The organism is Novosphingobium sp. BW1 (assembly GCF_008107685.1).
In the GTDB taxonomy this organism is placed as follows: domain Bacteria; phylum Pseudomonadota; class Alphaproteobacteria; order Sphingomonadales; family Sphingomonadaceae; genus Novosphingobium.
In genome coordinates this window covers 223,560-280,625 of the sequence record NZ_VIRF01000041.1, presented here as the reverse complement: position 1 = coordinate 280,625, position 57,066 = coordinate 223,560, and the positions used below count along the sequence as shown (strand labels likewise).

46 protein-coding genes and 3 tRNA genes (2 of these 49 running past the window's edge) are annotated in these 57,066 nt (G+C 64.1%); 27 read left to right on the top strand and 22 right to left on the bottom strand.

Annotation, left to right across the window (positions count from 1 at the left end; translation table 11 throughout):
- Nucleotides 1–531: the 3' portion of a serine O-acetyltransferase EpsC gene (epsC, locus tag FMM79_RS02905; RefSeq protein ID WP_148625944.1), read on the top strand. The gene continues 198 nt to the left of window position 1, outside the view; the window shows 531 of its 729 coding nt (coding positions 199–729); its start codon lies beyond the left edge, outside the window; the stop codon is at nucleotides 529–531.
- A gap of 8 nt (nucleotides 532–539) precedes the next feature.
- Complete coding sequence (locus FMM79_RS02900) at nucleotides 540–908, top strand: DUF2794 domain-containing protein (protein WP_371710687.1); 369 nt, start codon at nucleotides 540–542, stop codon at nucleotides 906–908.
- On the opposite strand, the gene FMM79_RS02895 is transcribed toward FMM79_RS02900, so the two are convergent.
- On the bottom strand, nucleotides 905–1,807 hold the full coding sequence (locus FMM79_RS02895) for an SDR family NAD(P)-dependent oxidoreductase (RefSeq protein WP_148625942.1): 903 nt from the start codon (nucleotides 1,805–1,807) through the stop codon (nucleotides 905–907). The two genes, FMM79_RS02900 and FMM79_RS02895, sit on opposite strands and share 4 nt — an antisense overlap.
- Before the next feature lie 167 nt (nucleotides 1,808–1,974).
- Here FMM79_RS02895 and purS point away from each other — a divergent pair, with 167 nt between their 5' ends.
- Both purS and purQ read left to right on the top strand, forming a co-directional pair.
- The gene (gene purS, locus FMM79_RS02890; protein ID WP_148625940.1) at nucleotides 1,975–2,211 is read left to right on the top strand and encodes a phosphoribosylformylglycinamidine synthase subunit PurS; all 237 of its coding nucleotides are present in this window, start codon (nucleotides 1,975–1,977) and stop codon (nucleotides 2,209–2,211) included.
- Entirely contained in the window at nucleotides 2,211–2,888 is a 678-nt protein-coding gene (purQ, locus tag FMM79_RS02885) for a phosphoribosylformylglycinamidine synthase subunit PurQ (protein ID WP_148625938.1), read from the top strand. The genes purS and purQ overlap by 1 nt, the downstream gene beginning before the upstream one ends.
- Before the next feature lie 85 nt (nucleotides 2,889–2,973).
- Here purQ and FMM79_RS02880 read toward each other — a convergent pair whose 3' ends face one another.
- The 3 genes from FMM79_RS02880 to FMM79_RS02870 all read right to left on the bottom strand — a co-directional run bounded on the left by FMM79_RS02880 (nucleotide 2,974) and on the right by FMM79_RS02870 (nucleotide 8,634).
- A complete protein-coding gene (locus tag FMM79_RS02880; protein WP_148625937.1) occupies nucleotides 2,974–5,346 on the bottom strand; it encodes a bifunctional diguanylate cyclase/phosphodiesterase in 2,373 nt (790 codons plus the stop codon).
- 92 nt (nucleotides 5,347–5,438) lie between these two features.
- Complete coding sequence (glmS, locus tag FMM79_RS02875; RefSeq protein ID WP_148625935.1) at nucleotides 5,439–7,262, bottom strand: glutamine--fructose-6-phosphate transaminase (isomerizing); 1,824 nt, start codon at nucleotides 7,260–7,262, stop codon at nucleotides 5,439–5,441.
- A 541-nt stretch (nucleotides 7,263–7,803) separates the two neighbouring features.
- Nucleotides 7,804–8,634 (bottom strand): TIGR00266 family protein, encoded by an 831-nt coding sequence (locus FMM79_RS02870; protein ID WP_148625933.1) that lies wholly within the window; start codon nucleotides 8,632–8,634, stop codon nucleotides 7,804–7,806.
- Nucleotides 8,635–8,826: 192 nt separating this feature from the next.
- On the opposite strand from FMM79_RS02870, the gene FMM79_RS02865 reads away from it, so the two are divergent.
- Nucleotides 8,827–9,606 (top strand): diguanylate cyclase, encoded by a 780-nt coding sequence (locus FMM79_RS02865; RefSeq protein WP_240338938.1) that lies wholly within the window; start codon nucleotides 8,827–8,829, stop codon nucleotides 9,604–9,606.
- A gap of 37 nt (nucleotides 9,607–9,643) precedes the next feature.
- On the opposite strand, the gene glmU is transcribed toward FMM79_RS02865, so the two are convergent.
- Entirely contained in the window at nucleotides 9,644–11,029 is a 1,386-nt protein-coding gene (gene glmU / locus FMM79_RS02860; protein WP_148625931.1) for a bifunctional UDP-N-acetylglucosamine diphosphorylase/glucosamine-1-phosphate N-acetyltransferase GlmU, read from the bottom strand.
- Nucleotides 11,030–11,091: 62 nt separating this feature from the next.
- Between glmU and FMM79_RS02855 the strand changes: the two genes are divergently transcribed.
- Nucleotides 11,092–11,769 carry an HAD-IA family hydrolase gene (locus tag FMM79_RS02855; protein WP_148625929.1) on the top strand — a complete coding sequence of 226 codons (678 nt, stop codon included), beginning with the start codon at nucleotides 11,092–11,094 and terminating at the stop codon, nucleotides 11,767–11,769.
- 15 nt (nucleotides 11,770–11,784) lie between these two features.
- Here FMM79_RS02855 and FMM79_RS02850 read toward each other — a convergent pair whose 3' ends face one another.
- Together FMM79_RS02850 and purC are read right to left on the bottom strand one after the other, a co-directional pair.
- Nucleotides 11,785–14,655: a pitrilysin family protein gene (locus FMM79_RS02850; RefSeq protein WP_148625927.1), complete on the bottom strand. Its 2,871-nt coding sequence runs from the start codon at nucleotides 14,653–14,655 to the stop codon at nucleotides 11,785–11,787.
- A gap of 119 nt (nucleotides 14,656–14,774) precedes the next feature.
- A complete protein-coding gene (gene purC / locus FMM79_RS02845) occupies nucleotides 14,775–15,557 on the bottom strand; it encodes a phosphoribosylaminoimidazolesuccinocarboxamide synthase (RefSeq protein ID WP_148625925.1) in 783 nt (260 codons plus the stop codon).
- A gap of 386 nt (nucleotides 15,558–15,943) precedes the next feature.
- Here purC and FMM79_RS02840 point away from each other — a divergent pair, with 386 nt between their 5' ends.
- The gene (locus tag FMM79_RS02840) at nucleotides 15,944–16,306 is read left to right on the top strand and encodes a hypothetical protein (protein WP_240338937.1); all 363 of its coding nucleotides are present in this window, start codon (nucleotides 15,944–15,946) and stop codon (nucleotides 16,304–16,306) included.
- 19 nt (nucleotides 16,307–16,325) lie between these two features.
- Here the strand turns inward: FMM79_RS02840 and FMM79_RS02835 are convergent, their stop codons facing one another.
- The 5 genes from FMM79_RS02835 to FMM79_RS02820 all read right to left on the bottom strand — a co-directional run bounded on the left by FMM79_RS02835 (nucleotide 16,326) and on the right by FMM79_RS02820 (nucleotide 23,139).
- Nucleotides 16,326–16,820: a low molecular weight protein-tyrosine-phosphatase gene (locus FMM79_RS02835; RefSeq protein WP_240338936.1), complete on the bottom strand. Its 495-nt coding sequence runs from the start codon at nucleotides 16,818–16,820 to the stop codon at nucleotides 16,326–16,328.
- A gap of 56 nt (nucleotides 16,821–16,876) precedes the next feature.
- Nucleotides 16,877–17,041: a hypothetical protein gene (locus FMM79_RS21135; RefSeq protein ID WP_153269305.1), complete on the bottom strand. Its 165-nt coding sequence runs from the start codon at nucleotides 17,039–17,041 to the stop codon at nucleotides 16,877–16,879.
- A gap of 176 nt (nucleotides 17,042–17,217) precedes the next feature.
- Nucleotides 17,218–19,146 carry a response regulator gene (locus FMM79_RS02830; RefSeq protein WP_148625923.1) on the bottom strand — a complete coding sequence of 643 codons (1,929 nt, stop codon included), beginning with the start codon at nucleotides 19,144–19,146 and terminating at the stop codon, nucleotides 17,218–17,220.
- A complete protein-coding gene (locus FMM79_RS02825; protein ID WP_148625921.1) occupies nucleotides 19,136–20,002 on the bottom strand; it encodes a protein-glutamate O-methyltransferase CheR in 867 nt (288 codons plus the stop codon). The genes FMM79_RS02830 and FMM79_RS02825 overlap by 11 nt, the downstream gene beginning before the upstream one ends.
- 8 nt (nucleotides 20,003–20,010) lie before the next feature.
- A complete protein-coding gene (locus tag FMM79_RS02820; protein WP_148625919.1) occupies nucleotides 20,011–23,139 on the bottom strand; it encodes a response regulator in 3,129 nt (1,042 codons plus the stop codon).
- Between the two features lie 275 nt (nucleotides 23,140–23,414).
- On the opposite strand from FMM79_RS02820, the gene FMM79_RS02815 reads away from it, so the two are divergent.
- Complete coding sequence (locus tag FMM79_RS02815; protein ID WP_148625918.1) at nucleotides 23,415–23,972, top strand: hypothetical protein; 558 nt, start codon at nucleotides 23,415–23,417, stop codon at nucleotides 23,970–23,972.
- 15 nt (nucleotides 23,973–23,987) lie between these two features.
- On the opposite strand, the gene FMM79_RS02810 is transcribed toward FMM79_RS02815, so the two are convergent.
- On the bottom strand, nucleotides 23,988–24,587 hold the full coding sequence (locus FMM79_RS02810) for a cysteine hydrolase family protein (RefSeq protein WP_371710681.1): 600 nt from the start codon (nucleotides 24,585–24,587) through the stop codon (nucleotides 23,988–23,990).
- Nucleotides 24,588–24,671: 84 nt separating this feature from the next.
- Between FMM79_RS02810 and FMM79_RS02805 the strand changes: the two genes are divergently transcribed.
- From FMM79_RS02805 to FMM79_RS02745, 13 genes are all read left to right on the top strand, one after another.
- Entirely contained in the window at nucleotides 24,672–25,397 is a 726-nt protein-coding gene (locus FMM79_RS02805) for an NUDIX domain-containing protein (RefSeq protein WP_256376767.1), read from the top strand.
- Nucleotides 25,398–25,498: 101 nt separating this feature from the next.
- Nucleotides 25,499–26,803 carry a nicotinate phosphoribosyltransferase gene (gene pncB / locus FMM79_RS02800; protein WP_148625914.1) on the top strand — a complete coding sequence of 435 codons (1,305 nt, stop codon included), beginning with the start codon at nucleotides 25,499–25,501 and terminating at the stop codon, nucleotides 26,801–26,803.
- Nucleotides 26,804–26,879: 76 nt separating this feature from the next.
- Complete coding sequence (locus FMM79_RS02795) at nucleotides 26,880–27,440, top strand: RNA polymerase sigma factor (RefSeq protein WP_148625912.1); 561 nt, start codon at nucleotides 26,880–26,882, stop codon at nucleotides 27,438–27,440.
- Nucleotides 27,437–28,405, top strand: a complete 969-nt coding sequence (locus tag FMM79_RS02790) for a FecR family protein (RefSeq protein WP_162528424.1) — start codon at nucleotides 27,437–27,439, stop codon at nucleotides 28,403–28,405. Before FMM79_RS02795 ends, FMM79_RS02790 begins: the two co-directional genes overlap by 4 nt.
- A gap of 125 nt (nucleotides 28,406–28,530) precedes the next feature.
- The gene (locus tag FMM79_RS02785; protein WP_148625908.1) at nucleotides 28,531–31,734 is read left to right on the top strand and encodes a TonB-dependent receptor; all 3,204 of its coding nucleotides are present in this window, start codon (nucleotides 28,531–28,533) and stop codon (nucleotides 31,732–31,734) included.
- 17 nt (nucleotides 31,735–31,751) lie between these two features.
- Nucleotides 31,752–33,017, top strand: a complete 1,266-nt coding sequence (locus FMM79_RS02780; RefSeq protein ID WP_205466435.1) for a metallophosphoesterase family protein — start codon at nucleotides 31,752–31,754, stop codon at nucleotides 33,015–33,017.
- Between the two features lie 117 nt (nucleotides 33,018–33,134).
- Nucleotides 33,135–34,022, top strand: a complete 888-nt coding sequence (locus FMM79_RS02775) for a LysR family transcriptional regulator (protein ID WP_148625904.1) — start codon at nucleotides 33,135–33,137, stop codon at nucleotides 34,020–34,022.
- Between the two features lie 142 nt (nucleotides 34,023–34,164).
- The gene (locus tag FMM79_RS02770; protein WP_148626176.1) at nucleotides 34,165–35,172 is read left to right on the top strand and encodes a DUF1611 domain-containing protein; all 1,008 of its coding nucleotides are present in this window, start codon (nucleotides 34,165–34,167) and stop codon (nucleotides 35,170–35,172) included.
- Entirely contained in the window at nucleotides 35,169–36,188 is a 1,020-nt protein-coding gene (locus FMM79_RS02765) for a dipeptide epimerase (RefSeq protein WP_148625902.1), read from the top strand. Before FMM79_RS02770 ends, FMM79_RS02765 begins: the two co-directional genes overlap by 4 nt.
- A gap of 250 nt (nucleotides 36,189–36,438) precedes the next feature.
- A complete protein-coding gene (locus tag FMM79_RS02760) occupies nucleotides 36,439–39,138 on the top strand; it encodes a TonB-dependent receptor domain-containing protein (protein WP_148625901.1) in 2,700 nt (899 codons plus the stop codon).
- A gap of 175 nt (nucleotides 39,139–39,313) precedes the next feature.
- Nucleotides 39,314–41,302 (top strand): prolyl oligopeptidase family serine peptidase, encoded by a 1,989-nt coding sequence (locus tag FMM79_RS02755; protein ID WP_148625899.1) that lies wholly within the window; start codon nucleotides 39,314–39,316, stop codon nucleotides 41,300–41,302.
- A gap of 4 nt (nucleotides 41,303–41,306) precedes the next feature.
- Entirely contained in the window at nucleotides 41,307–42,392 is a 1,086-nt protein-coding gene (locus tag FMM79_RS02750) for an amidohydrolase family protein (protein ID WP_240338934.1), read from the top strand.
- A gap of 104 nt (nucleotides 42,393–42,496) precedes the next feature.
- Nucleotides 42,497–43,546: a P1 family peptidase gene (locus FMM79_RS02745; protein WP_371710675.1), complete on the top strand. Its 1,050-nt coding sequence runs from the start codon at nucleotides 42,497–42,499 to the stop codon at nucleotides 43,544–43,546.
- 49 nt (nucleotides 43,547–43,595) lie between these two features.
- Here the strand turns inward: FMM79_RS02745 and FMM79_RS02740 are convergent.
- From FMM79_RS02740 to FMM79_RS02725, 4 genes are all read right to left on the bottom strand, one after another.
- Nucleotides 43,596–43,672 (bottom strand) — tRNA-Pro (locus tag FMM79_RS02740).
- A 52-nt stretch (nucleotides 43,673–43,724) separates the two neighbouring features.
- Nucleotides 43,725–43,800 (bottom strand) — tRNA-Ile (locus FMM79_RS02735).
- Between the two features lie 111 nt (nucleotides 43,801–43,911).
- Nucleotides 43,912–44,919 (bottom strand): polysaccharide deacetylase family protein, encoded by a 1,008-nt coding sequence (locus FMM79_RS02730; protein ID WP_148625896.1) that lies wholly within the window; start codon nucleotides 44,917–44,919, stop codon nucleotides 43,912–43,914.
- A gap of 52 nt (nucleotides 44,920–44,971) precedes the next feature.
- A complete protein-coding gene (locus tag FMM79_RS02725) occupies nucleotides 44,972–47,005 on the bottom strand; it encodes a sensor histidine kinase (RefSeq protein ID WP_162528423.1) in 2,034 nt (677 codons plus the stop codon).
- 259 nt (nucleotides 47,006–47,264) lie between these two features.
- On the opposite strand from FMM79_RS02725, the gene FMM79_RS02720 reads away from it, so the two are divergent.
- Together FMM79_RS02720 and FMM79_RS02715 are read left to right on the top strand one after the other, a co-directional pair.
- Nucleotides 47,265–47,732 carry an Lrp/AsnC family transcriptional regulator gene (locus tag FMM79_RS02720; RefSeq protein WP_148625892.1) on the top strand — a complete coding sequence of 156 codons (468 nt, stop codon included), beginning with the start codon at nucleotides 47,265–47,267 and terminating at the stop codon, nucleotides 47,730–47,732.
- 9 nt (nucleotides 47,733–47,741) lie between these two features.
- The gene (locus tag FMM79_RS02715) at nucleotides 47,742–48,299 is read left to right on the top strand and encodes a hypothetical protein (protein ID WP_148625890.1); all 558 of its coding nucleotides are present in this window, start codon (nucleotides 47,742–47,744) and stop codon (nucleotides 48,297–48,299) included.
- Nucleotides 48,300–48,320: 21 nt separating this feature from the next.
- On the opposite strand, the gene aroQ is transcribed toward FMM79_RS02715, so the two are convergent.
- A complete protein-coding gene (gene aroQ / locus FMM79_RS02710; protein WP_205466433.1) occupies nucleotides 48,321–48,758 on the bottom strand; it encodes a type II 3-dehydroquinate dehydratase in 438 nt (145 codons plus the stop codon).
- A 520-nt stretch (nucleotides 48,759–49,278) separates the two neighbouring features.
- Nucleotides 49,279–49,355: transfer RNA gene (locus FMM79_RS02705), tRNA-Pro, on the bottom strand.
- Between the two features lie 309 nt (nucleotides 49,356–49,664).
- Between FMM79_RS02705 and yajC the strand changes: the two genes are divergently transcribed.
- The 3 genes from yajC (at nucleotide 49,665) to secF (ending at nucleotide 52,682) form a co-directional block, all read left to right on the top strand.
- Nucleotides 49,665–49,997 (top strand): preprotein translocase subunit YajC, encoded by a 333-nt coding sequence (yajC, locus tag FMM79_RS02700; protein WP_148625888.1) that lies wholly within the window; start codon nucleotides 49,665–49,667, stop codon nucleotides 49,995–49,997.
- Between the two features lie 79 nt (nucleotides 49,998–50,076).
- Nucleotides 50,077–51,684 carry a protein translocase subunit SecD gene (secD, locus tag FMM79_RS02695; RefSeq protein ID WP_148625886.1) on the top strand — a complete coding sequence of 536 codons (1,608 nt, stop codon included), beginning with the start codon at nucleotides 50,077–50,079 and terminating at the stop codon, nucleotides 51,682–51,684.
- Nucleotides 51,685–51,695: 11 nt separating this feature from the next.
- Nucleotides 51,696–52,682: a protein translocase subunit SecF gene (gene secF / locus FMM79_RS02690; RefSeq protein ID WP_148625884.1), complete on the top strand. Its 987-nt coding sequence runs from the start codon at nucleotides 51,696–51,698 to the stop codon at nucleotides 52,680–52,682.
- Nucleotides 52,683–52,907: 225 nt separating this feature from the next.
- Here the strand turns inward: secF and FMM79_RS02685 are convergent, their stop codons facing one another.
- The 3 genes from FMM79_RS02685 to FMM79_RS02675 all read right to left on the bottom strand — a co-directional run bounded on the left by FMM79_RS02685 (nucleotide 52,908) and on the right by FMM79_RS02675 (nucleotide 56,612).
- The gene (locus FMM79_RS02685) at nucleotides 52,908–54,116 is read right to left on the bottom strand and encodes a glycosyltransferase (protein WP_148625882.1); all 1,209 of its coding nucleotides are present in this window, start codon (nucleotides 54,114–54,116) and stop codon (nucleotides 52,908–52,910) included.
- 30 nt (nucleotides 54,117–54,146) lie between these two features.
- The gene (locus FMM79_RS02680; RefSeq protein ID WP_148625880.1) at nucleotides 54,147–54,743 is read right to left on the bottom strand and encodes a helix-turn-helix domain-containing protein; all 597 of its coding nucleotides are present in this window, start codon (nucleotides 54,741–54,743) and stop codon (nucleotides 54,147–54,149) included.
- Between the two features lie 72 nt (nucleotides 54,744–54,815).
- Nucleotides 54,816–56,612: an ABC-F family ATP-binding cassette domain-containing protein gene (locus FMM79_RS02675; protein WP_148625878.1), complete on the bottom strand. Its 1,797-nt coding sequence runs from the start codon at nucleotides 56,610–56,612 to the stop codon at nucleotides 54,816–54,818.
- 170 nt (nucleotides 56,613–56,782) lie between these two features.
- On the opposite strand from FMM79_RS02675, the gene FMM79_RS02670 reads away from it, so the two are divergent.
- On the top strand, nucleotides 56,783–57,066 hold the 5' portion of the coding sequence (locus FMM79_RS02670) for a PepSY domain-containing protein (protein WP_162853532.1). It continues 40 nt past the right edge of the window; the window shows 284 of its 324 coding nt (coding positions 1–284); its start codon is at nucleotides 56,783–56,785; the stop codon falls past the right edge of the window.

The following is a 57,066-nucleotide window of genomic DNA, read 5'->3' as shown; positions in this document are numbered from 1 at the left end:
ATCCATCCGGGTGCGACCATCGGCAAGAATTTCTTTATCGACCATGGCTTTACCGTGATCGGCGAGACCGCGTTGATCGGCGACAATGTCACGATCTACCAGTGCGTGACTCTGGGTGGTTCAAACCCGACCAACGGCGTGGGTGGCAAGCGCCACCCGACCCTGGAAGATAATGTCATTGTCGGTTCGGGCGCGCAGATCATCGGGCCTGTCACGATCGGCAAGCGCGCGCGCATCGGTGCCAGCGCGGTTGTGACCGAGAGCGTCCCCGAAGGCGCGACGATGATTGGCGTAAAGGCTCGGTCCACGCTGGTTACGGCAGAAACCTACTCCAAGAAGTTCATGCCCTATGGCACGCCCTGCCGCGAGCCGTGCGAGCCGGCACCCAACCAGCGCGTGGATGAACTGGAAGAGCAGATCGAGGCGCTGCGCAAGGATGTGGCGACGATGACCCAAGCGCTCGGTGCCGCGCACGAAGCGCTCGACCGTGCGGCCAAGACGCCCGACGAACCTGTCTGCAAGGGAGTCTGAACGCGCGCGTGTCGGGACCTGTTGGAATTTCGAACACTCCAGATGCCACTATCGTCGCGTTCCCCGGGCGCGGGCCTCTTCAGGTCGCGTTCGACCGCTTTGAACTGCAGAAGATACTGAACCTCTATGGCCGCATGGTCGCGGCCGGGTTCTGGCGTGACTACGCGATGAACTTCGAGAAGGACGCCGCGCACTTCTCCGTGTTTCGCCGCGCGTCCGAACGCCCTCAGGCGCGCATCGAGAAGCGCCCGGCGCTGCGAGGCAAGCAGGGCATGTGGACGCTGTTTGGCGAAGCGGGGCAGGCCCTGAAGCGCGGGCATGAACTGTCCGGCGTTCTCAGTCCGCTGGAACGCAAACTGCTCAAGGTCGTCGACTAGCTTTCACGGCTGAGGCGCGAGAGCGCGCGGTGCGATTGCTCCATGCCGTTTTCCAGGACGCGCAGGCCACGACGCGTGTCGATGGCATCCCAGGCCATTTCGATCGCTTCGGGTGTGCAGTCCTTGGGTGCCAGCAGGATGCCTTCGTTCATGGTCACATAGGCGCCCTGGAAGACGCCGCCGCTCGCGCCGATGACCGCGTCGCTGGGGGCGTTGCGCGAGACCAGGAAAAGGGCTGCCGGGACCACAGTCTCGGGACTGAAAGCATCGTAAGCCTCATCGGGGAAGATATCGGCGGTGAGGCGCGTTCCCGCCGTAGGCGCAATCGAATTGACACGGATGTCGTACTTGGCGCCCTCGAGACGCAAGGTGCGGGCAAGACCCAGCACACCGGCCTTGGCCGCGCCGTAGTTGGCCTGGCCGAAATTGCCGCCGAGCCCGGTCGAAGACGTTGTCATCAACACCCGGCCATAGGCCTGCTCGCGCATGGTTGCCCAGACCGCCTTGGTGGCATAGGCACTGCCCAGGAGATTGACCCGCACTACCGCTTCGAAGTCGGCCATGTCCATCTTGTGGAAGGTGCGGTCGCGCAAGGTGCCGGCGTTGTTGATGAGGATATGAATCGCGCCCCAGGCGTCCTGCGCGCGCGCGGCCATGGCTTCCATCTGGGCAAAGTCAGAGACATCGCCCGAATCGGCCAAAGCCTCGCCGCCCATCGCGCGGATATCTTCGACCACACGGGCCGCACTGTCCGATTCGCCGCGCCCCTCGGGTGAGGAGCCAAGGTCGTTCACGAGCACCTTCGCGCCGCGCCGCGCCAGTTCCAACGCGTAGGCGCGACCAAGGCCGGTTCCGGCGCCGGTGACGATGGCAACCTGGTTGGCAAAGGAAATGGGCATCGCGAAGGCCTCCACAAGGGACCCGCACCGCACGGGCCCGGTCCGGATGGCACCAACAGCGCGCGCATTCAACGATCAAAAGCGCGCAAGTGGCCTTGCCCCGCGGGGCAAGCGGGGCCATAGGCGCATTTTACCGAATCTGCCGCATTCAGCGAAAGGCCCCCGTGATGAAAGTCCGCGTCCACGTCAGCCTCAAGCCCGGTGTCCTCGATCCGCAGGGCCGCGCGATCCACCACTCGCTCGAAGGGCTCGGCTTTTCGGGCGTCAACGACGTGCGGGCCGGTCGCCTGTTCGAGCTTGATGTCGAGGACGGCGTTTCCGACGAAGCGCTTGACGATATGTGCAAGAAGCTCCTCGCCAACATGGTCATCGAGAACTACCGCATCGAGAAGGTGGCCGCCTGATGGCGTTCCGCTCGGCCGTCATCACGTTCCCGGGCTCCAACTGCGACCGCGACATGGCGGTGGCTCTGGAGAAGGTCTCGGGGGAAGCGTGCACCCGCGTGTGGCACGGGGATTCCGATCTGCCGGAAGAGCTCGATTTCATTGCGCTTCCCGGAGGCTTCTCTTACGGCGATTACCTGCGCTGCGGCGCGATCGCTTCGCGTTCGCCAATCATGCAGGCGGTCATTGCCGCGGCTGACAAGGGCGTGCCGGTGCTGGGCGTATGCAATGGCTTTCAGGTGCTGACCGAAAGCGGCCTCTTGCCCGGTGCACTGCTGCGCAACTCGGTGATCCGCTTCGTGTGCCGCGACGTCACGCTTAAGGTGGAGAATGCGACTTCGCTGTTCACCTCGGGCTACAGTGCAGGCCAGGAGATCTCGATCCCCGTCGCGCACCACGACGGCAACTACTTCGCCGACGATGCGACCCTCGACCGCCTCGAGGGCGAGGGTCAGGTGGCCTTCCGCTACGCCGAGGACATCAACGGTTCCGCCCGCGCTATTGCCGGTGTGCTGAATGCCAAGGGCAATGTCCTTGGTATGATGCCCCATCCCGAGCGCGCGATCGAGGACACCCACGGCGGCAGCGATGGCCGTGCGCTGTTCGAAAGCGCGATTAAGGGCCTCATCGGCGCCTGATCGGTACTTCCTAAGCGACACGAAAAACCGCCCGGAAAGGCTTTGCTTTCCGGGCGGTTTTTCGTTGTGTCTGGTGCACCCTTAGTCAGGCGACGCTCTGGCGTTCGAGGTAGTGCGGATTGACGAAGAGCGCGCGTGCATCCTCCGCGCTCATCGGGCGGCCGAAGAAGTAGCCCTGGATCTTGCGGCAGCCCAGTTCGCGGATCAGCTGGACCTCGTGCTCGGTCTCGACACCTTCGGCCGTCGTCGACATGTCGAGGCTCTCGGCCATGGCGACGACGGCGCGGATGATGGCAATGCTCTCGGCGTTCCCGGTGGCCGCGCTCTGAACGAAGGAACGGTCGACCTTGATCGTCGAGAAGCGCAGCTTGCGCAGGTAGCCGAGCGAGGAATAGCCGGTCCCGAAGTCGTCCAGCGCGACCCCGCAACCCAGTGCCATGATGCGTTCGAGGACGTGGTTTGCGGTCGTGCCGTCACGCAGGAAGATGCTCTCTGTGACCTCGATCTCGAGCCGGTGCGGGGCGAGGCCACTTTCGGCCAGCGCGTTGACCACGCTCGTGGCGAAGTTCGAATCAAGCAGCTGTTCGCCCGAGACATTGACGGCGACGCGCACGTTCTCGGGCCAGGTCACGGCCTGTCTGCAGGCTTCGCGCAGCACCCATTCGCCAATGGGGACGATGAGGCGGGTGTCTTCGGCCAAGGGGATGAACTTGGCCGGGCTGATGAAACCGTGCTCGCGGCTGTGCCAGCGCACCAGTGCCTCGAAGCTCGCCACGCTCTCGTCGGCGGCGTCGACGACGGGCTGGAAATTTAGTGCGAATTCGTCGCGTTCAAGCGCGCGGCGCAAAGCGGATTCGAGCTTCCGGCGTTCCTCGGCGTGGGCATGGAGTGAAGGTTCGTAGCGGTGGTGCACGTTGCCTCCAAGGTCCTTGGCACGGTAGAGTGCAAGGTCAGCGTTGCGCATCAGAGTCTCGACGTCCGCGCCGTCCTGGGGGCCGCAGGCCGATCCGATCGAGGCACCGACGTACAGAGTGTGGTTGTCGATCTCGTAGGGCTGGGCAAGCCGGTCGATCACGCGGCGGGCGAGGATGGAGACCCGGCCCGCATCGGAGACATCGCGCATAACAATGGCGAATTCGTCGCCGCCCAGACGTCCGCACATCTCGCTCTCGCCCATCTGCTCGCGGATGCGGTCCGAGACACAGGCCAGCAACTGGTCCCCCACGAGGTGGCCGAGTGTATCGTTGACCGCTTTGAAGCGATCAAGGTCGATCATCAGGAAGGCACAGCGCGTATGCCACTTGGACGAGTAGGTGAGGGCATCGTCCAGCGCTTCGGTCAGCATCATTCGGTTGGGAAGGCCGGTGAGGGCGTCGTAGCGGGCGAGGTAGGCGATCTTGTCCGAGCTTTCGCGCGCCTCTGTCTCGTCCGAACCGACGCCACGAAAGCCGGTGAAGATCCCGTTTGAATCGAGCTTGGGCGTTCCGGATAGTTCCCACCAGCGCGGACGCCCCTGAATGGTGACGCGCACAAGCAGGTTGGAGAAGCTCTCCCGGCGCTTGATCCGTTCGGCAAGCTCGCGAAGGCTCGGGTGAACCTCCTCGTCCTGCCAGCTGGCACCTGCGATCAGCTCGACGAAGGGCATGCCCTCGATCTCGCTTGCCTGGCGGCCGAGCGCGAAGGCGAAGCGCGGTGAGACTGCCCGGACCCGGCGCTTAGTGTCGGTCTGCCAGAGCCAGTCCGCCTCGTTTTCCTCGTACTCGCGAAGGAGCATCGAGACCACTTCGTCCTTCTCCGAAATGCCAGCCTCGGCCACCTTGGCATTGAGATAGCGGGTCGCGCTCTCGATGGCGCCCCAGATCGTGATGGCGGACATGGCAAGGCTGATCAGCGCCATCTCGAAGGAGCCGGTGATGAGAAAGAACAATGCCGAGGAGCCGCCGATCAGAATGCCGAAGAACAGGGCGGCCATCGGCACGGCGGGCATGAGCAGGGCCGAAGCGCTCAGCATGACGGCGAGGATCGCCCAGATCTGGAAGCGGAGGGAAAGGTCGCCAAGGCCACCGAAGGTCGTCAGCGGCACGGTCCAGGCAAGGGCGTTGAGGCCTACGCCATGGAGCAGGCGGTTGATCTCACTGCGCGAGATGCCGCGCCGATCCGATCCGATGAGGCGCTTGAACATGGTGTAGCTGTGCCACAGCGAAAATCCGGAGACCGCGAACCATCCTGCGAGCGGGAGAAGCGGAACCTTGCCGTAGCAGATAACGACGATGGCCAGCATCGCGGTGACCTGGGTGACACGCCGGATCGTCGAGGCCCGCTGCAGCCCCTGAAACTGGAGGTCGCGCAGGCGCTCCCAGTCGCCCTCGCCGTCCTTCGGGTCGTTCAGACCAAGGACGGCGAGGGTGGGCAGGCGGCTGGGAAGAGCGCGCGTCTGATGGGAGTTTTTCTTCGTCACGTAGGTGTCCCTAGGGACAACCGGTTAGCAGGCGGTAAAAGAGTGCAAAGGATTGCACTGGGCCGATTACCCAAGGTAGTTGCCGAGCCTGATTATTCGACCGTGACGCTCTTGGCGAGGTTGCGCGGCTGGTCGACGTCGGTGCCCTTCGCGCAGGCCACATGGTAGGCAAGCAACTGTACCGGAACGGCATAGACGATCGGCGCGATCAGGGGGTGGACGCGGGGCATCTCGATCGTGGCAATGCAGCCTTCGCCAGCCTCGGCAATACCCTCGGCATCGGAAATCAGGACGACCTTACCGCCTCGTGCGCGCACTTCCTGCATGTTGCTGACCGTCTTCTCGAAGAGTGGCCCGGACGGGGCGAGGACAATGACCGGAACGGCCTCGTCGATCAGTGCGATGGGGCCGTGCTTCATTTCACCCGACGCATAACCTTCGGCGTGAATGTAGCTGATTTCCTTCAGCTTCAGGGCGCCTTCGAGCGCCAGCGGGAAATCCGGACCACGGCCAAGGTAGAGGACATCACGCGCAGGCGCGATGAGATGGGCCATTTGCGCGATCTCGTCGTCGTGGCCGAGCGCAGCGTTGAGGCGCGCAGGCGCTTCAACGAGGTGGGTGACGACCTGGGCTTCCTCGTCCCTGTCCATGCGCCCACGCAGGACAGCGAGGCGTGCGGCCAGTGCGGCCAGGACGGAGAGCTGGCAGGTGAAAGCCTTGGTCGAGGCAACACCGATCTCGGGTCCGGCGTAGGTCGGCAGGAGCAGGTCGGCCTCGCGCGCCATGGTGCTGGTGGGCACGTTGACGACGACCGCGATGGTCTGCCCCTCGGCCTTGCAATGGCGCAGTGCGGCCAGCGTGTCGGCCGTCTCGCCCGATTGCGAGATGAACAGCGAAAGGCCGCCGGGTTCGAGTACGGGATCGCGGTAGCGGAATTCGGAGGCGACATCGATGTCGACGGGAATACGCGCGAAGGTCTCGATCCAGTACTTGGCGACCATGCCTGCGTAGTAGCTTGTGCCGCAGGCGACGATAGTGATGCGGTTGATGCCGCCCAGGTCGAACTCCATCTGGGGCAGGGTGACCGACTGGGAGACCTGGCGGATGTAGCTCGACAGCGTCTGCGCAACCACGGTGGGCTGCTCGAAGATCTCCTTCTGCATGAAGTGGCGATAGTTGCCCTTCTCGATCGCCACGGTCGATGCGCCCGAGGTGACTACCGCGCGTTCAACAGGATTGTTCTGCGCATCGAAAATCTGCGCGCCTTGGCGGGTGATGACGACCCAGTCACCTTCTTCAAGGTAGGTGATGCGCTGGGTCAGCGGAGCAAGGGCGAGCGCGTCCGAGCCCAGGTAGGTTTCTCCCTCACCGTAGCCCACGACGAGCGGAGAGCCGAGCCGCGCACCGATCAGCATGTCGGGATGTTCGCGAAAGGCGATGGCCAGCGCGAAGGCCCCGCGAAGCTCGGGCAGGGCTGCCTTGACTGCATCCTGCGGGGAGAGGCCAGCCTCGACCTGTTCGGATACCAGATGGGCAACGACTTCGGTGTCGGTCTGGCTTTCGAAGGTGCGTCCGCGCGATTCGAGTGATTCGCGCAAAGGACGGAAGTTCTCGATGATCCCGTTATGGACCAGCGCCAGCGTATCGGTCGCGTGGGGGTGGGCGTTCGCTGCGGTGGGGGCGCCGTGGGTGGCCCAGCGCGTGTGGGCGATGCCGATGAGGCCCGGGGCGGGATTACCCGCCAGTTCGCGCACGAGGTTGGCCAGCTTGCCCTCGGCGCGGCGCCTTACCAGCTGGCCACTGTCGACCGTGCAGATCCCGGCGCTGTCATAGCCGCGGTATTCCATACGGCGCAGACCATCGACCAGACGGTCCGCCACCTCTTCCTTGCCGACGATGCCGATAATTCCACACATTGCGCGCCTGTCACCTTTTTGCCGGGGCTCGATCCCGGAGAACCAATGGGCGCAGCGTTAAAGTGCGTGGACGCTGGCTTCCAGCCCAAAGATTCAGTTGTCGTCCGAGGTTTTGTCGGACCAGCGCTTCGTCGTGTGGATGCGGAGCAGTCCGCGATGCCAACTCGCTGGCTCGCACCTGGCGCAGACGGATCGCATTCTCGCGGTGGCTTCCGGCTCGGCGCGCCGAGCCGCACAGGAGGGCCATGCCAGAAAAGTCCAACCCAGTGGCTGAACTGGCGTTGCAGATCGCGGCAATCTGTTCGGTGCTGCAAAGGAGGAGGCCTTGGTCGCTCGATGCGGTGGACGAGGTCGGGCACGGACGGCCATGAAGCCAGGTCAGAGTGAGGCCGCAGGCCAGGCAGGCGCCAAAGGTCAGTCAGGCTCCTATCCGAAGTGTGCAACCGGCGCCCTGGCTCCAAAACATGATGCCGCTATGACAATGTGGAGGCCAACTGTAATTTAAGTCACTATAATATATGAATTAAAGTGGTTTTTGAAGTCAGTCGCCGTCGATCAGGTCGCCGAGGCCGCCCAGCAGGGAGCCTTCGCCCCGGTTCTGCCCGCCGCGCGGCCCGGCGGCCGCGAGCATGCGCCCGGCGAGGCGGGAGAAGGGCAGCGACTGGATCCAGACCTTCCCCGGACCTCGCAGACGGGCGAAGAAGATGCCTTCGCCGCCAAAGAACATAGACTTGACCGAACCGGCACGCACGAGGTCGAAATCGACGCTCTCGGTGAAGGCGGCGACACAGCCGGTATCGATGTGCAGTTCCTCGCCGGGGTGAAGCTCGCGCTCGACCACGGTGCCACCCATTTGGACAAAGACCCAACCATCACCCTCGAGGCGCTGCATGATGAAGCCTTCTCCGCCGAACAGACCGGTCATGATCTTGCGCTGGAAATGAATGCCGATCTCGACCCCGCGTGCCGCACACAGGAAGGCATCTTTCTGGCAGATCAGGCGCCCGCCTACCTCGTCGAGCTTGATCGGAAGAATAGCGCCCGGGACCGGGGCGGCAAAGGCGACGCGGGCCTTTCCCCGCCCGTGATGGGTGAAGACGGTCGTGAACAGGCTTTCGCCGGTGACGAGGCGTTTACCCGCGCCCAGAAGCTTGTCCATGAAGCCGCTGCCCTGGCCGCCCGAGCCGTCGCCGAAGACGGTCGACATCTCAATCGGAGCATCCTTCCAGACCATCGCGCCCGCTTCCGCGACGGCGCTCTCCCCGGGATCCAGTTCGATCTCGACGAATTGGAGTTCCTGGCCCTTGATTTCGAAGTCGATGTCGTCCGACACGGTGGATGAGCGTGTGTGGCTCCAGGGGCTGTTGGCCATGTGAAACTCCAGATTTAAGTGGTGGCAAACCGGCTACTTGCGCGTGCACAAGATGTGAGTTTCCACTGCTCTCTTGTCAAACCGCGTTCATCGGATATTCTGGCCACTTAAACGAACGGTTCCTTACTCGAAAAATACAGGCGCACGAAAAGAGCGCCGGGAAGGGACTGTTCCGGGAGAAGGATTGCTGCCTTGCACGCCACAAATCCGTTTTCAGGCCGGTTGCCCGCCGATGTAACCCGCCGCCGTATCGCCGGAGCAGGGCTCGTTCTGGCTCTTGCTGTCGCGGGCTTGTCATCCCGAGCCGGGGCCGAGGAAGCCAGTTTCGTGGAGGGCCCGCACAGGTCCGGCCCAACGGCGCTTGTGGTGGCCCCGCTTACCGCCCCCGACCTCAAGACCGACCTCAAGAAGGGCTTTGCCATGCTGCGCAAGGGCGAGGACCAGAAGGCGGTTTCCTATTTTGACCGGGTGATCGCGGCCGCCGACAGCTGGCTCGCGGGTGATTCGCGCCCGCGCCGCTGCATCGATGCAAACGTCTCGTCCACGCCCGCTGCGGGCCACGCGCCGATCGACGATGCGCTGTGCGATGCGCACTTCGGGCGCGGCTATGCGCTGATCGACATGGGCCGCGGTGACCTGGCCGAAGCGGACCTGCGCGCGGCAACCCGGATGGCGCCGGAAAATGCCCACTTCGCCAATGAATACGCCGAACTTTTCAAGTCGCGCCGCGAATGGCAGGCCGCGCTCGTCGAATTCGAGCGCGCCTGGGAGATGGCCGACAAGACCATGGGAGGTCCCGATGCGGACCTCGCCGCGCGGGCTTTACGCGGTATGGGCTATGCCAAGGAAAAGCTGGGTAAACTTGATGATGCCCACGCGCTGATCTCGCGTTCGCTCGAGTTTGAGCCCGACAGCGAGGCCGGGAAGGTCCAGCTTGCCCATGTGGAGCGAATGCGCACGATCGGCTCATGAGCCTCTAGGGACCCCAGAGCCCTAGGGGGAGGGCGGATCAGCCCTCCTTCTGGGCTTTCTTCTTCTGCTTCATGGCGTCGTGGAAGCGATCAGCCCAGCCGGGCTTGACCAGTTGTTCGCCGCGAACGAGGCGCAGTTCGCCATCACCCACATCGCGCGTTACCGCGCTTCCGGCTGCCACGATGGCGTCGGCCCCGATCTTGACCGGGGCCACCAGAGCCGAGTTCGAGCCGACGAAGGCGCGCTCGCCAATCACCGTTTTGTGCTTGAAATAGCCGTCGTAGTTGCAGGTGATCGTGCCCGCGCCGATGTTGGCGCCGGCCCCGATCTCGGCATCGCCAAGGTAAGAGAGGTGGTTGGCCTTGGCGCCTTCGCCCAGCACGGCCTTCTTTATCTCGACGAAGTTGCCGACCTTGGAATTGGCCTTGAGCACGGCACCGGGGCGTAAGCGTGCATAAGGGCCGATGGCGACGCCGCTTTCCAGCGTGGCGCCTTCCAGATGTGAGAAAGCGTGGATGGTGACATCGTCCGCCACGGTGACGCCGGGGCCGAAGACGACGTTGGGCTCGATCGTCACGTCCTGCCCGATCACCGTGTCCCAGGCGAAGAAGACGGTCTCGGGAGCGACCAGCGTAGCACCATCGGCCATCGCGCGTTCGCGCCGGCGGGCCTGCCAGCGTGCCTCGGCGGCGGCGAGTTCGGCGCGACTGTTGATGCCACCCACCTCGTCGGGATCGTCGGTGACGATGACTGCGCAGGCGCGCTCTTCCAGCGAAGCCACGTTGACGATGTCGGTGAGGTAGTATTCACCCGCCGCGTTGTCATTTTCGACCTTGGCGAGAAGGGCGAAGAGGTCCTGCGATTTCACCGCCATTAGGCCGGAATTGCACAAGGTGCAGGCCCGTTGTTCCTCGGTCGCGTCCTTGTATTCCACCATCATCGCGATGCGCCCGTCATTGTGCGCGAGGATGCGGCCATAGCGCAGCGGCTCCTCCGGCTCGAAACCCAGGACGACGACCGCGGGCGTGTCCTCGCCGTGGAGGCGCGCGATCATGGTGCGCATGGTCTCGGGGCGCACGAAGGGAACATCGCCATAAAGGATCAGCACGTCGCCTTCGAACCCGGCAAGGGCTTCCTCGGCCTGCTGGACGGCGTGGCCGGTGCCGAGCTGTGGTTCCTGCACGGCAATGGCCGCGCGTGTACCAAGCTGGGTTTCGAGCTGGTCACGTCCGTGCCCGGCGACGACCACGCTGCGCTCGGGCGCGAGTTGCGCTGCGCTGGCGAGCAGGTGTTCCAGCATGGGTTGCCCTGCGACCGGGTGCAGCACCTTGTGGCGTGCACTCTTCATGCGGGTGCCCTTGCCTGCGGCAAGGACGATGATGGCGAGCGGAGATGCGGCGGGCGGTGTTTTGGTGTCGGTCATGGTTCGAACCATCTGCCAGCAATTCATTGCAGTTTCCACCTGAACTCGCCACTTAGGAGGCTATGACGGATTTCCCCTACGACATTGTCGGCTTCGACCTCGATGGCACGCTTCTCGATACCCATGGAGACCTCGGTCATGCGGTGAACCAAGCACTGGCGCTGGCTGGGCGCGAGCCCGTGCCCAAGGAGACGGTACGCACGCTTGTTGGAGGGGGCGCGCGCAAGATGCTCGCCCGGGCATTCGAGGTGACGGGAGGCCCTGTCGCACAGGACCGCTTCGAGGAGCTTCACGCCGAACTCATGGCCTACTATACGGCGAACATCGCCCGCGACACGCATCTGTTTCCGGGCGGCGAGGCCATGCTCGATGGGCTGGCCGCGCGTGGGGTCAAGATCGCGGTGGTGACCAACAAGCTGGAAAATCTGGCAGTGCGTCTGTTCGAGGAACTGGGCCTCAGTGAGCGCTTCGTGACGGTTATCGGCGGCGATACGCTCGGGCCGGGCCGCGCCAAGCCCAAGCCCGATCTCCTTTACCTGATGCTGGAGCGGGCCGGTGGAGGCCGGGCGGCCTATGTCGGGGATACGAGCTACGACACCGGCGGGGCGGCGGCGGCCGGACTGCCCTGTGTGGTCGTCAGCTTCGGTTTCAACGATGCGGAGCCCGAGACGCTGGGCGGCAGCGCTGTGATCGACCATTTTGACGAGCTGATCCCGACGCTGGAGCGTCTGGGCGCCTGATATGGCGGCAAAGGCTCAGCTTTCCGCCGTTGCGTTATCCTTGGGAAGTACCGTCACATCGACTGCGGCCGCGGGATCGAGATAGCGCCGCGCCATCTCCTGAACATCGGCGCCGGTGAGCGCGGCGAGACGCTTCCGAGCGTTGAGGTAGCGCTCAATCCGTTCGGCCTCGCTCTGCGCATGGTCGACCAGTGCCATCCATCCCGTGTTGGTCTTGAGCGCGTTGTCGAGCCCTTCGAGCATCGGCTGGCGCGCGCGTCGGACAATATCGGGGCTGACGGGTTCGCTACGCAGCTTTTCGAGCACCTTGCGGATGGCTGTTCGCGTTGCCGCAACGTCCTTCACATCGACCGAGGCGCTGATTGCGAAAGTGCCATAGCCCTTCCAGTAGCGCGAAAGCGTGCTGGAGGCACCGGGGGAATAAGTCTTGCCCAGTTCCTCACGCAGGGTGTCGGTCAATCGCACGCGCACGACCTTCTCCAGCAGTTCAAGGCGCTGGACATCAATCGGGTCGCTATCGTCGCGTGTCGGCCAGGTCAGGCGCAGGAGCGCCTGGTCGGCAGGGCCGTCGTGGTGGATGATGTGTGGGGTTCGCTCCGCCGTGAAGGGGCGCAGGGGTTTCCCGGCATAAGTCCCGAACGCCTGTTCCCGTGCGGGCAGAGCGCCGAACGTGCGCGCGACAAGCGCGATCGCCGTATCCTCGTTAAAGTCACCGACCAACGCGATCTCTATGGCGCCTTGCGCGAGCCGGCCTTCAATCGCGGCCTTGAGCTTGGCGTAGGAGAGCTGGCTGTAGCGGGCAGGGGGTTGCAGACTGAAACGCGGGTCGCCGCCCGATAGGATACGGCCCAGGTCCGCCTGAAGCGCGGAGGCCGGGGTTGCGCGCAGCTGCGCGAAATAGGTGGCAATCGCCTGACGGTACTGCACTTCGCCCTCGGGACGATACCCGGGATCGGTAATGAGCGCGGCGATGAGTTCGAGCTGGAGTTCGAGATCGGCCGTGGTCGTCTGCGCGCGCGAAACGAAGGCGTTGCCGGTATTGCGCAGCTCGAAGCCCAAGGTCTTACCGGCCAGGATCGTGTCGAGGTCATCGCGGCTGTGCGCGCCGAGCCCCCCCCAGGGCATGTAGGAGACGAGTTCGGTGGCAAGCGGATCGTCCCGCGTGTCGAGACGGGTGCCGCCATCGATGGAAACCTGGACCCGCACCTTGTCCTTTTCGAGATCGGAGCGGTGCAGGTTGAGCATCACGCCGTTGGCAAAGCGCAGTTCGCGGATGCCCAGATGCGTCTCGCGCCGGTCCTCCACCACGCGGCCCGGCGTACCGAAATCGGTATAGGCAAAGCGCTCGGTCTTTGCCGTGCGGACGGCGATGATGGGGTCGTCATTGGCCGCCTCGAAGGCGGCCCGAAGGGCGTCCTCACCGCCTTCGGGGGGCTTGCGGCCTTCGAAGCGGATCAGGGGATCGACCAGGGGCGCGGCCTCGTTCCGGATCGCGGCGAGCGCGGCCTCGGGCGTGATGCGCGGTTCGAAGGCGGTAAAGCGTTCAAGTGCGGATTGAGGGGTGGAGGGGACCGTCTCTTCGGTCACCAGGTTGAGCGCGGCTGAGGCGAGGGCCTTGTTGCTGCGTGTCTCGGCGCTGCGTGCGCCCTGCGTCAGCGCGGCGCGGATATCGGCCACCTGTTCGGCCACTTCGGCCTCGCTGAAGCCCTGCTCGAGCGCGCGCCGGTACTCGGCGACGGCGGCGGTGAGGCCCTTGCGCCAGCCTCCATCCACAGTGTCGATGACCAGGCGCGTGGTTCGGGCCGCCTCGAAGGCATCGCCCGTGCCGAAGCCTGCGCCGCGAAAGGGCGGCTCGGCTTGCCGGGCAAGGCGCTGAAGGCGGCGGTTGACGATGTTGTAGCCGACAAGGCGCAGGAGATTGGCCTGGCGCTGGGCGATGGAATCGGGCTCTTCGTGCCAGGGCAGGTTGCGCGCCAGGGTCACGCGTTCGGACAGCGAGGGATCCAGGTGGATGTCGGTGCGGCCGCTGTCCTTGGGCGCGACCGGCCCTGCGCCCGGCTGCGGGCTGGGCGCAGGGCCTGACCAGTCGTTGAAATGCCGGATTACCGCAGCCTCAAGCGCGTTCACGTCAAAGTCGCCGACGACGACCAGGGTCGTGTTCGCGGGCACGTAGGTGCGCTCATAAAGTCCGCGCAGGCGCTGGGCCGTCGCGGCCTCTATGGTCTCGCGCGTGCCGATGGCAAAACGCTGCGTGAAGCGCGCCGCAGGGTAGAGGAAATGCAAACTGTCCAGCGTGTTGCGAAACTCATAGGTGTTACGGTCGCGCATTTCCGAGAGGATCACGCCGCGCTCGCGTTCGACGGCAGCCGGCGCGATGGTCAGTTCGCCTGCGGTCTCGCGCATGAGCATGAGCGCGGTGTCGAGCAGCGTCATGTCATTGCGGGGAAGGTCCAGCTTGTAGGTCGTGCGCTTGAAGCTGGTCGAGGCGTTGGTATCAGCGCCGAAGGCGAGGCCGTTGCGTTCCAGCAGGGGGATCATCTGTCCTTCGGGAACCCGGCGCGAGCCGTTGAAGGCCATGTGTTCGAGGAAATGGGCAAGGCCGCGTTCTTCGGACGCTTCGTCCAGCGATCCCGCCTCGATGTCGAGCCGCACGACGCCGGTTCCGGCCGGTGTCGCGTTGTGGCGCAGGATGTAGCGCATGCCATTGGCAAGGCGCCCGAAACGGAAGTCCGGATCGACCGGGATGTCGCTTGTCGCAAAGGCCCAGGCGGGGCCGGTGTCGTGCAGGGGCGCCTTGTGGCCTGCACTGCCGGTTTTCGGAGCCTGCGCGAGGACAGGCAGGGGCAGGAGGAAAAGAAGACAGGCCAGCAGCTTGGGATAACGCATCGCCCCCTAGTGCCCGAGCGGACAGGCCTTGCCAAGGCGCCTCCATGCAAAAGCCCCCCGGTCATGCGCGGATGACCGGGGGGCTTGGCAGGTCTTGTCAGCCCCGGAGGGCGTACGGCTTACTTGCCGCGCAGCTTGCGGTGCTGCGAGAGGTCGAGGACTTCGCTCGGGCCATTGTCATCCTGGAGCAGGCCAAGGCGACGCGCGACTTCCTGGTAGGCCTCTTCCTCACCGCCGAGGTCTCGGCGGAAGCGGTCCTTGTCGAGCTTCTCGCCCGAGACCATGTCCCACAGGCGGCAGCCGTCGGGGCTGATCTCGTCGGCGAGGATCACGCGGCTGAAGTCGCCGTCCCAGATGCGGCCGAACTCGAGCTTGAAGTCGACGAGGCGGATGTCGATAGCGGCGAACATGCCGGCCATGAAGTCGTTGACGCGGATGGCCATCGCGGCGATGTCCTGCATCTCCTCGTTGTTGGCCCAGCCAAAGCACGCGATGTGCTCTTCAGCGACGAGAGGGTCGCCCAGCGCGTCGTCCTTGTAGCAGTATTCGATCAGCGTGTGCGGCAGCATCTCGCCCTCGGGAATGCCCAGGCGCTTGGAGATGGAGCCGGCCGCGACGTTGCGCACCACCACTTCGATCGGGATGATCTCGACCTGGCGGACCAGCTGTTCGCGCATGTTGAGGCGGCGAATGAAGTGGTTGGGCACGCCAATGTGATTGAGGCGCGAGAATACGTACTCGCTGATGCGGTTGTTGATGACGCCCTTTCCCTGGATCGTGCCCTTCTTCTGGGCATTGAAGGCGGTCGCATCGTCCTTGAAGTACTGGATCAGGGTACCGGGCTCGGGGCCCTCGTAGAGGATCTTGGCCTTGCCTTCGTAGATCTGGCGGCGACGGGTCATTCGGGTGATCCTTGCAACGTGAAATTGAGCAACTGAAAAAGAGCAAACCCCGGCTGCGGCGTCGCTTTGGCGACCTGTGGGGCCGGGGGTGTTCAGCGCCCGCATATAAAGCAACCGGGGCCAAAATCAAACGGCGCGATTGGGAGGCGGACTTGCGCGAGAGGCGGGGGATACGCCAGGCTTGCGACAAGAGGTCAGGGACGAGGACGAAAGAGGCCGGGATGGACGTGGCGATACGGGCAGGGGAGGGCGCACGAGGTGCGGGCAATGGCTGGGCCACTGGCGCAGCTGCGCATGGAGGTCTTCGCAGCTTTGGCCCTGTCTCTACGATGGCGATGCGGCCTACGAGGAGGCCTGTCTGCACGGGTTCATAGAGGCTGAGGGCAATGTCCTCATCGCGGCTCTGGCAGGCGACCGCCTTGCCCCTGCAGGCGCAGAAGGGGGAATTTTCCACGCCCTTCGCGGCGTGGGGGGGGACGCAGCAGCTGCTCTATTTCGGCGAGTCGGTGCTCTTGGCGGACTTCCGCGGTCCGAGGATCGGCCATTCCTTCTTCGCTGCGCGCGAGGCCGCAGCCCGCGAGCAAGGGGCGCCCGCGGCTACCTTCGCGGTCGTGGTGCGGCTCGACCCGTTCTGGCGCGTGCGCGGCTATGCGCCGGTCGAAGGACTGGTCATCGAACGTGCCAGGAAGGACCACCGCGAGGCGGAGAAAAGCGCCAAGCCCATGCAGTACTGGCTGCGCCGATTTTGAGGTTCTGCCATCTTGAGGCTCAGACCTGTCCGGCGAGCTCGCGCACGAGGGTATCGGCGGCGCGCCGGACCTGGTCCCAGGTAATGGCAAAGCCTTCCTCGCCCCCGAAGTAGGGATCCTCGACGTCTTCGCCTTCAAGCCCCGGCACATGATCGAGCAGGAGCGAGAGCTGCCCACGCGCATTGGCCGGCGCCATGGCCTCAAGATCGGCGAGGTTCTGTGCGTCCATGGCGATGATCCGGTCGAAGCGGGCGAAGTCGGCCGGGGAAACCTGCCGGGCGCGGTATTGCCCTATGTCGATGCCATGGTGCCGGGCCTCGGCGCACGAGCGCGGATCGGGTGCCTTGCCAATGTGCCAGGAGCCGGTCCCGGCCGAATCGATCTCAAGCGCGAGGCCCGCCTTCGTTGCGGCTTCGCGCAGGGCGGCTTCGGCCAGCGGCGAACGGCAGATGTTGCCTAGGCACACGAAGAGCACCGATGCGGCAGGTGCGGGCCGGGGGGAGGAGGTCATCATGCCGATCTAGGCCAGCTAGCGCCTTGCGTCACCCCCGGCGCGCGGCCCGCGTGGCGCTAGAGCGTGCGCAGGACCCGGAGCAGGCGCTCGCCCAGTTCGGTGATGAGGCTGGGCTCGTCCATCGGCTGGATGGGCCCGTGGATCTGGCGCCGGAGCATGGGGTCGAGAGGCGTGCGAAGCGTGGCGGTGTGGGACGTCGATTCGAAGGCGGAGCGGGGCATGGGCGTATCCTGACTAATGGCGGCAGGCCGGGGCTGACCGGCCCGGCAAGACCATTGTGAAGGAGGACGGGTAACCCTTTTCCTTGCGCTTGTCCGTCAGGTTTGCCGGAGGAGCTGGGTAACCTGTGTTAACCGTTTTTCTGTCTTTGCCCCCGTCACCCGTCACCCGTCACCCTTCACCCTGCAGTGTTGCGTATCTCGTGCGCCAATTCGGCAATCACGGCATGGACCTCGCGCCCGAGGAAGGGCTTGGCGAGCATCGGGCGATGGCCGTGGTTGGCGGGAAGATGTTGCCTGTCGTAGCCGCTAACGAAGGCAAAGGGCGTGTCATGCGCTGCAAGGGCATCGGCCACCGGGTCGATCCGCTCTCCGTTGAGATTGCCATCGAGAAGCGCAAGATCGGGATGGGCCTGTTCGATGATGCCGATGGCCTGTTCGCATGAGGAGGCAGGGCCGATCGCGATGCCGCCGTTGTCCTCGATCTCCATGGCCAGTTCCATGGCAACGAGCGGCTCGTCCTCGACAATGAGAATGCGCAGATTGTCGAGCGAGGGCAGGGGAGCTATCTGGGCGCGGCCACTCTGGGGTTCGGGAACGGGGTGCGGCTCTGGCGGCGCGGAAGTGTGGTCGAGCGCTGGCGCCGGTGCTTCGTCGGCGCCATCCTGCGTGTCGGATGGTGGAAAATCGGCAAGGGCGGCCGCCTTGGGCTCGTCGCACGGAGCGCAGTCCGAGCCAGTGACGAGCGGGACCATCAGGTCCCAGCGCACGCCTTCGGGGGCATAGTCGGCGTGGATGCGCGCGCCGTCTGCCGCGAGGCTGCCCTCGATCAGGCTGGAGCCGAAGCCGCGGCGTTCCGGCTTGACCACGGGCGGGCCACCCGCTTCCTGCCAGCATAGCGAAATCCATTCGCCCTCGCGGGTCCAGCTGAGGCTCACGGTGCCGGTATCGTTGGAAAGGGCACCGTACTTGTGGGCGTTGGTGGCCAGTTCGTGCAGGATCAGCGAGAAGCGCAGCGCCAGTTCGGGCGGCAGGTCGATGTCCGGCCCGGAAAGGCACAGGCGGTCCTCGCCTATGGCGCCGATGGCGACCTGGTCGGCGATGAGGTGGCGCAGGCTGGCGCTGTCCCAGGTGGTCGCGCTCAGCATCGAATGCGCGCGTGAGAGCGCTTGGATGCGGCCGGTGAAGGCTTCCTGGAAGTCCTCGGGCGAACGGGCGTGGCGGAAGCCCTGCGAGCAGATCGCCTGCACGGTCGCAAGGGTGTTCTTCACCCGGTGGTTCAGTTCACCGATGAGCAGGCGCTGGGTGCGTTCAGCCCGGCGCCTCTCGGTGACGTCGATCATCGAGAGCATGATACTGCCGTGCGAGCCGTTGCTGCGCGAGAGCGTGCTGGCGTACCATTCCCCCTCGCGCCGCGCCCCGTCGGCGCGGCGGAAACGGTGATCTTGCACGGCGCGGCGTCCATCGCTGCCCAGAAGCCCGCGGATCGCGTCCTGAACCGAAGCGCGGTCCTCCTCGAGAAGGAAGGGGGCATCCTGCAGGCGCACGCCGATCATGTCCTGGGCGTGGTAGCCGATGGTGCGATCGGCGCCCTTGAACCAGTTGAGAATGCGCAGGTCCGCATCGACTTCCAGCGTGGCGAGCAGCGAATTGTCGCCATAGGCGCGCAGACGGCCGAGTGCGGCGCCCAGTTCGTCGCGTTGGTTGGCGATCTCGCGGCGCTGGCGGGCCAGCTCGACGAAGACGGCGACCTTGGAGTTCAGGATTGTGATGTCGAGCGGCTTGAGCAGATAGTCCACCGCGCCCGCGTCGAAGCCGCGGAACTTGCGCCGCTCGTCGGTCGCGACGGCGGTGAGGAAGATGATCGGGATGCCGCGCGTACGCTCGGTCCCGCGCATCAGCTCGGCGAGCTCGAAGCCGTCCATTCCGGGCATCTGCACGTCGAGAAGCGCCAGCGCGAAGTCGTCCTTGAGAAGAAATTCCAGCGCATCGAAGCCGGAACTTGCCGTGACCAGTTCGACACCCGGCTGGTCAAGCGCAGCCTCCAGCGCCACCAGGTTTTCCTGGATATCGTCGACGGCCAGAATCTTGATGGGCTCATTCGGCATAGGCGGCCTCCTGACTGGAATGGGAACGGCGCCGCCACACCTTTTCATCAGGTGCAAAGTCGGCGAAATTCTCGCGCTCGGGGGAGAAAAGCACGGTTTCCTTGGTCCCCAGGCCAAGGAAGCCGCCGGGCGGGAGCGAGCGGGCGAACAGGCCGAGTGCGCGGTCCTGAAGGGCTCGGTCGAAGTAGATCAGGACATTGCGGCTCGACACGAAATGGACCTCCGAGAAGACCGCGTCACTGGCCAGGTTGTGGTCGGCAAAGACCACCCGGCTGCGCAAAGTAGGGTCGAAGCGGGCGACGCCGTAGTTCGCGGTATAGTAGTCTGAGAGCGAGCCCTTGCCACCGGCCTCGCGGTAATTGCGCGAGAAGCCGGGCAGGCGGTCGATCTCGAAGATCCCGGCCTTGGCGCGAGCGAGTGCGGCGGTGTTGATGTCGGTGCAGTAGAACAAGGTGCGATCTTCCAGGCCTTCTTCGCGAAAGAGGATGGCCAGCGAGTAGAATTCCTCGCCATTCGCACAGCCTGCGATCCATACCTTGATCGAGGGCCAGGTGCGCAGGTGGGGCACCACCTTCTCGCGGATCGCCCGGAAGTAGTCCGGGTCGCGGAACATGTCGCTGACCTGGATGGTGAGGAAGCCGATCAGTTCGGGAAGGCATTCGGGCTCGTGCAGGATCTGGTCGAGCAACCCGGAGAGGTTGGCATGCCCGAAATGGGCCTGCGCGCGCTGGAGGCGGCGCAGCACCGATGTGCGCGAATAGTCGCGGAAATCATACTGGTAGCGGCGCCAGATTGCTTCGATCAGGAGATCGAGTTCGATGTCCTCCAGGGTGTCTTCGCTGCGCATGATCATCATGATTCCGATTACCTGCGCGGCATCCACACGCGCACGAGGCTGAGCAGCTTGTCGATGTCGAGCGGTTTGGGCAGGTAATCGTTGGCGCCCGCTTCGAGGCACTCGCGGTGGTCGCGTTCCATGGCTTTTGCGGTGAGTGCAATGATCGGGAGGCTGTTCCATTCGCTCTGCTTGCGGATCTCGCGCATGCAGGTGAGGCCGTCCATCTCGGGCATCATAATGTCCATGAGTACGAGATCGACCGGCGCGCCGTCGCTGTCGGCTGCGCGGGCCAGCTCGGACAGCGCTTCCAGGCCATTGCGCGCGATGCGCACGTTCACGCCATGCGGTTCCAGCACCGAGGTCAGGGCGTAGACGTTGCGGATATCGTCTTCCACAACGAGGATCTGGCGCCCCTCCAGCGCGGCGTCCCGGCCCAGCGAGCGGGCCAGCAGCTGCTGCTTTTCATCCGGGAGTTCGGAGACGACCTGGTGGAGGAAAAGCGTAACCTCGTCGAGCAGGCGTTCCGGGCTCTTGGCTCCCTTGATGATGATCGACTTGGAATAGCGGCGCAGACGCATCTCCTCTTCGGAGGAGAGATCGCGGCCGGTGTAGACGATGACGGGCGGGAACGAGACGCTTTCATCGTGAGAGAGGCGGTCGAGCAGGTCAAGGCCAGACATGTCGGGCAGGTTGAGGTCCAGCACCATGCAGTCGAAAGTGTCGCGAGCCAGGCGCTCCAGGCATCCTGCTGCGCTCTGGACAGTGGCCGTCTCGACATCACGGCTGGCAAGCAGCTGGTGGATGGCATCGGCCTGGATGGAGTCGTCTTCCACCACCAGCACACGGCGCAGGCGCTGGGCCATGCGGGCTTCGAGACCTTCGAGCATGGTGACCAGCGTTTCGCGCGCGACCGGCTTGAAGAGGTAGCCGACTGCGCCGTTGGCAAGAGCGTCGTGGTCATCGTGGTCGGCCGAGACGATGTGCACCGGGATATGGCGCGTGCGGGTATCGCGCTTGATCCGATCGAGAACCGAGAGCCCGGTGTGGTCGGGCAAGTGCATGTCGAGGATGACTGCCTGAGGCAGGTACTGGCGGGCCAGCAGCGTGCCTTCGTCAGCGGTTCCGGCGACAAGGCACTGTAAGCCGGCCTCGTGGGCGATGTCGAGGAGAATGCGGGCGAATGCGGGATCGTCCTCGACTATGAGGATCGTGCGCGAATCGCCGGTGAGGCTCTCCCGGTCGTCGGGGACGAACGGCGTGATGGAGACGGTAGGACGGTGCTGCGAGCTACCGCCGGCCCCACTACGTGCGCTGCGCTCATCAGGCGCGCTCGAAGTGGGCCGGGAGGCTGGGCCGGAGTCGCTGGGCTGGAAGGTACGGGGCACGGTGAGAGTGAAGGCGCTGCCTTCGCCCTGCGTGCTTTCCAGCGTGATTGCACCGCCAAGCAGGCTTGCGAGTTCGCGCGAGATCGACAGGCCAAGGCCGGTTCCGCCGTACTTGCGGGCGATCCCACCATCTGCCTGGCGGAACGCTTCGAAGATCGCATCGCGCTGGTCCTCGGGAATGCCGGGCCCGGTGTCGCGCACGGTGAAGGCCATGGCGTCGTCAGGCGTAGCTGAGACTTCGAGTGCGACCTCGCCCTTCTCGGTGAACTTGATCGCGTTCGAGAGGAAGTTCTTGAGGATCTGCTCGAAACGCAGGGGGTCGGTCTCGAAGGTGCGTGGGGCGTCATCATCCAGCGTGATGCGCAGCGCAAGGCGTTTGTCGGCCGCAGAGCTTGCAAAACTATCGCGCAGCTTGGCGAGGAGATCCTCGACCGGCAGTTCACGCGCTTCCAGGTCAATGCGTCCGGCCTCGATCTTGGAGATGTCGAGAACGTCGTTGATGAGGGTGAGGAGGTCGTTGCCCGATGTCTCGATAGTCTGCGCGTAGCGGATCTGTTCCTCGTTGAGATTGCCGCCGCGATTGTCGGCAAGGAGGCGCGCCATGATGAGCAGCGAATTGAGCGGGGTGCGCAGTTCATGGCTCATGTTGGCGAGGAATTCGGACTTGTAGCGGCTCGCCTGCTCCAGTTCCTCGGCCTGCGCGCGCATGCGGGTCTGGGCGCGGGTCAGCTCGTCGCGCTGGGCTTCGAGCGAGGCCGTCTGTTCCTCGAGCTGGGCGTTGGAGCGTTCCAGGTCCGCCTGCTGCGCCTCGAGCTGCTCCTGCGAGGACTGGAGTAGCTTGGTCTGGGCTTCGAGTTCGTCGTTGGTGGCGCGCAGTTCCTCGCTCTGGTTCTGCATTTCCTCGGCCTGCTGCTGGGTTTCGGACAGCAGGTGTTCGAGGCGGGCGCGGTACTTGGCCGCGCGCAGGGCCACGCCCAGCATGCCGGAAATACGTTCGAGGAAGTCGGGCACTTCATGGGCAAGGCTGCCGGGTTCGTCGAGAAAGGCGACTTCGATCAGGCCATTGACCCGTCCGTCAATGGTTGAGGCGCCGATCGCAAGGCGATCCGGGCGGGCCTGGCCCAGCGCCGAACCGAAGGCGATGTAGCCATCGGGGATGCGGGTGATGGCGCGCGCCCGGCCATGGTTGATCGTTTCACCAAGCAGGCCGTCGCCGCGCTCGATCACGTCGGGAACCACCGCATTCTCGGGCACGGCATAGCTGGCCGCGCGGCGATAGATGCCGTCGTCGTTGACGTAGAGCAGGCCTGCCGTGGCTCCGAAATTGGTGCCCAGAAAGTTGAGAACCCTCGTGCCTAGATCTTCCAGCGAGAGGTTGCCCTGAAGTGCGCGGGCAAGGTCGGTTTCGGCTTGGCGCAGGTGCTGCTCGAAACGGGTGGCGTTGCGCATCGCGATAAAGGCCACGCCCATGCCGCCGATTAGCAGGTTGGTGATGCAGGCGAGTGTGCGGTTGACCAGCGCGAAGCCGTCCGAGCTGTTCTCGGGGGCCAGCACGAAACCGACGACAATCAGGACACAGGCCACCACCGCGACCACGGCCGGGACGATCCGGTGCGGTGACAGGAAAGCCAGGGTGGTTGGAACTAGATAGAGGACCCAGAACGCCATGCCGAGTGGAAACGTGCTGTCGACGATCGCGGTGAGGACCAGAAGGGCAGCCAGCAGCGTGTAGAGAAGAGGACGGGAATCGAGGGCGCGCGCAAAAGCCATGGTGTCTTTCTGATAAGCATGGGCGAGGGCCAGATCGCCTGCTGGAAACGGAATAGGTCGAGCGGGGTAACGCAAGCGGCTGTAAAAGGTTCCGCGCGCTGCGCCATTTTTGCGAAAGATCTCGCCGAGGTGCGGTTTCGATAGCGCGGCAAGGGGGGGGCGGGGCAGACCTCTCTCAGGTTCATTCATCAGCGATGCCGGCGATTGCACGGATATTGCGCTGGCCTTTGCGCCGGGTCAAAGTTACCGTGCGGGCGCTCGTCTAGGAGCGACCCATGATATCCAGGAGCAACGCGCTGACCGGACAGGTTTCCCTCGCTCAGGACCTTCGCGGTGTCGGCAGCGACAGTGCAGCCGTTCGCCTGCTGCGCGATATGATGCTGTGTGCGGGCGGGACAATCCTGGGCGCAAAGGCGGATGGACGGTTGGCCTACTATACGATGCAGTCAATCTGCTCGGGCGATGGTTTCGACCTTCTGTCAAGCGTGTGGGTTCATCTGCGGATACTGCCCGCCACCAGCGCGCTGATGATCCTGGTCGCAATTGCCTGCCAGTGGCCGGGCCGCGCGGCGCAAGGTTCGCGTCCCGCTTTCACCCCGCGTGAACGGGTCGGACGCTGGAGTGCCTTTGTACTTCGTACCGGTCTTTTCTTTCTCGCGATGATGCTGGCTATGAGTGTGATGCAGCCGGTGGCGCTGTGGGTGCTGCCGCCTTCGCCATCCTCGGCGGTGCTGGCCTCGGTCGTGGGCATGTTGCTTCTCGCGATTGTCGCGGCGGTGCTGCGGCCACTGGCGTTGCGCGTGCCATTTCTTGTCCCGCTCTGCTGCCGTTAGCGCAGGCGGGGCACTTCAGGCCTTCTCGAGATGGACGGACTTTCCGGCGAGATCGCTGACGAGAACTTCGTCGATCTGGCGGTCGATGCCCTTTGTCAGAGCTTCAGGCAGATGGACCGTAAAACCACGTTCGAGCAGCCCTTGGACAGCCCATAGCACGCAGTAGTCGGCCGCGACGCCGATGACTTTCACATCGCGCACCCCACGCGTGGCAATGTCGGCAAAGAACGCATCGCGTGCGATGGGCTTTGTTGACGTGGCGTCTCTGCGCGCGCTGGTGAGCGGCAGGCCCGCTTCGCTCCACATGTCGAAAACGCCCTTTTCGAGCTTCCAGGTCGGGATCTGCGCGGGGACCCGGTCGGGATCGAGCATGTTTGCCCAGCCTGCACTTTCGCGCACGCAGTGAAGAGGGAAAGCCTCGGCCTCGGGCGATCCGGGATAGATGGCCGGGTCGTGGGTGTCGAAGGTGAAGAGAACGCCCTCGGTCGTTTCAGGATCCAGTGCCTCGAGCCAGGCCTGCATCGGCGCGACGAGATCGTCCGCGCCCGCCACGCTGAGCGCGCCATCGGGCGCCATGAAGTCTCTCTGCGTGTCCACGACAATTACGAACGGCATCAGACGTGTCTCCTCAGAGCGTTACGTCTTGACTTATATGCGCCCTGAAAATAAGTAAAGCGTCAATTATATATAAGGTGCGCTGTGGCGGATATCGACATTACGGCAAGAGAGGATGCAGCAGATGCCTGCGCCCGCTTGTCCGTGTGCGTGGATATTGTGCTTATGGGCGTGCGCAAGCGGGCTCCATGCGCCTTGCTGCTGCGACGCGGTGCAGCGCCCTTTGCGGGGCAGGCCGCGCTCCCCGGTGGTTTCGTAGGGGCAGGGGAGTCACTCGAGGACGCCGCCCAGCGTGTGCTTCGCGACAAGGCCGGGCTCTCGGATGTGCGGTGCGAGCAACTCTATACCTTTGGCGAGGTGGCGCGCGATCCGCGTCGGCGCATCGTGACCGTGGCCTGGCTGGCGCTTCTGGCCCCCGCGGCCATTGAAGCGGCGCTTGAGGCCCATCCCGGTGTGCTGTGCGCTACGCTGGCCGTGCCGGAGGCTGATGGTGTACGCGACATCCATGTGGTGGACCGCGCCGGAGCGCGGCTGCACCTTGCGTTCGATCACGAACAGATCCTTGCCCTTGCGCTGGAGCGTCTGCGCGGCAAGCTCGATTATACCGCTGTCGGCTTCGATCTCCTGCCTTCGTTCTTCACCCTGCGCCAGCTCCAGGATGTCCACGAGGCGATCCGGGGAACCACGCTCAACAAGCCCGCATTCCGGCGGCGCATGATCGACAAGGGTTGGATTGCGCCGACCGGCGCGCGCGAAACCGGAACATCCCATCGTCCCGCCGCGCTCTATCGTTTCCGGGACGTGACCTGAGCGATGGGAGCGTGCCGGCCGTACCTGCTGTTGCAATGCCTGCGCGCACTATGGGCCGGCATTGTATTTCTTCCCTCCCGCAATCGGCTAAGGAGCCTGGCATGACCGTAACCGACATTGCACGGCGCAGCTACGAACACGGCTTCCGGCTCGACCCCATCGTGCGCAGCCTGCTCGACACCGACTTCTACAAGCTGCTGATGCTGCAGATGATCCATCACATCCACGGCGATGTCGATGCGACGTTTTCGCTCATCAACCGCACGAAATCGGTGCGGCTGGCCGACATCATCGACGAGGGTGAACTGCGCGCCCAGCTCGACTATGCGCGTTCGGTGCGCTTTGCCAAGAAGGAGCTGATCTGGCTCGCGGGTAACAGCTTCTACGGAAAGCAGCAGATGTTCAAGCCGGACTTCCTGGCCTGGCTCGCGGACTTCCAGCTTCCCGAGTATGACCTGCGCAAGGTCGACGGGCAGTACGAACTGCGCTTCGAGGGGCCCTGGACCCACACTACCATGTGGGAGATCCCCGCGCTTGCCATTGTCAACGAGCTGCGTTCGCGCGCCGCGCTCGCCGGGCGGGGCAAGTTCGCGCTCGATGTCGTCTATGCAAGGGCCAAGGCACGGCTGTGGGACAAGGTGGAGCGGTTGCGGCAATTGCCCGATCTTGCCATCTCTGACTTCGGCACGCGGCGGCGGCACGGTTTCCTGTGGCAGCGCTGGTGCGTCGAGGCCCTGAAGGAGGGGCTGGGGGACCGTTTCATCGGCACCTCCAATGTGCTTCTTGCGATGGATGCGGACCTCGAAGCGATCGGCACCAACGCGCACGAGTTGCCGATGGTGGCTGGGGCGCTGGCGATGAGTGACGCCGAGCTCGCGCACGCTCCCTACCAGGTGCTGGAGGACTGGCAGCAGCATTACAACGGCAACCTGCTAATTGCGCTGCCCGATGCTTTCGGCTCCACCGCATTCCTACGCGACGCGCCCGCCTGGCTGACGCGCTGGACCGGCTTTCGTCCCGACAGCGCTCCGCCCATCGAGGGGGGCGAGCAGATCATTCGCTGGTGGGAGGAACGCGGCGTCGATCCGCGCCGCAAGCTTATCATCTTCTCCGATGGCATGGACATCGACACCATCGAGGAAACCTACCACCACTTCCATGGCCAGGTGCGGATGAGCTTTGGCTGGGGCACCAACCTCACCAACGATTTTCGCGATTGCGACCCGGAAGGGCAGGCCGGGCTCGAGCCGATCTCGCTGGTCTGCAAGGTGACGCAGGCCAATGGGCGCCCGGCAGTCAAGCTTTCCGACAATCCGGCCAAGTCGACCGGCGATCCGGAGGAGGTTGCCCGCTACCTGCGCGTGTTCGGCGGACAGGACCGCGTCGCCAGCGCGGTCGACGTGTAGCGCACGCGTCGCCAAACCGTAATGGAGCGCGGCTAGGGCGCACAGCGACCGCATTCTCTTCACGGAAAGCCGTGCCGTGTCCCGACCCGATACCCTTCTGCTTGCCCGTGACGGCGATAGTCCCGGCACCGACTGGACCATGGTCCAATCCCGGCTCATCGGCTATCTGCGCGCCCGTGGCGCGCGCGGGGACCTCGCCGAGGACATTGCGCAGGAGACCGTGCTGCGTCTGATCGCGATCAGTCGGGCGAAGGAAATCGGGAGTGTCTTCGCGCTGGGCTTTCGCATTGCCGACAATCTCCTCGTCGATCAGCACCGCGCCGAGAGCCGCTACGCCGATGCGGGAGAGGGGGGCGACGACCATGAAGGCCAGTGGCAGACCGCGGCACCATCGCTGGACAGGGTGCTCGATTCCCGGCGCGCGATCGAGGTCTTCCAGCGATGTCTCAGCCGCATGCCCGCGCTGCGCCGCGAAGTGCTGGTGCGCCGGCGCCTGCGTAACGAAAGCTGCCGGGCCATTGGCGAGGACCTCGCGCTCAGCAACAAGGCGGTCGAGAAGCATATAACCCGTGGCCTGGGGGACCTGCGCCGCGCGATGGAAAAGGCCGGGATTGATCCGGCGGGATGGAACGAATGATGGCGAGCGAACGCGCCGAGATCGATAGTGCGGCCGCGCTCTGGCTGGAGCGTATGCGTGGCCCCGTGCAGGACAGCGCCGTTGCGGCAGACTTCGATGTCTGGATCGCCGAAGACCCACGTCACGTGGAAAGCTACGCCCGAATGGCATCGCTTTGGCAGTCTGAAGGATTTGCGCGAGCTGCATGCGCGAGCCTCGCAGGTAATCACAATGCCGCAAGGCTCGACACAGCAGATGCCCAGCGCGGCGGGGGCTGGGGACGTCGCCGTTGGTTCGGACTGGCGGCGGGGCTTGCGGCGTTCGCTGTTGTCGTGCCGTTCGGGCAGGGACTTTTCGCACCGACCCATACCTACGAGGCCCCCTGGGGCACGACGCGCGAGATCGTGCTCGCGGACGGTTCACACATCCAGCTCAGCGGTGGTTCGCGACTCTCGGTTCGGCTGACCCCCTGGTCGCGTGAGGCCGAACTGGAGAAGGGCGAGGCCTTCTTCGATGTGGCGCACGAAGCGCTGCGCGGTTTCGCGGTCGAGGCCGAGGGCGCACGCGTCGAAGTCCTGGGTACGGCCTTCGATATCGACGTCCTCGCGCGCGGGCGCCGCGAGGTGCGGGTCTATCGCGGGCTTGTCGAGGTTGCTGGCGAGAGCGGCGCGTGGCGTCTGCCTGCAGGTACCGGACTCATCCTTGACGGCGCTCATGTGCGCAGCCTTGAGAGTATCGGCGGAGATCGTCCGGGCTGGCTGGATGGCTGGTTCGATGCGCAGGACACGCGGCTGGACCGGCTCGTCGAGCGGCTCAACCGGACTTCGCGCATTCCGGTCGTACTCGACGATCCGCAACTGGGAGAGCTGCGCGTCACGGGGCGCTTCGACATGGGTAAGCCCCAGGAAATCGTCGAGACGCTGGCGGCCATCCACGACCTGACCTGGTCGCGCGAAGAGGGCCGTTACCGGATTGGCCGCCTGTGATGCTGTGAAGTTCTATGTCTCTAAAATGGCATCGTAATTTAATAAAAGTTCCATAAAATTATTTTTCGGGTTTTTAATTCTCCAAACGTCTTCCCCGCGTATTAGGTTACCACACAGGGGATTTCATGTTTCGCTCACGATCCAGCCGCGCCGGTGTTTCGGCGCTGGCCCTTTCGCTTGCCTGCGTTTCGTTTACGGCCAAAGTAGCACCGGCTCATGCAGCGGGCGCGCAGAGCTTTACCTTTGCTATCCCTGCGCAGGACCTGGGGAGCGCGCTGCGCCAGTATTCGCGCGTAACGGGTCTTCAGGTCGCGGCTTCGGCCGAAGTCGTGCGCGGGCGCCGCAGCTCGGCTGTTTCAGGTTCGCTTTCGTCCGAGGCGGCTCTGTCCCGGCTGGTGGCCGGGGCGGGCGTCGAGACCCGCCGCCAGGGCCGCACCATCATCGTACGTCTAGCCGCTCCGAAGGCCGCCGCCACGGTGGCCGTGGCGGCAGTGCCAGCGCGCACGTCGGCTGCGGCAGTCAGCGTGGCCCTGGCCCCGGCCGACGACGAGATCGTGGTCACCGGCTACTTCGAGGCGGTGCAGGAATCGCTCGACAAGAAACGCAACACGGATGTCGTCTCGGACACGGTGAGCGCGGACGACATGGGCAAGCTGCCCGCCAACAACGTCTCGGAAGCGCTCGCACGTATGCCGGGCGTCAACGCGGTGCGCAGCGCAACCACGGGTGAGGGTGACCGGATTACCGTGCGCGGCCTTTCCACCGAGCTTAACAACTACTCGATCAACGGTGTGCGTCTGGGCGGCGCGGGCTCACGTGACGATGTCTTCTACCGCGGCGTGCGCCTCTCGGTCCTGCCGCCTGACGGTATCAAGGAGATCACCGTCTACAAGACGCTGACGCCGGACCGCGATGGCGATGCGCTGGGTGGTTCGGTCGACATCTCGACCCCGACCGCCTTTGACCAGGACCCGACCTACTTCCGCTTCTCCGCCGAGGGCGGGATGCTCGACAAGTTCGACCACCGCAAGTCCGCGCAGGTCTCCACCGCCGCCTCGCGCCAGTTTTCCGACAACTTTGGTGTCTTCGTCTCGGGCAGCTGGAGCCGCCGCAAGTCCCAGTTCGAGCAGAACGGCGTCGATGGCGATAACCAGCCCGATACCTGGTACGCCGACAGTGAAACGCTGGGCTGGGACCCCAACCGCTTCGTCCTTCGCGGCATGAACCTGGGCTTTGGCGAGACCGAAGTGGAGCGCTGGGGCGTCAATTCCAGCGTCGACTTCCGCTCGGACAACCACGACGTCCACCTGCGCGGGCAGTACAACAAGTACCGCAAGAAGGAATTCCTCAACCGCCTGAACTTCCGCAACGACACTTCGCGCAATTCCACCCGGCTTTCTCAGATCGACCATTCGCGCACGGACCTTGCCCAGCCCGAGAATGCAATCACCGGCTTCGATGAGGAACTGGGGCGCATCTATGGCTACACGCCCGGCGAGATCGTTGACCGCGATGGCGACGGCATCATTACCGATGCAGACCGTTCGGCGCGTTCGACCTACAGCCTGGTCGGCAACTCGGGCGCCTGGGACCCTGCGGGTTTTCGCCTGCGTCGCTTCTGGGAAGGTTCGGCCGAGACGGGCAACCTGGCTTCGGCCAACTTTGGCGGTGTGTCGCGCTTCGGGGCGCTGACGCTCGATTATGACGTGTCCTATTCGCAGTCGGAGGACAACCTCGACGATGGCTATGAGTTGGAGTTCCGCAGCGACAAGTACGGCTGGCTGGGCAACCGCGGCGTGCTCTTCTCGGCGGCCGAGGACTCGCGTTTTCCCAAGTGGCTGCTGAACCCGGCGGGGCTTGCCGGAGTGCAGGACCCAGGCGAATACGACTTTAACGGCCTTGAGGGCGAAGTGGGCGGGTCGAGCGAGAAGCTCTGGCAGGGGCAGTTCAACGCCCGCTGGGATGTGGATGGACCATTCCTGAAGGCGATCAAGACAGGCGGTAAGTTCTACAACTCGCGTCGGCGCACGTACGAAGGCTCGTTCCTCGATCTCAATTCGGAGGGCACGCTGGCCGACTTTTCCGGGCTTTACGGCAAGGAGATTACCAGCCTGTTCAGCGGCGCCTACACCGGCGACTATCGCTTGGGCACCGTTCTCGACAACGAGGCGATGCTGGCCGAGCTGCAGCATGCGCAAGCTGGTGAGAGCAGCTACTTCAATGGCTTCGCGGTCGATCCCTCGCAGGCCGAGATTTCGGACGAGGACAGCTTCCGCTTCGAGGAACGTGTCCTTTCCGCCTATCTCATGGGCACTGCGCAGATCGGCAAGGCGAAGATCATCGCGGGCGTGCGCATGGAAAAAACGCGCAACACCATCAATGCCTGGAACATGGACCCGGTGCTGGGCGAGCGCTACACGCGCGACCGCACCAGTTTTACCAACTGGCTGCCCTCGATCCATGTCAACTACGACTTCGACGACAAGACCAAGCTGCGCGGCGCGGTCTGGACCAGCTTTGCCCGTCCCGATATCGCGCGCATGAGCTCGGCGCGGGAATATGCCTATGATCGCGATCCCGATGGCGACGGCGTACTGAACCCGACCTCGGACTGGATCCTGACCGGGATCGAGATGGGGAACCCGGACCTGAAGCCCCTGCGTTCGACTAACTTCGACATGTCGCTTGAACACTATGCAGGCCGCACGGGCGCCTACTCGGTCGCCCTGTTCTACAAGCAGATCGACAACTTCCTGTTCCGCTCGTCCTCCTCGAACATCCGCAACGGCACGGCCGGGGTGAACGTCAATCCCGAAGGCGTGGCGGTGACGATGCCCAACAACGGCAAGTGGGCCGATGTCTACGGCATGGAGATCAGCGCGCAGCAGCTCCTCCACTGGCTGCCGGGCGTGCTTGGCTCGCTGGGCGTGGGTGGCAACCTGACGTTGCAGCGCTCTGAGGCCGAGACGGGTCTGTCCTGGCACCCCGCAGGCTACACCTTGCCGCTGATGGAGACGCCCGAGACCATCGCCAACCTTCAGCTCTTCTGGGAGCGCGACGGCTGGGAGGTTTACGGTGCCTGGAACTACCAGTCGAAGTTTATGGCCGGGATCAACGACTTCGGAAACGATCCTTACGAGCAGGCGTACAGTTTCGTCGACCTCACCTTCCGCAAGACCTTTCTCGAGAAGTCCTCGGTCCAGCTTCAGGTGCAGAACCTCTTTGATTCGCACACCTACTGGCAGACCGTCTCCTCGGGCAACGGAGCGAGCCGCGCCTACATCAAGAACGGGCGCTCGATCTCGCTCGGCTTCAACATGATCTTCTGATGCAAGAGAGACCTGCCATGACGTTGTTTCCCAAGATCTTCCTGGCCGCTCTCCTTGCCGGTTCCTGTGTCGCCCCTGTGGCCGCGCAGGAGCAGGCGGCCGTGCTTGCTCCGGCAACCGCGGCGCCCGAGCGGATCATTCTCAACCTCACCGCCGACACCGCGCACGAAATGGCCCTCACCTGGCGCACGGCGCCGGGCCTTCCCGGCCGCGTCGAGTACGCCGTGGCAACGCCGGGGCCGGACTTTGTGAAGACCCCGATGACCCTGGCGGCGATTACCGAGGAGGCGAGCGTTGCGACCGAGGAGGACCCGGCCTTTCGGGCCGCCTACCATTCGGCCGTGATGAAGGACCTGAAGCCCGATACCGTCTATGCCTACCGCGTGGGGGATGGGACGCTCTGGTCGGAGTGGTTCCAGTTCCGCACGGCGGCGCAGGTGGCCAAACCCTTTCGCTTCCTGTACCTCGGTGACATGCAGAACCAGGTGCTTTCGCAAGCCTCGCGCACGCTGCGCATGGGCTTCCGCACGGCCGGTGATGTCGCTTTCACGATCCATGCGGGCGACCTCATCAACCACCACAATTCCGACCGGGAGTGGGGCGAGTGGTTCGCGGCCGGGGGCTTCCTTTACGCCCAGACCCCCCAGATGCCGACGCCGGGCAACCACGAATACGGCAAGGATGGTGCGGCCCGTGCCGGATCATCTGTCACGGGGCAGTGGCGCCACCAGTTCACGCTCCCCGAGAATGGCCCCCGAGGCGTTCCCGAGGCGCGCGAGACGCACTGGTACACCGACTATCAGGGCCTGCGGCTGATCTCGATCGATTCCCCGCAGCTTGATCGCAACGAAGCGGCTCGGGCGCAGACCATCGCCTGGCTGGACGACCTGCTGGCACGGAACCCGAGCCACTGGACGGTGATTTTCCTCCACTTTCCCTTGTTCTCCAGCGATCCCGACCGTGATAACCCCAAGGTGCGTTCGGCGCTGAAGCCGCTCATCGACAAGTACGGGGTCGATCTGGTCCTGCAGGGCCACGACCATGGTTATGCGCGCGGGGCCATCGATGCGACGGGGCCCGCGTCAGACGGGAAGGGGGCGACCTATGTGGTCTCCGTAGCTGGCCCCAAGATGTACGAGGTTGCCGAGCTCGACTGGGCGCGCAGATCGGCGGCGCGCACGCAGGCCTACCAAGTGATCGACGTGGACGGCGCAGACCTTGTCTACACAGCCTATACAGCCAATGGCGACGTGCTCGACACGATGAAGGTACACAAGCCCTGACGCACCCGTACGGACCGGGGAGGGAGCAAACCGGCTCTCCGGTCTGCCATCCCGAACTATCGGGCGTGCGCGATGGCCGGTTGCTCTCGGGCGCGAAACAGCTTAGCGGCAGGGTTCATGAAGCTTAGGCACATCGAGGTTTTTCACGCCGTTTACACGACCGGTTCGGTCAGCAAGGCGGCGCTCCAGCTCAATGTATCGCAGCCCGCGGCGACCAATCTCCTGCGCCATGCTGAGGATCTCTTGGGATTTCCCCTTTTCAACCGCGTACGCGGGCGGCTGGTGGCCACCGCGGACGCCCATGAGCTGATCGCCCAGGCCGACGAGATCCAGGCGCAGGTCCATCATTTCCGCGAGATCGCCCAGAACCTTCGGCGGGGCCGGGGCCAGGTGCTGCGAATAGCGACGCTTCCGGCGCTGGGTGTCGATTTCCTGCCGCGCGCGGTCGCCGACTATGTGCGTGAGCATCCGGGCGTCGTTATCGATCTGAGCACGTCGCACCACGACGAGATGGCGGCCAAGCTCTACAAGCGCGAGACCGATCTTGTCATCTGCTACTCGCTTCCGCGCGGGACGCCGGTGGCGAGCGTACCGCTTGGCGAGGCCGAGATGGTCGCGCTGTTTCGCGAGGACGATTTTCCCGACGCGCCCGATCCCCTGCCGCTGGAGGCATTGGCCGGGCTTTCCTATGTCTCGACGTCGGACAGCGGGCCACAGGCGCGCCTCGTCGCAAACGAAATGGCCACGCGCGGTATCGAACTGGAGCCGGTCGGGTCCTCGCGCTCCTATGCCATGGCCGCGGCGATGGTCCGGGCGGGAATGGGGGCAACCATCGTCGACCAGCATACGGCCCTGGGCGCCCTGCGTCCCGGCCTGGCGATCCGCCCGCTCGAGCCGCGCCAGCCCTACATGATTCAGGCTGCGCACCTTGAAGGGCGCCCGCCTTCGCGCCTTGCGCTTGATTTCCTCGATCACGTGCGTGCGCGCCTTGGTGCCGGAGGCTGATCGGCTCGCCCACCCCGGAGGGGCTCGTTGTTATAAGTTTCTGCTATAGGCGGCGCACGTCTCCTAATGGCAGGAATGCTACGGTTTGTGATATTCCGGCGTGATGACCAGTGAGCAGACCTCGCGCCGAAAGGATGATGGCATGCAGGCAATTGCAGGCCCGTTCCTCTTGTACCTTGGCGACAAGACCAACCCGCTCGACATCAAGACTTCGCGCGGACTGGCGCTGTTTCGTCCCGGTGAATGCGTGGGGGAACTGAGCCTTGGGGGGGCACTCTCGCTTGGCCTTCCGCAGATGGACCCGGAGCAGGCCGCCGCGGCCGGCGCGCGCACGCTTGTCCTGGGCATTGCGACCAGCGGCGGACGGCTGGAGGAGGCCATGATTGTGCCGATCCTGGCCGCGCTTGATGCGGGTCTCGATGTGGTTTCAGGCCTCCACCAGCACCTAGCCGACGATCCGCGCATCCGTGAGCGGGCAGCTGCAACCGGCGGCCGCCTGATCGACATTCGTATCGCGGCGAAGGGCCTTGCCGTGGGCAACGGAAAGCCGCGCGCGGGCAATCGTCTCCTGACCGTCGGCACCGACTGCGCCGTAGGCAAGATGTTCACCTCGCTCCATCTCACCCAGGCCCTTAACGCGAAGGGCATGTCCGCCCGTTTCCGCGCGACTGGCCAGACCGGCGTGATGATTGCAGGTGACGGCGTCGTCATCGACAGCGTCATCGCCGACTTCATCTCTGGCGCCGCAGAGGCCCTTTCCCCGGCGCGTGAAGACGAGGTCTGGGACGTGATCGAAGGGCAGGGGGCACTCTTTAACCCTTCCTTCGCCGGTGTTTCGCTAGGCCTCCTGCATGGGGCGCAGCCGCGCGCCCTGGTGCTGTGTCATGATCCTTCGCGCCCGCACATGCGCGGGCTCCCGCACATTGCGGTGCCAGACCTCAAGGCCTGCCTCGAGGAGAACCTGCGCTGTGCTCGGCTGACTAGCCCCGATGTTGCGGCGGTCGGCGTCTCTATCAACGGCTCACAGATGCCGCCCGATGAGGTGGCGAACCTGTGCGCGCGGATCGAGGATGATCTGGATTTGCCCTGTGTCGACCCGGTGATCACCGGCATGGAGCCGATCGTGGAACGGATCGCCCAGTTGCCATGAGTGCGCGGCGTGCCCTCCGCGCCGAGGAAGTCTGGTTCCCGCTGGCAAGGCCCTTCGCCATTGCCCGCGGGACCCGCGTTGCCATCGATCTTGTTACGGTCGAGATCGAGGAGGAAGGCCGGTTTGGTCGCGGGGAGGGGGCGCCCTCGGGCCGCTACGGGGAAAGTGCAAGGAGCGTCCTGGCACAGATCGCGGACATGCGCGAAGCCATCGAGAATGGAATGGGGCGCGAGGAACTGCGCGCGACCATGGCACCTGGAGCCGCGCGCAACGCGCTCGACTGCGCGCTCTGGGATCTGCAAGCCAAGCTCAGCGGGGTTTCGGTAACGGCGCGGACGGGACCAGTGCCTGGCGCGCTGGTGACCGCGGTCACCGTGGGGATCGACATGCCAGCGGCCATGGCGCAGCGGGCTCGGGACATCCTCGAGGACTGTCCCAGTACAGGTCCAGTGCCGCTGCTCAAGATCAAGCTCGACCGCGAGGACGTGGTGGAGCGGATCAAGGCGGTGCGCGCTGCGGCGCCGGGCGCGGTGTTGATCGCCGATGCCAATGAGAGCTGGGATATTGCTTTGCTTGAGCGTGTCATGGGGTGGCTGGCCGAAGCGGGTATTGCGCTGCTGGAGCAGCCGCTGCCCGCAGGCGGGGACGCAGCGCTGGAAGACTTCGCGTGTGCCGTTCCATTGGCCGCCGACGAATCCGCGCACGTCGAGGGCGATGTGGCGCACCTGGCCGGTCGCTACGATTACGTCACTATCAAGCTCGATAAGTCGGGAGGCCTGAGCGAGGCGCTAGCCCTTGCCGATGCGGCGCGCGAAGCGGGCATGGGAGTGATGACGGGGTGCATGCTGTGCTCCTCGCTCTCGGTCGCTGCGGGATGGCATGTGGCGGCGCAAAGTCGCTTCGTAGACCTTGACGGTCCGCTCTGGCTCGCCCGGGACCGCGAAGGTGGAGCTGTCCTGCGCGATGGAATGTTGCACGCGCCGGTCGGTCTGCAATGGGGTTGTGGTTTTCCATAACTGTTGCTTATGGTCGGGCAAAGACTTCTGATTGGGTGTCCCTCGCACCAATTGTTACAGGCCCGTGGCAACAAGAGATTAAAAAATTTCAGGGTCGCAGTCCTTCGAAACGGATGCATTGTTTGCCTCGGTCAACTGACCGGGGTGGTCGCGTATCTGTGTCCGGGGTGGGTGCGTCATCTCGCCGGGAGAGGTTCCAGTACCGCGATCGCGACCACCAGGGGCGCGGTCCACCATGAGGGATCTCAAGATGAGTTCAGTTCGCGGCCGGCTCGCCGGCTCCGCCAGTTTCTTCGCTGCTGCCGTTTCGATGGCTGTGCCCGCCTATGCCCAGGACGACCAGTCGGGTGATGCGCAGGGCGACGTCATCATCGTCTCCAGCTCGCGCATCGACGCCGCCGGCTTCGACGCACCGACCCCGACCGTGCACCTCGACCAGGGGGCGCTGAGCATTGGTGGCCGCGCCAACGTCGCAGCCTCGCTCGCCGACTTGCCGCAGTTCCGCGCCTCGACTTCGCCGCAGACCACCGGCACCAACACCGGCGCTGGCCAAGCACCGGTTGACCTGCGCGGCCTTGGCAACAACCGCACGCTGGTCCTGATGGACGGCCGCCGCTTCTCGAGCGAGAACGACCTCAACACCGTTCCGTCGATCATGATCAAGGGTCTCGACGTCGTGACCGGCGGCGCTTCGGCGGCCTGGGGGTCGGGCGCCGTCGCAGGTGTCGTCAACATCCAGATCGACAACGAGTACGAAGGGCTGCTTCTGGGCGCATCGGCCGGTCTGTCGACCAGCTACGGCGATGATTTCGAGTACCGCTTCGAAGGCAAGTACGGCACCTCGTTCGATGGCGGCCGTGGTCACTTCGTGATCGGCGGCGAGTACTACGACAGCGAAGGCGTGATCCCCAAGGTCGACCGTCCGCGCATCGGTCGCTGGGCAAACTTCAACGGCACCATCACCCCCGATGTCGGTTACGGCAACATGGCCTATGGCGGCCTCATTACCTCGGGCGTTCTCGCGGGCCAGGCCTTCAACAACGACGGTTCGCTGCGTGACTACGACTATGGCTATGCCCAGGCTGGCAACTTCTCGGCGGGTGGCGAAGGCCCCTCGAACGATGACTGGAGCCCGCTGGTTACCCCGCAGCGCCGCTACTCGGGCCTCGCCTCGCTGACCTACGAGATCACCCCCTCGATCCAGGTCACCGCGCAGGTTCGCCATTCACGCATGTACAACGACTACATCTGGTTCGGCGACAACATCCAGGGTTCGCAGACCTCGGGTCAGTGGATCAACGCGGACAACGCCTTCCTTTCGCAGGGCATCCGCGACCAGCTGTCGGCCGCCGGTGAAGACGGCTTCTACCTTGGCCGTGCCAACCGCGACCTGTCGTACTCGTATATCGATTTCGAGCGCAAGACGACGCAGGGTACCCTTGCATTCGACGGCACCTTCTCGAACGGCTTCCGCTGGAGCGCGTACTACAGCCACGGCGAGTACCAGAACAACATCGACACCCCCGGCTTCCTGCTGAGCGAGAACTTCGCGAATGCAGTCGATGCGGTCTTCGACGGCAATGGCAACATCGTGTGCCGCTCGGGTGCTGAAGGCTGTGTGCCGGTCAACCTGTTCGGCTTCGGTTCGCCCTCCGATGAGGCGATCAGCTACGTCACGGGTACGCCTTCGCAGCGCGCCAAGACCAAGCTCGATGTGGGCGGCATCAGCCTTCGCGGTGAGCCGATCTCGCTTCCGGCAGGTGACGTTTCGTTCTCGATCGGTGGTGAAATCCGCCACGAAGCGGTCAACCAGACCGTGGGCGAGCTTGACGCGGCAAAGGCGTTCCGTACCTTCAGCTTCTCCTCGCTCAGCGGTGGCTACACCGTCAGCGAAGGCTTCGCCGAAGTCGCGGTTCCGCTGATCTACAACACGCCGCTCCTCCAGCAGCTGAACCTGAATGCCGCAGCGCGTTATTCGCACTACAGCACCACGGGCGGCATCTGGTCCTGGAAGATCGGTGCCACCAACGAGTTCTTCCCGGGCTTCGTGGGCCGCGTGACCCGTTCGCGTGACATCCGTTCGGCCAACCTGACCGAACTCTACAACACGCAGACGACCGGCTACAACACGATCCAGAACCCGTTCCGCCGCAATGCGGACGGCACGCCGATCAGTGAGTATGTCCTGTCGAACGGTGGTGGTAACCCCGACCTGACGCCCGAGAAGGCGAACACCTGGACCGTGGGTGCGACCTATGCTCCGCCGATGGTTCCGGGCCTCAACCTCTCGCTCGACTATTACAACATCGACATCGACGACGTGATCGACACGATCGCCTCGCAGGACGTCATCACGCGCTGCTACAACGGCAACGCGGCGCTGTGCGACCGTATCGACTTCGGTCCGGACAACAGCATCCAGCGCACGGTTTCGACTTACGTCAACCTGGCGAACTACAAGACCGACGGCATCGATGGTCAGATCGACTACAAGCTGCCGGTCTACAAGCTGGGCTTCGATGGCAACGGCCAGCTGCACTTCAACGTGAAGGGCACCTGGGTGAACAGCCTGACGATCGACGACGGCGAATCCACCATCGAGTACGTGCGTTCGCAGGGCTACACCTTTGGTGACGGCGTTCCCAAGTGGCGTGTCAACGCGACGGCGGGTTACGAGAGCGAAGGCGTTTCGGGTCTCATCCGTGCACGTTACATCTCGCCGGGTGAGTTCAACAGCTCGCTAGACATCACCAACAACCACATCGGGGCGTACACGTACTTCGATGGGCAGCTGAGCTTCAACGTGAAGAACGACAGCGGTCCGGACATGGAACTGTACATCAACGCGAGCAACCTCTTCAACAAGAAGCCCCCCTACGGTTCGCTCTACTCCCCGTACTATGACGTGATCGGCCGCTTCGTTTCGGTCGGCGCACGCGTCAAGCTGTAATCCCCCACGGGGTCGCATCGCGGCTGTCCGGCCTGGTTCTCGTCCCCATTACGAGAGCCAGATGCCGGGCAGCCGCTTTGCTGCGTTCATCACCTGCGAATTTTCCCGTTACAGCCAAGTACCATTTCGAATTCCCCTTCTCGATCCTCCCCCGAAATTTCACGAGGAAGCCAACATGACCACCCGGTTCCTGCGCCGTCTCATTCCCTCTACCGTCAGCAGCCGCGCGCTGGCGATTGCCTTCGCCTCGTGCGCAGGTCTTGCCGCGCCGCTCGCCGCCGAGGCGGACAAGCCGGCCGCGATCATCACCAAGGACGTGCCTGCGGTGCCCGATGCCGTGGTCAAGGCGACCCAGCCCTATCTTGAGGCGCGCCGAGCCGATTTCCTGGGTTGGAACGCCGTGGACCGCTCGATGCTGATCAAGACGCGTTTCGGTGCGACCAACCAGCTGCACACGGTGCGCGCGGCAGGTGCCAGCCGCCAGCAGATCAGCTTCGGCCAGGAACCCGTGCTTACCGGTTCGCTCGCCCCTTCGGACGACAACCTCACGGTTGTCATGCGCGACACGGGCGGTGATGAATTCTACCAGCTCTACCGCCTCGAAGATGGCCAGCTCGATCTGATCACCGACGGCGAGAGCCGCAATTGGATCGGCGGCTGGAGCCAGGACGGCAAGTGGCTGGGCTACACGTCCTCGCGTCGCAACGGCGCGGACATGGACCTCTACATTGTCGATCCGCGCGACCCCTCGACCAGCCGCATGGTGGCCGAGGTCGAGGGCGGTGGCTGGCAGTTCGTTGGCTTCACGCCCGATGGCGCGAAGGGCATTGCGGTGAACCGCCTCTCGATCAACGAGGCGATCGTATACACCGTTGACCTCAAGACCGGCAAGAAGACCGCGCTGACCGATCCCAAGGCGAAGGCGTCCTTCGTTGATCCCAAGGTCGCGGCCGACGGCACCGTCTGGGTGGTCAGCGATGCGGGCGGAAGCGACTTCCTGCAGCTGGGCACGCTCGATGCGAAGACTGGCGCCTTCACCGCGAAGACTTCCGAGGACTGGGACGTCAGCGACTACGCCATCGCGCCTGATGGCAGCTTCATCGCCTACGCCACCAACGAGGCTGGCGTCAGCGTCATGCACGTCATGGATCTGCCTTCGGGCAAGGTGCGCAAGGTGCGCCAGCTTCCCCAGGGTGTCATTCCCTGGGCCATTGGCCCGGCCATCCAGATCGCGCCCTGGGGTGAGATCGGCTTCTCGCTGTCCTCGGCCAAGGTGCCGGGCGATGCCTTCTCGATCAATCCCGAGACCCTGGACGTCACCCGCTGGACCCAGAGCGAGACCGGCGGACTTGACGCCAGCCAGAACGTCGAGCCCGAACTCGTTACCATCGAGAGCTTCGATGGCGAGAAGATCACCGGCTTCCTCTACCGCCCCGATCCGGCCAAGTTCCCCGGCAAGCGTCCGCTGTTGTTCGACGTCCACGGCGGGCCCGAAGGCCAGTCGCGTCCGGGCTTCCTGGGCTCTGAGAACTATTACGTGAATGAACTGGGCATGGCGCTGTTCTTCCCGAACGTGCGCGGCTCGGATGGGTTCGGCAAGCGCTTCGTCAATCTCGACAATGGCCCCTGGAAGCGTGAGGATTCGGTCAAAGACATCGGTGCCTTCTTCGATCACTTCGCAGACGATGCGGCCATCGATGCGTCACGCATCTCGCTCTACGGCATGAGCTACGGCGGCTATGTCTGCTACGCTTCGGCGGTCCACTATTCGGACAAGCTGAAGAGCGCGAGCTGCTACGTTGGCATCACCAACTTCGTGACCTTCTTGGAAAACACGCAGGACTATCGCCGCGACCTGCGCCGCCCCGAGTATGGCAACGAGACTATCCCCGAGCAGCGCAAGAAGCTTGAGGAAATCTCGCCGCTCAACCACCTCGATAAGATTTCGATCCCGCTTTTCGTGGCTGTGGGTGGCAACGACCCACGTGTTCCGGCTTCCGAAGGCGAACAGATCGTCGAGGCCATGGACAAAAGCGGACAGCCCGCCTGGTTCCTCAACGCCACAAACGAAGGCCACGGCTTCCACAAGAAGGAGAACGAGGAATACTACTTCCAGACCTCGGTCGAATTCTGGAAGCAGACCCTTCTGGAAGAGGGCGAATAAGACCATGATCCTCGGGTTTCCCGCGCGCGCAGGGCTGCTGATTGCTTCGCTTTTCGTGACTGCAGGCACAGCTGCCGCCGAGACTGCGGGCGCAGAGACCCGAACCCCCTCCGCCGTGACGGCAGATGCTCCCCCGCATGCTGCCGTCACGGTGGACCACCATGTTCATGTCCATTCGCCCGCGATCCTCGACTTTCTGCCTAAATATTGTGGAAGCGAAGGTCGTATCGGGCCGTGCCCCGAAGTCTTCATGCGGGCCTATTCGCCCGAAGACCTCATCGCGGAAATGGACGCGGCGGGGATTGGGCGCAGTCTTGTCATGTCGACCGGCTATCTTGCCGAAAGCCCGATGATGCAGCCCGCGCTGCCCGAGGCGCCGAAGATTCTGCGCGCGGCGAACGAATGGTCTGCCGAGCTGGCAACCCGTTACCCGGGGCGCTTTGGCATCTACATCGGGATCAATCCCGTCTCCTCCAGCGCACTGCCCGAAATGGCGCATTTCGCGCGTGATCCACGCGTGACCGGTATCAAGATCCACGTCACCAATTCCGATGCGAACCTGCGCGATCGGGATAATGTAGCGAAGCTCGCAAGTGTCTTCGAAATGGCCCACCGGACGGGGCTGGCCGTGATGATTCACATGCGTACGCGCGCCGAGGATTACGGCGCACGCGATGTGGAAACGTTCGTGCGCGATGTGCTGCCCCAGGCTGGCGATACGCCCGTGCAGATTGCCCATGCGGCGGGGTGGGGCGGTATCGATGCGCCCACGCTCTCTGCGCTCGGAGCCTTTGCTGCGGCCATCGAGACCGATCGGGACCGCTTTGCCCATGTCACATTCGACCTTGCTGCGGTCTGGGACGAGGATACGGCAGCCGAAGATCTGGAAGCTCTCGCCGCCCTGATCCGACGTATCGGCCCTGAGCATTTTGTCGCAGCTTCGGATTTCCCGTTCGTCGGCCACCTTGCCGACTACTATGCGAAGGTCTATCCGCGGCTCCCGCTGACGTGCGCGGAGTGGACGGCGATCCGCACCAACACGCCCGGCTACGATAGCGTTGAGTATGCAAAGGAAAGGATCCGGCCCTGATTTCCCATTCGGCTCGCGCGCTCATCGCCCTTGCAGCCCTTGGCGCTGCGATCTCGGCGCCGGGCCGCGCCGGAGGGGGCGCACAGGACGTGCGCGGAGCGGGCGTGGCCATCGGTATCCTGCCAGCAGGTCCGCGAGATGCGATTACCGATGTGGCTGGCGTACGCGTGGGCCATGTCACCCTCGAGCAGGGGCGCGACATTCACACCGGCGTAACGGCAATCCTCCCGCACGGTGGTAACCTGTGGCAGGACAAGGTGCCTGCCGGTTTCTTCGTCGCCAATGGCTTTGGCAAGTTTGCAGGCTCGACCCAGATTGAGGAACTGGGCGAGATCGAGACGCCCATTCTTCTGACCAATACCCTTTCGGTGCCCGAGGCCATGGCCGCAGGCGTGGAATGGACGCTGGACCAGCCCGGCAACGAGGGCGTCCGCACCGTCAACGCGGTCGTGGGCGAGACCAACGATGGTTTCCTCAATGATATTCGTGGCCGTCACGTCTCCATTGCCGATGCCCGCCGCGCGATCGAGACTGCCCAGGAAGGGCCCGTCGCCGAAGGCGCTGTCGGAGCCGGCACGGGGACGGTTGCCTTTGGCTGGAAAGGTGGCATCGGCACCGCCTCGCGTCACTTGCCTTTGACCCTTGGAGGCTGGACGGTCGGCGTACTGGTCCAGGCCAACTACGGCGGCGTCCTGAGCGTTGCGGGAACCCCGGTCGGCCAGGAACTCGGCCAGTATCTCTACAAGGCGAAGGTGCCCGAGAAGAGCGCGGATGGTTCTATCGTGATCGTGATCGCCACCGATGCACCGCTTTCGGACCGCAACTTGCGCCGCCTTGCCGAGCGCGCCTTCGTTGGTGTTGCGCGGACCGGTTCGGCCTTCTCCAACGGATCGGGCGATTATGCCGTGGCGTTCTCCACGGCCATGGACGTGCGCCGTACGGCCGCGCGCCGAAAGGAGCAGGCGGTCTACTCCGAACTCTCGAACGATCGCATGACCCCGCTTTTCCAGGCCGCGGCCGAAGCCAGTGAGGAAAGCGTCTACAACGCCCTGTTCGCGGCGCACGACGTCACCGGCCATCGCGGAACGGTCCGGGCACTCCCGGCCGCAAAAGCACGTGCCCTCGTTCGCAGGCGCACACAGCCACGCAACTGACACGCAACGCTCTCGCGGGCAGCCTCAAAATCGAATTTTTCAAGAGATTTGGTCGGGGAGACAGGATTCGAACCTGCGACATCCTGCTCCCAAAGCAGGCGCGCTACCGGACTGCGCCACTCCCCGACCTATCGGGTGCCGATGTTGGGCCACGTGCTGTCGCCCGTGAAGGCGAGGGTGGTGGGCCCGGCAGGATTCGAACCCGCGACCTAGCCGTTATGAGCGGCCAGCTCTAACCGCTGAGCTACAGGCCCCAACCGTGCCGCCCGGCGCTATCGGCGTGGCCGGGCGAGAGATGCGTTAGCTTGGCTCTCTCAGCTAAGCAAGCGTTAGCGCGCTTAAAATCGTGCTTTGTCCGCAAGTGCTCAGGGCAGCTCTACACCGCGCATGACGTCCTTGACGCTTGTGCAGGAAACGCCCCGGGCGGCAAGATAGTCGAACACGGTGCGCCACCAGGCATAGAAGGCGTCGAGTTCAGCATCATTGCGCACGTAAGGTGTATAGCCCGGTGCGAGCGAGGGGCTGTGGAAAGAAAAGACAAGAACGGGCATACCCTCGTCGAGGGCTATGTCGATGCCGCGCATGGCCTCGTGCGCGGTGATCCCTTCGGGGGTGAGGGCGATGCGTTCGAGAAGGCCCAGGCGGGCCAGCATGCCGCGCAGGCGCGGTGTGCGCCAGAGCCGGGGATAGATCCAGTCGCCAAGCTGGCGCAGCGGACCCCAGTAGAGGCTCGTCAGCGGAAGTTCGAGAATGCGCGGGTCATCATTGCCGATCCAGTAGGGATAGCAGGGGTGATAGCGATAGTTGGGACCACCTTCGCCGCTGTAGTCGAAGCGCGAGCGTACTGAACTGTCGATCGCGATCCCGCTTTCGCGCAGGATTGAGGCCGTATCCGGGCCCAGGCCATAGCGTCCGGCGCGGTAGATCAAGGGGCTGGTTCCAAAGACCTCTTCGATCTTCGCTTTCAGCCTCTGGAGCTTAGCTTCTTCGAGTTCGCGCGGGAGGTTGCCGGCGAAGCTGTTGTGGGCGTTTATCTCTTCCTCGAACGGAGGGTTGACCCAGGGGTGCAACTGGACCCCGATCTCGGCGCGCCCTTCGCGGACGGCCTCTCCAATGGCCTGAACGGCAAGGGGTGTGTTTACGATCGGGAAGTCTACAAGATAGACCGGAGTCACCCCGTATCCCTCGCAGAATTCCTGAAATTTGCGCAGGGCTGGAACGCTGAGGAGAGTATGACCTTCGCGGTCCAGGGGGCAGGACCAGTCGAACTCCTCTTCGGTATCGACCGTCACGAGGAAGCGTTGCGCGAAGTCGGCGTGGAAACGGGCCCGGCTTTCCGGCCTTGGACGGTGCAGTATGTTGGGTTCGGCCACGCCCGCTTCTATCCTTGTCTCCGGCGCCGCGAGGCAAGGCCATCGGCCTTCCTCAAGAGGCGAGGTCCACCACGTCGGAGCGTGGATCTTTGACCTGGGCCAAGGGTAACGTAAGGACGAGTTGATTGGCAATGCGCTGCAAGGCGCCCCCCGAACTGCGGGCTTCGGCGGCGGCAAGGCGCAAGGTGAAGCCGACCCCGAATACTCCAGCTGTCAGGGCCTGTCCGCGCCCGATGTCGCCGATCGCAAAGAGCGCATCGCCTTCGCGCTCGGCGAGAGCCTTGGGCAGTTGCAGGCAGATGCGAAGGTGGGCGCCATTTTCTGTCCAGTGGAGGGCCAGACGCTCCTCACTGGCCGAGGCGCCTGCGAGCGCGGCAAGAAGGCGCCAGACCAGGCGTTCGGCTTCGTCGTGTTCGAGGGCGATGGGCAATTCCGCGTCGCCCAGGTCTGGGGAGGGCAGAAAACCGCTGTTGCGTGGGCCCGTCCAACTGCTCAGGCGCTGGATCGTGCGATGGGTGACAAGCGCGAAGTTGCAAAGCCCCGGGTCGAGCGACAAGGCGCCTGCTTCCAGTTTGACCAGTCGGTCGAGTTCCTCGAAGCCAGCCAGGATATGCGCGCAATCGCCCGCGATGGAGGCCGCGAGCGCTCGGTACTCGTGTGGGGCAGGGCCGTAAAGTTGCTGCTGGATGATCTCGGCGGCGACCTGAATGGCGTTGGCCGGGGTGCGCAGTTCATGAAGGACCTGGCGCATCCGGTCGGCCTCGGCGCTGGCGCTGGCGTTTGCGGTGTCCCGTACCGACGGGTGAGGGCGGCGCAAGCGACCGCTATGGCCGGTGAAGCGTCCTGTGCCCTGGTCGAAGCAGGCGGCGGCATCGACCTGCCATGCGCCACTGATCGCGGCCGGGCCCGACAGCTCAATACGCGCTCCCCGGATCGGCTGCCCATGCCGTACGGCGGTCGCGATCATTTCCTGTTCGCTCTCGTGGAGAGGGAGAAGAAAGCCGGTCACTGCGCTGGCGAAGGGGCCATCGGCCCAGGTGATCCGGCCAAGCGCGTCGGTAGCGAAATCGAGGGTAGTGGGGCCCTGCGTGGCTTCGCTGATGGCATCGCCCAGAGGCAGTCGGGGCGAATCGCCTTGAGGTTCTGTGGAATGGGGTTTCTGTCGGCTTCGACGGAATTCCTCGATGCGGCGTACGATCGCGCCAATCCCCGGATCTCCAGGGCCGTCCGGTGTGAGTTGCGGTGGCGGCGGGGCGAGGGGGCCTGATGCGCGCAGGCGCGCCCATTCCCGCAACGAGGTGGGGATGGTGGAGGGGGCAGCGGCACGCCTGTTCGTGTGTGGCGCTGGATCATGCGGCGGAGGGAAGAAGCTCGCGGGTTGGCCTTTGACCGCTTCCGGTGGGGGGACAGGAAACGGGGGCGCTGCGGGTGGTTTGTCCCCCAGCAATTGCGTGAGCACGAGCTCCTCGACTTCCGCCTCGTTCGAGGGGGCTCGGCCAGCGCCGAGCGTCCGGGCGTGAACGCTCACCTCGGCCGCATCCGCGACCAGTCCATCTGCGTAGTGTGGAGCCGACGGTGCGACGGCTTCGCCTGCAGATATTTGGGCACCGGCGGGTGCTCTCTCAGTCGTGGCTGATGCGGCCGCGATGGGAGGGAGCGCCCGGTCGCCGATGCCCAGCCGCTCAAGCATGTCGTTCACGCGCGGGGGCAGGTCACGGCGGTGGCGCAGGATGCCGCGGGCATGGACGGGCAGGGCTGGAATGAGGTCAAGCCAGGCCGCTTCGCTCAGCCGGGTTTTGGCGAGTGCGGCGCTGGCGACCTGAGGGCCGGCTTCGGCGAGCAGGGCAAGGAGGCGGGGGTTGGTAAGGCGCACCAGGGACTGGCGAATCAGTTCGGCCTGATCGGTGTCACGAATCATCGCCCCCAGCGAATCAAGGCGGGCGTAACCCGCCTCGGTCAGGTCCGTGACGAGACCGGAAGGGGCCTGCGCCAGGATGTCGATCAGCTGCCTGTACTGGATGCGCGCAAGCGTTCCGCTGGTCGCAGAATGAAGCAAAACCGTGGAAAGGCGATCGTCGAAGTGCATTCAAATCCAAGGGAGAACCGGAGGACGCGGGTCTCGTTACGGGCCAGTGCGGATCCCGTAGCACGACGCACGGTGATTTGCGGGATCGTTTTCCCCCTAGCAAACCAACCGTTTCGCAAAAGTGACCAAGGGAAAGCGTTGCAAAGCGGGACGATTACGCTAAGGGATAATATTATTTCAGGAAAGCGTCGTTTTGCGTGCGTTTTCGTCGACAATGTGGCCTGAAGCGAAGGCCTGGGGTGAATTTCGGGATTCGGACATGATCAATCTGGATGAAATCGATCGTCGGCTTTTGGCCGAGTTGCAGGATGAGGGGCGGATCACCAACGTCGAGTTGGCCCAGCGAGTCGGTCTGACCGCGCCGCCGTGTCTGCGCCGCGTGCGCAGCCTCGAGGAGGCGGGGATCATTCAGGGCTACCACGCCGATCTCGACCCTTCGAAACTGGGCTTCACGATAACGGTCTTCGCGCTCGTCAGTCTCAAGAGCCAGGCCGAGGAAGCGCTGCGTGCGTTCGAGGACCATATGAAGGGCCTTGCTGAAGTGCGTGAGTGCCACATGCTCAACGGCGAAATCGATTTTATACTGAAGATCGTAAGCCGCGACCTCCAGAGCTTCCAGGAATTCCTGACCAGCAAGCTGACGCCCGCGCCCAACGTGGACAGTGTCAAGACCTCGCTCACGATCCGTACATCGAAGAGCATTCCGGGCGTTCCGCTCGAGGTCTGAGCCCTTTTTATGTCCGTTACCCGCAAGGTTCGCCGCGTCGCGCTGATTGGCGTGGCGCTGCTTCTCATCGGGGCCAACATCTGGTGGTTTACCCGTGAGGAGCAGGGCGAGGGCAAGGCGTTTGAGCTTATGCCCACTTTTGGAGGCGAGTATTCCGTCCAGAAACAGCGCGTGCCGCTCGAATTCGATGCGGATACGTTGACATGGACGGCGAACGGGAGGGTGATCGCGCAGGTCCGGACGCAGGTGGAGCGCGAGCTTTTTTCGACACCGCTGGATGGAGAGAGGCCCGAGCCCACCCAAGTTCCTGATGCCTTGGAAGCCCAAGGTCTGGCCTATGTGCCCGTCTATGATGATCCGCGCCGCACCGTGGAAGATATGCGGCGCTTGCTGCTGTCCCTGTTGCAGGACGGGATATGCCAGGTGGGTCTTATCGGCCACGGCGATGAGGAACATGCTCCCAATGTCGGGGGCAGCGTTGCTCATCGGCTGGAGCTTTATGGCATCATTGCGGTGCGCAGCGATGCCGGGCAGCGCCTCGTGTGCACGCCCTCGCTCGCAGGCTGACAGAGCGCGCCCTGTAGGGCATCACAGCGCGGCGGCGGCGTCCAGCGCCAGGAGGTAGCTGTTGGCGCCGAACCCGGCGATGGTACCTTTGGCGGCTTGTCCGACCCAGCTCAGATGGCGAAATTCCTCACGCGCGTGCGGGTTGGATAGGTGAACTTCGATCACGGGGGCGCTGATCGAACGAATGGCGTCGAGCAGCGCAATCGACGTGTGGGTATAGGCACCTGCGTTCAACAGTACGGCATGGGCGCCCTTGTCCTCAGCTTCGTGCAGCCAATCCACCAGTTGCCCTTCGTGATTCGACTGGCGCATCTCGATGGTGCAGCGCAGCGTCTCTGCGCGTTCCATCAAGCTCGCCCCGATGTCTTCCAGCGCCTGTGAGCCGTAAATCCCGGGTTCACGCTTGCCCAACCGGTTGAGGTTGGGGCCGTTGAGGACATAGATGAGCTTGGGGATCATGGGGGTTGCACTTCCTTGAACTTGCACCGTTTGCCCGTGGGCAGCGTTGGCGAGTGGCCTATCTCATAGGCGGCAAGGTCGGCATCGCGCAATTGCGCGTCGGGGCTTTCGTCCCGGGTGAAGGGGGGAAACCTCAGGTAAGGTGCCTGCGGGAAGGGGCGAATCGCCGCGTCGGGTGTCGTCAGGCGCCTTGCTGGTCTTGGTCCCGCGAGCATACGAAGCGTTAGGGGCTCGAGGGTGGCCTGCCTGGCTGTGGGCTGGAGGGATTCGGCTTTGCCGCAGTCCGGATCGTTGACGTGATTCGAGCCGCCGTCGCTGCAAGGCAGGTTGCGACCAGGCGGGCCAGGGGCTCATGCTGGTGTCTGTTGGCGGTATGCCTGTTTTCTACGGCGCGTTCTCGCGGGCCTGAAGCTGGCTGAATGCGGCGAAATCTTGAGTGACGGCTTACGAGCAAGGCCCATACGAAAACGGGCCGCTTTCGCGACCCGTTTTCGTGTCATGCCATGATGACTTGTCTAATTGGTCGGGACGAGAGGATTCGAACCTCCGACCCCCACACCCCCAGTGTGATGCGCTACCAGGCTGCGCTACGTCCCGACCGGAGGGCGCCCTATAGGCGGGCTTTTTCAGGAGCGCAACCCTCTATCGACATGATCGGCAAGGTTTCTTCGCAAACTCTTCAAACGGCCTTGGAACTGCGTGGTCGGCTGCCTACCTTTCGCGGCGGATGGGGTGAGAGTCGGCAGGTTCGTTGCCAGATTGGTGCTTTGTTGCTAACCGCCCGCATCCGATACAGCCCTTTAAGGGCAGTGCCTCGATGCCCGGTGCGCCGGGTCGGTCCTGCAAGGCCGGCTCGCGAAGCGCGCGGGTAATCGGGGCGACGACATAGAAGGTCTCTTAGGTTCCATGAACAGCTCGATTCTCAACCAGCTTGCCGCCGCATCGGGTGGGGCCGCCCCCGCATGGCTGCAGTACCTGCCCTTTGTGGCGATGGCGCTCATTTTCTGGTTCCTCATCCTGCGTCCGCAGATGAAGCAGCAGAAGGAGCATCGCTCCAAGCTGGAAGGGATCAAGCGCGGTGATGAGGTCCTCACTGGCGGCGGTTTCGTGGGCAAGGTGGTCAAGGTCGACGACAACTACGTCGAAGTCGAGCTGGCCAAGGGCATGGTCGTCAAGGCGGTGAAGTCCACTATCAGCGACGTTATTCCCCCTGCTGGCAAGAAGCCCGCGAACGACTGATAGTTCAGGTGGGGGCCGGTCCCGTGTGGGGCCAGCCCCTTTTGTCTAGCCTCGTCCTCCTGGAGTAAAGCACAAGGCAATGCTCGATTTTCCCGTATGGAAGAAGGTCTGGTTCTGGGGCGTCGCGCTGATCTGCGCGGCCCTTGCTCTGCCTTCGCTGTTTTCCCTGGCGAACGCGCCATGGCCCTCTGCGCTTCCCAATGCGCAGGTGAACCTGGGTCTCGACCTCGCCGGTGGCAGCCACATCCTCCTTGAGGCCGAAAAGGGCCAGGTCGCCCAGCAGCGCATCGAGAACATGGAAGAGAGCGTGCGCGCCCGCTTCCAGGCTGCCAGCCCGCGCATCGCCATCGGCGATATTTCGCGCACCAATGGCCGCCTCTCGTTCATGCTCAAGGACACAAGCCAGGTCGACGCCGCGCGCGACGAACTGGTCAATCTCACTACGGGAGCGGGTCTTACCGGTCAGCGTGACTGGGATATCCGCGTCGAGGACGGCAACCGCTTCATCCTCACGCCGACCCAGGAAGGGCTCGACCAGGCTGTCTCGGACGCCATGGATTCGGCCATTGAGGTCGTGCGCAAGCGTATCGATGCGCTCGGTACCCGTGAGCCCACGATCATCCGCCAGGGCGATGCGCGCATCGTCGTGCAGGTCCCCGGGCTTGATGATCCCGAGGCGCTCAAGCAGCTGATCGGTCAGACCGCCAAGCTTGAATTCAAGATGGTGGACGAAAATGCGGCGCCCAACGATGTGGCGAACGGCATCGCGCCTCCGGGCGACGAGATCGTGCCGTATGCCGAGGGCAGTGAAGTTGGCGGCGTATCGTCCATCGCGGTCAAGCGTCTGGGCGGCATCAAGGGCGACCAGCTGACTAATGCGCAGCAGTCCTTTGAGCAGCAGACCAACCGTCCGGTCGTCTCGATCACGTTCAACCAGCAGGGCGGTGCGAAGTTTGCCGAACTGACCCAGCAGAACGTTGGCAAGCGTTTCGCGATCATTCTCGACGGCAAGGTCCTGTCGGCCCCGAGCATCAACGAGCCGATTCTGGGCGGCAGCGCCCAGATCTCGGGCAGCTTCAGTGTCGAATCGGCAACCCAGCTGGCTATCGCCCTGCGCTCGGGCGCGCTTCCGGTTGACCTCACCGTGGTTGAGGAGCGCACTGTCGGCCCCGATCTAGGCGCCGATTCGATCAAGAAGGGGCTCATCGCCATGGGCGTGGGTTCGCTGCTCGTGATCGGGCTGATGATCGGCTCTTATGGCCGCTTCGGAATCTACGCGACCGCTGCGCTCATCATCAACGTGCTGATGATCCTTGGCATCATGGCGCAGATCGGCACCACGCTGACCTTGCCGGGTATTGCCGGTTTCGTGCTGACGATTGGTGCGGCCGTGGACGCCAACGTGTTGATCTACGAACGTATCCGGGAGGAACGAAAGCGTGGGCGACGTGTCTTCACCTCGGTGGAGAATGGTTACAAGGAAGCCAGCCGCGCGATCTATGACGCGAACATTACCAACTTCATCGCCGGTGTCCTGCTCTTTGCGTTCGGCTCGGGTCCGGTGCGCGGCTTCGCGGTCGTTCTCATCATCGGCCTGTTCACCAGCGTCTTCACCGGCGTTGCCATGACGCGCATGTGGGTGGCCGGTTGGCTGCGTGCAAAGCGTCCCGCAGACCTGACCATCTGAAGGCTGATCCCATGCGCCTCATCAAACTTGTCCCTGACAACACGAACATCCACTTCCTGCGCTGGCGGGTGCCGTTCTATATCATCTCCTGCCTACTGATCGCGGCAAGCTGGGGGCTGGTCCTGACCAAGGGCCTGAATTACGGCGTCGACTTCGCTGGCGGGCAGGAAATTCAGGCCACTTTCACCGAACAGGAGGAGGCGCCGATCGCGAGCCTTCGCGAGTTGATCGGCGGACTTGGCTATGGCGAACCCGTGATCCAGCGTTTCGGCGAAGCCAACGAGGTCTCGATTCGCTCCAAGCTGCCCGAGGAAGCCGAAGGCAACCCGGGCGCAGCGGCGCAGATCTCCAAGCAGATCACCAGCGCTATCTCGACCGCCTATCCCGACGTGCGCATCGATGGTGTGAGTACCGTTTCGGGCAAGGTCTCGGGCGAGTTCCGCGAGATGGCGATCTGGGCGCTGGGCGCGGCGATGCTGGCGATCTCGCTCTACATCTGGGTGCGCTTTGAGTGGCAGTTCGGCGTCGGCGCGCTCTTCGCGCTGTTCCATGACGTCTCGCTGACGCTGGGCATGTTCGCGCTGTTTCAGATGGAGTTCAGCCTGCAGATCATCGCGGCGATCCTGGCGATCATTGGCTATTCGTTGAACGACACTATCGTCGTCTACGACCGTATCCGCGAGGACCTGAAGAAGTACCGCAAGATGCCGCTGCCCGAACTGCTCGACATGTCGGTCAACGAGACGCTGGCGCGTACGGTGATGACCTCGGCCACCCTGCTGGTTGCGCTGATCCCGCTCCTGATTTTTGGGCCGGAGAGCCTGTTCGGGCTCGTTGCGGCGATCACGGTGGGTATCTTCGTGGGTACCTACAGCTCGATTTACATGGCCGCGCCAATCTTGATCTGGCTGGGTGTCTCGGGCGAAAGCTTCATTCCCAACGAATCGGACATCGACCGCCAGGAGCGCCTCGCGCGCGAGCGTGCCGCCAAGCCGTAAGGGCTGTGGTCACGACGAACACGAAAAGGGGCGTCTTCGGGCGCCCTTTTTTTGACCTCCTGGATTCGGGGGCGGCCGGTGGGAGGGGCATACCCCCCGAGATGACGATGATGCAGGCCATTGCCGACCAGAGCCGGCCTGGTTCGCTCGACGCTCGGGTGAACCAGGCGGCACCGGATACGCCGTGCTAGCCCCTGAGGGCCGGGACCGGATCGGGGCCTGAGTCTAGCGCCCTGTGTGAATCGGCCGCCCTTCCAAGACATCGCTCCAAAACTGGACGAGGTTCTCGGCGTTCTTGCCCCAACTGAAGCGATGGACGTTCGCGGCGACTTCGTCCTGCGACGGCGGATCGGCGAGGATGGACCGGATGGCCTCGGCAATCGCATCGGGCGTGCGTTCGGCGATGCGGCCTGCGCTGGGGTCTTTCATGACCTCGCGCGCGCCGCCGATGTCGGGAATGACGATGGGCGTGCCCGAAGCCAGCGCTTCAATCCAGACGTTGGCGAGACCTTCGCTGGCCGAGGGCAGCACCATGACGTCGGCTGCGCACAGGAGTTGGGGAAGTACGTCGTGGCTGACCATTCCGAGAAAATGCACGCGGTCGGCGACGCCAAGGATCTCCGCTTCGGCCTTTAGGCGTGGCCCGTCCTCGCCCGAGCCTGCAAAGGCGAGCCGCGCTTCGGGAAAATGGATGAGAGCTTCAAGTACAAGCCGCTGGCCCTTGCGCGCGATGAGCGCGCCCGGGGTCACGATCAGGGGGCCGATGTTCCAGATTTCGAGGCCGGGCATGGCCGAGACCAGGGTTCGCGCCGCGCTGCGTTCGATGGGATGGAAGCGCTCGCGATCAAGCCCGGTGTAGTGGACCCCAATACGCTCCTCGGGCATGCCGAGTACAATCATGTCCTCACGCAGGGCCTGGCTGACGGCAAGGAGCCCGCTGGCCTGCTCGGCCGCCTGCTGCATCTGTTCCCGGGGCGAAACGCGCCGTCCCCAGTAGTGGATGTCTGCGCCGCGTGACTTGATTGTCAGCGGGATGCCCAGTTCGCGCGCGACAATGGCTGCAGCCGGGCCGTCGGGGAAGAAAAACTGGGCATCGACGAGGTCGAAAGGGACTTCTTCGTGCAGGCGCCGGACGAGAGGGAGGATAGCCTTGGCGATTCGGCCGGGGTTACTGTCTCCGCCCAGCTTCGGAATCGTGGTGAAGCGCGGGTAGTAGGTCGGGATGCCCGCGTCGTCGCTCTCTTCGGGAAGGTCTTTAAGGGCCTTGTAGGGCGCGCGCGCGGATAGAGGCCAGGGTGGGATACCCAGCGGGCTGACCATGACGAGGTCGACATCGCCGCGCGCGGCGACCGCGCGCATCTGGTTGGCTACGAAGATACCAAAGCCGGGCTTGACCGCATTGGGGAATAGCGTGGCTATCGAGAGAACGCGCATGTCATTGCCTCGTTTGCGGTGCGCGCTCGCTCAGAGAGCGCGCACAAGTGTTTCGGCCAGCGCGATCCATTCCGGTTCCTCGATGCGGAGAGGTGGGCGCCGGGCAAGGGAAGGAAGCAGCGTAACGAGGCTTCGTTCCTCATCCGTTGAAATACTTACGATTCGCCCGAAGGAAACGCGTCCACCCGGCAAGGGGACCAGGGCGTCGCGATTGATGAGATGCGACGTGGCGGCCGTCAGCGAACCGGCATCGAGATGGCGCATCCATACCTGATCGCCGGCGCGGTAGTCACCGGCAGCGACTTCGATGCCCAGAACGACCCAGCGTGCGAGCGGGTCGATCTCGCTGTGGGGAAGGATGTCGTGGGGAACGGTCAGCGGGCGCAGGCCCGTTGGGCCGTGGCTTGCGATCATGAGCGCGGGGCTTGCCGCCTCGGTGCGCAGGAGACTGCCCGCTTCGACCCCGAGCGCCGCGGCGATGCGGTTCATCCAGTCGAGCGAAAGCGTACGCGTACCAGTCTCAAGGCGTCCTATGGTCTGGGCGGTGGTGGGCGGCGAACAGGCCGCAGCGACATCCGCCAGGGTCATGCCCTTTTGCTGGCGGATGGCGCGGATTCGATCGAGCATGGAAAGCGGGGCCTGCGGATAACCGGATTGGCTTGCCACTTTCGTTGCAAATTACCGATTTGGCAAGTTCAGTCAGCCCTCGACTTGTTCGGCGAGTTCCAGCCAGCGCTCTTCGGCGGCTTCCTTTTCGGCCTGCGCCTTTTCGATGGCCTTGGTCAGCGCGGCGAACTTGTCCGGGTTCTTTGTGTAGAGGTCCGGGTCTGCGAGGGCGGCCTCGTCGCGTTCGATTGCTGTTTCCAGTTCCTCTATACGCTTGGGTAGCAGGTCGTAGTCGCGCTGGTCCTTGTAGGAGAGCTTGGTGCTCTTGGGCTTGGGCGGAGGAGGGGGCGCGGACTCGGTGCTGGCGCTTTTTGCCTTGCCGTTTGAGGTTCTCTCGCGCCGCTTGGCTTCCCAATCGGCATAACCGCCCGCGATAACGTCGATGTGGCCGCTGCCGTCGAGCCCCAGCGTCAGGTTGACGGTGCGGTCGAGGAAGTCACGGTCGTGGCTGACGATGAGCACGGTGCCTTCGTAGTCCGAGATCACTTCCTGAAGGAGGTCGAGGGTCTCGAGGTCGAGGTCATTGGTCGGTTCGTCGAGCACGAGGAGGTTCGAGGGACGGGCGAACTCACGCGCCATGAGCAGGCGCGATTGCTCGCCGCCCGAGAGGGTGCCGACCTTGGCGTCGATCAGTGAGGGATCGAATAGGAAGTCCTTGAGGTAGCCCTGCACGTGTTTGCGCACACCGCGCACGTCGACCCAGTCGCTGCCCTCGGCGATCACGTCGCGCAGCTGCATCTCGGGCTTGAGGAACGAGCGTTGCTGGTCCAGGACGATGGAGGTCATCGTCTGGGCCTGCGTGACCGTGCCCTCATCGGGTTCAATTTCGCCGGTCAGGATCTTGAGCAGTGTCGATTTGCCCGATCCGTTCGAGCCGACGATGCCGATGCGGTCGCCGCGCTGGATGCGCAGGGAAAAGTCCTTGATGACCGTACGTTCATTCTCGCCTTCGCCAAAGCGCTTGGTGACGTGTTCGGCGACGATCACCGACTTGGTCTTGGAACCATCGCCCGATACGCCGAGCTTGGCGGTGCCTTGAGGGCCCATCATCGCGGCACGCTGGGCGCGCATTTCCCAGAGCTTGGCAAGGCGCCCCTGGTTGCGCTTGCGCCGTGCGGTGACGCCTCGCTCCAGCCAGTGCGCTTCGATCTTGAGTTTTGCGTCGAGCTTCTCAGCGGCGCGGGTCTCTTCCTTCTGGACTTCCTCTTCCCACGCCTCGAAGCCGCCGAAGCCGACTTCCTTGCGGCGGATCGAACCGCGGTCGAGCCACAGGGTTGCCTTGGTCAGGCGCGTGAGGAACGTACGGTCGTGGCTGATGACGACGAAGGCGCCCTTGTAGCGTTGGAGCCAGCCTTCGAGCCATTCGATGGCGGCGAGGTCGAGGTGGTTGGTCGGCTCGTCGAGCAGAAGCAGGTCGGGCTCGGAGGCGAGCGCGCGGCACAGTGCGGCGCGGCGGCGCTCACCGCCCGATGCGCTCTTCGACTCGCGCGAGAGGTCGATACCGAGCTGGTCGGCGATCGCTTCTACCTCGTGGGGCTGCGGGCCGTCCTCGCCGTGGATGGCGAAGTCGAGCAGGGTGTCGTAGCCGGTGAAGAAGGGGTCCTGCTCCAGCGTGACGACGCGCGTGCCGGGCTGGATCGAGCGCTTGCCCGCGTCCGCCTCGACGATCCCTGCGATCAGCTTGAGCAGCGTCGTCTTGCCCGCGCCATTGCGGCCGATCAGCGCGAGGCGGTCACGCTGGGCTATGTTGATGTCAAGATCCTGGAAGAGCCAGCCGGTGCCCTGGATCAGGCCGAGGCCTTCCCAGCTGAGAATAGGTGCAGTTGCCATAATGCCAGCGCCCTACAGGCGCAGGGCAGGGGCTGGCAAGCGTCCTTGGAAGGGGGAGGGCCGGACGCGGCGGCACGACCTGTCGCGAATGGACAACACTTGCCCCGTTGCATGGTGCATCTGGCATTCAGGGCTTGTTCAATCCCTTTGCCTTAGGCAACCAGACCATAATGAAATATCGTAGCTTTTCTTCCACGGCGGTGGCCGCGATGGTCCTTGCCCTCTCGGTTGGCGGCACAGCTGCGCTTCCGGCTCGGGCCGAGGCCCAGAACGGTGAGCAGGGCCAGGTGCGCAAGGAGCGACGGGCTGGCAATATCCTGTCCAGTCGGCAGATCGAGAAGATCGTCCTGCCGCGCATGAGCGGAATGCAGTACATCGGCCCGGAGTACGATCCCGCGGCGATGGCATACCGCCTGAAGTTCATCGAGAACGGCAAGGTCTATTATGTCGACGT

What these genes read in the sequence shown, in the direction of transcription:
- FMM79_RS02895 (WP_148625942.1), bottom strand. Translation starts at nt 1,807, where the DNA reads ATGCCCATTTCCTTTGCCAACCAGGTTGCCATCGTCACCGGCGCCGGA.
- purS (WP_148625940.1), top strand. Translation starts at nt 1,975, where the DNA reads ATGAAAGTCCGCGTCCACGTCAGCCTCAAGCCCGGTGTCCTCGATCCG.
- purQ (WP_148625938.1), top strand. Translation starts at nt 2,211, where the DNA reads ATGGCGTTCCGCTCGGCCGTCATCACGTTCCCGGGCTCCAACTGCGAC.
- glmS (WP_148625935.1), bottom strand. Translation starts at nt 7,262, where the DNA reads ATGTGTGGAATTATCGGCATCGTCGGCAAGGAAGAGGTGGCGGACCGT.
- FMM79_RS02870 (WP_148625933.1), bottom strand. Translation starts at nt 8,634, where the DNA reads ATGGCCAACAGCCCCTGGAGCCACACACGCTCATCCACCGTGTCGGAC.
- glmU (WP_148625931.1), bottom strand. Translation starts at nt 11,029, where the DNA reads ATGACCGACACCAAAACACCGCCCGCCGCATCTCCGCTCGCCATCATC.
- FMM79_RS02855 (WP_148625929.1), top strand. Translation starts at nt 11,092, where the DNA reads ATGACGGATTTCCCCTACGACATTGTCGGCTTCGACCTCGATGGCACG.
- FMM79_RS02850 (WP_148625927.1), bottom strand. Translation starts at nt 14,655, where the DNA reads ATGCGTTATCCCAAGCTGCTGGCCTGTCTTCTTTTCCTCCTGCCCCTG.
- purC (WP_148625925.1), bottom strand. Translation starts at nt 15,557, where the DNA reads ATGACCCGTCGCCGCCAGATCTACGAAGGCAAGGCCAAGATCCTCTAC.
- FMM79_RS02840 (WP_240338937.1), top strand. Translation starts at nt 15,944, where the DNA reads ATGTCCTCATCGCGGCTCTGGCAGGCGACCGCCTTGCCCCTGCAGGCG.
- FMM79_RS02835 (WP_240338936.1), bottom strand. Translation starts at nt 16,820, where the DNA reads ATGATGACCTCCTCCCCCCGGCCCGCACCTGCCGCATCGGTGCTCTTC.
- FMM79_RS21135 (WP_153269305.1), bottom strand. Translation starts at nt 17,041, where the DNA reads ATGCCCCGCTCCGCCTTCGAATCGACGTCCCACACCGCCACGCTTCGC.
- FMM79_RS02830 (WP_148625923.1), bottom strand. Translation starts at nt 19,146, where the DNA reads ATGCCGAATGAGCCCATCAAGATTCTGGCCGTCGACGATATCCAGGAA.
- FMM79_RS02825 (WP_148625921.1), bottom strand. Translation starts at nt 20,002, where the DNA reads ATGATGATCATGCGCAGCGAAGACACCCTGGAGGACATCGAACTCGAT.
- FMM79_RS02820 (WP_148625919.1), bottom strand. Translation starts at nt 23,139, where the DNA reads ATGGCTTTTGCGCGCGCCCTCGATTCCCGTCCTCTTCTCTACACGCTG.
- FMM79_RS02815 (WP_148625918.1), top strand. Translation starts at nt 23,415, where the DNA reads ATGATATCCAGGAGCAACGCGCTGACCGGACAGGTTTCCCTCGCTCAG.
- FMM79_RS02810 (WP_371710681.1), bottom strand. Translation starts at nt 24,587, where the DNA reads ATGCCGTTCGTAATTGTCGTGGACACGCAGAGAGACTTCATGGCGCCC.
- pncB (WP_148625914.1), top strand. Translation starts at nt 25,499, where the DNA reads ATGACCGTAACCGACATTGCACGGCGCAGCTACGAACACGGCTTCCGG.
- FMM79_RS02790 (WP_162528424.1), top strand. Translation starts at nt 27,437, where the DNA reads ATGATGGCGAGCGAACGCGCCGAGATCGATAGTGCGGCCGCGCTCTGG.
- FMM79_RS02785 (WP_148625908.1), top strand. Translation starts at nt 28,531, where the DNA reads ATGTTTCGCTCACGATCCAGCCGCGCCGGTGTTTCGGCGCTGGCCCTT.
- FMM79_RS02780 (WP_205466435.1), top strand. Translation starts at nt 31,752, where the DNA reads ATGACGTTGTTTCCCAAGATCTTCCTGGCCGCTCTCCTTGCCGGTTCC.
- FMM79_RS02775 (WP_148625904.1), top strand. Translation starts at nt 33,135, where the DNA reads ATGAAGCTTAGGCACATCGAGGTTTTTCACGCCGTTTACACGACCGGT.
- FMM79_RS02770 (WP_148626176.1), top strand. Translation starts at nt 34,165, where the DNA reads ATGCAGGCAATTGCAGGCCCGTTCCTCTTGTACCTTGGCGACAAGACC.
- FMM79_RS02765 (WP_148625902.1), top strand. Translation starts at nt 35,169, where the DNA reads ATGAGTGCGCGGCGTGCCCTCCGCGCCGAGGAAGTCTGGTTCCCGCTG.
- FMM79_RS02760 (WP_148625901.1), top strand. Translation starts at nt 36,439, where the DNA reads ATGAGTTCAGTTCGCGGCCGGCTCGCCGGCTCCGCCAGTTTCTTCGCT.
- FMM79_RS02755 (WP_148625899.1), top strand. Translation starts at nt 39,314, where the DNA reads ATGACCACCCGGTTCCTGCGCCGTCTCATTCCCTCTACCGTCAGCAGC.
- FMM79_RS02750 (WP_240338934.1), top strand. Translation starts at nt 41,307, where the DNA reads ATGATCCTCGGGTTTCCCGCGCGCGCAGGGCTGCTGATTGCTTCGCTT.
- FMM79_RS02725 (WP_162528423.1), bottom strand. Translation starts at nt 47,005, where the DNA reads ATGCACTTCGACGATCGCCTTTCCACGGTTTTGCTTCATTCTGCGACC.
- FMM79_RS02720 (WP_148625892.1), top strand. Translation starts at nt 47,265, where the DNA reads ATGATCAATCTGGATGAAATCGATCGTCGGCTTTTGGCCGAGTTGCAG.
- FMM79_RS02715 (WP_148625890.1), top strand. Translation starts at nt 47,742, where the DNA reads ATGTCCGTTACCCGCAAGGTTCGCCGCGTCGCGCTGATTGGCGTGGCG.
- aroQ (WP_205466433.1), bottom strand. Translation starts at nt 48,758, where the DNA reads ATGATCCCCAAGCTCATCTATGTCCTCAACGGCCCCAACCTCAACCGG.
- yajC (WP_148625888.1), top strand. Translation starts at nt 49,665, where the DNA reads ATGAACAGCTCGATTCTCAACCAGCTTGCCGCCGCATCGGGTGGGGCC.
- secD (WP_148625886.1), top strand. Translation starts at nt 50,077, where the DNA reads ATGCTCGATTTTCCCGTATGGAAGAAGGTCTGGTTCTGGGGCGTCGCG.
- secF (WP_148625884.1), top strand. Translation starts at nt 51,696, where the DNA reads ATGCGCCTCATCAAACTTGTCCCTGACAACACGAACATCCACTTCCTG.
- FMM79_RS02685 (WP_148625882.1), bottom strand. Translation starts at nt 54,116, where the DNA reads ATGCGCGTTCTCTCGATAGCCACGCTATTCCCCAATGCGGTCAAGCCC.
- FMM79_RS02680 (WP_148625880.1), bottom strand. Translation starts at nt 54,743, where the DNA reads ATGCTCGATCGAATCCGCGCCATCCGCCAGCAAAAGGGCATGACCCTG.
- FMM79_RS02675 (WP_148625878.1), bottom strand. Translation starts at nt 56,612, where the DNA reads ATGGCAACTGCACCTATTCTCAGCTGGGAAGGCCTCGGCCTGATCCAG.